General features: G+C 60.9%; 59 protein-coding genes, 1 tRNA gene, 2 rRNA genes and 4 pseudogenes (1 of these 66 cut by a window edge). 33 read left to right on the forward strand and 33 right to left on the reverse strand.

Annotated features, from left to right (window positions below; all coding sequences use genetic code 11):
* Positions 1–188 precede the first annotated feature (188 nt).
* The 3 genes from QP165_RS00020 to QP165_RS00030 all read left to right on the forward strand — a co-directional run bounded on the left by QP165_RS00020 (position 189) and on the right by QP165_RS00030 (position 3,453).
* A 23S ribosomal RNA gene (locus tag QP165_RS00020) occupies positions 189–2,986 on the forward strand.
* Between the two features lie 188 nt (positions 2,987–3,174).
* Positions 3,175–3,289: ribosomal RNA gene (rrf, locus tag QP165_RS00025) — 5S ribosomal RNA — on the forward strand.
* 87 nt (positions 3,290–3,376) lie between these two features.
* A tRNA-Met gene (locus QP165_RS00030) sits at positions 3,377–3,453 on the forward strand.
* Here the strand turns inward: QP165_RS00030 and QP165_RS19865 are convergent.
* Entirely contained in the window at positions 3,410–5,122 is a 1,713-nt protein-coding gene (locus QP165_RS19865) for a recombinase family protein (protein ID WP_443019343.1), read from the reverse strand. The genes QP165_RS00030 and QP165_RS19865 overlap by 44 nt on opposite strands.
* Before the next feature lie 902 nt (positions 5,123–6,024).
* Between QP165_RS19865 and QP165_RS00040 the strand changes: the two genes are divergently transcribed.
* A complete protein-coding gene (locus QP165_RS00040) occupies positions 6,025–6,714 on the forward strand; it encodes a Crp/Fnr family transcriptional regulator (RefSeq protein ID WP_333992964.1) in 690 nt (229 codons plus the stop codon).
* 12 nt (positions 6,715–6,726) lie between these two features.
* Here the strand turns inward: QP165_RS00040 and QP165_RS19870 are convergent, their stop codons facing one another.
* A complete protein-coding gene (locus QP165_RS19870; protein WP_443019234.1) occupies positions 6,727–7,191 on the reverse strand; it encodes a GNAT family N-acetyltransferase in 465 nt (154 codons plus the stop codon).
* Between the two features lie 200 nt (positions 7,192–7,391).
* Here QP165_RS19870 and QP165_RS00045 point away from each other — a divergent pair, with 200 nt between their 5' ends.
* Complete coding sequence (locus tag QP165_RS00045) at positions 7,392–7,538, forward strand: hypothetical protein (RefSeq protein WP_333992965.1); 147 nt, start codon at positions 7,392–7,394, stop codon at positions 7,536–7,538.
* 183 nt (positions 7,539–7,721) lie between these two features.
* On the opposite strand, the gene QP165_RS00050 is transcribed toward QP165_RS00045, so the two are convergent.
* A complete protein-coding gene (locus QP165_RS00050; RefSeq protein ID WP_333992966.1) occupies positions 7,722–8,204 on the reverse strand; it encodes a DUF4142 domain-containing protein in 483 nt (160 codons plus the stop codon).
* Positions 8,205–8,537: 333 nt separating this feature from the next.
* Here QP165_RS00050 and QP165_RS00055 point away from each other — a divergent pair, with 333 nt between their 5' ends.
* The 4 genes and pseudogenes from QP165_RS00055 to QP165_RS00070 all read left to right on the forward strand — a co-directional run bounded on the left by QP165_RS00055 (position 8,538) and on the right by QP165_RS00070 (position 10,650).
* Entirely contained in the window at positions 8,538–9,014 is a 477-nt protein-coding gene (locus QP165_RS00055; protein WP_333992967.1) for a GAF domain-containing protein, read from the forward strand.
* 158 nt (positions 9,015–9,172) lie between these two features.
* Positions 9,173–9,421, forward strand: coding sequence for a DUF6894 family protein (locus QP165_RS00060; protein WP_333992968.1), 249 nt, complete (start codon positions 9,173–9,175; stop codon positions 9,419–9,421).
* Positions 9,422–9,595: 174 nt separating this feature from the next.
* Positions 9,596–10,096: pseudogene (locus QP165_RS00065) on the forward strand (MucR family transcriptional regulator).
* Positions 10,097–10,437: 341 nt separating this feature from the next.
* Positions 10,438–10,650, forward strand: a complete 213-nt coding sequence (locus QP165_RS00070; RefSeq protein WP_333992969.1) for a hypothetical protein — start codon at positions 10,438–10,440, stop codon at positions 10,648–10,650.
* A 220-nt stretch (positions 10,651–10,870) separates the two neighbouring features.
* Here QP165_RS00070 and QP165_RS00075 read toward each other — a convergent pair whose 3' ends face one another.
* A complete protein-coding gene (locus QP165_RS00075; protein ID WP_333992971.1) occupies positions 10,871–11,293 on the reverse strand; it encodes a GNAT family N-acetyltransferase in 423 nt (140 codons plus the stop codon).
* Positions 11,294–11,805: 512 nt separating this feature from the next.
* Between QP165_RS00075 and QP165_RS00080 the strand changes: the two genes are divergently transcribed.
* The 7 genes from QP165_RS00080 (at position 11,806) to QP165_RS00110 (ending at position 16,350) form a co-directional block, all read left to right on the forward strand.
* The gene (locus tag QP165_RS00080; RefSeq protein ID WP_333992973.1) at positions 11,806–12,162 is read left to right on the forward strand and encodes a hypothetical protein; all 357 of its coding nucleotides are present in this window, start codon (positions 11,806–11,808) and stop codon (positions 12,160–12,162) included.
* A gap of 173 nt (positions 12,163–12,335) precedes the next feature.
* Positions 12,336–12,893, forward strand: coding sequence for a GDSL-type esterase/lipase family protein (locus QP165_RS00085; protein ID WP_333992975.1), 558 nt, complete (start codon positions 12,336–12,338; stop codon positions 12,891–12,893).
* An 81-nt stretch (positions 12,894–12,974) separates the two neighbouring features.
* Complete coding sequence (locus QP165_RS00090; protein ID WP_333992977.1) at positions 12,975–13,175, forward strand: hypothetical protein; 201 nt, start codon at positions 12,975–12,977, stop codon at positions 13,173–13,175.
* 382 nt (positions 13,176–13,557) lie between these two features.
* A complete protein-coding gene (locus tag QP165_RS00095) occupies positions 13,558–13,830 on the forward strand; it encodes a PadR family transcriptional regulator (protein ID WP_333992979.1) in 273 nt (90 codons plus the stop codon).
* A 77-nt stretch (positions 13,831–13,907) separates the two neighbouring features.
* Complete coding sequence (locus QP165_RS00100) at positions 13,908–14,465, forward strand: hypothetical protein (RefSeq protein ID WP_333992981.1); 558 nt, start codon at positions 13,908–13,910, stop codon at positions 14,463–14,465.
* Positions 14,466–14,653: 188 nt separating this feature from the next.
* Positions 14,654–15,046: a hypothetical protein gene (locus tag QP165_RS00105; protein ID WP_333992983.1), complete on the forward strand. Its 393-nt coding sequence runs from the start codon at positions 14,654–14,656 to the stop codon at positions 15,044–15,046.
* A 158-nt stretch (positions 15,047–15,204) separates the two neighbouring features.
* Positions 15,205–16,350, forward strand: a complete 1,146-nt coding sequence (locus tag QP165_RS00110) for an alpha/beta hydrolase (protein ID WP_333992985.1) — start codon at positions 15,205–15,207, stop codon at positions 16,348–16,350.
* Between the two features lie 444 nt (positions 16,351–16,794).
* Here the strand turns inward: QP165_RS00110 and QP165_RS00115 are convergent, their stop codons facing one another.
* The 4 genes from QP165_RS00115 to QP165_RS19880 are packed head-to-tail and all read right to left on the reverse strand — an operon-like array spanning position 16,795 to position 18,200.
* Entirely contained in the window at positions 16,795–17,259 is a 465-nt protein-coding gene (locus QP165_RS00115; RefSeq protein ID WP_056025067.1) for a nuclear transport factor 2 family protein, read from the reverse strand.
* A 13-nt stretch (positions 17,260–17,272) separates the two neighbouring features.
* Positions 17,273–17,683 carry a VOC family protein gene (locus QP165_RS00120; protein WP_056025071.1) on the reverse strand — a complete coding sequence of 137 codons (411 nt, stop codon included), beginning with the start codon at positions 17,681–17,683 and terminating at the stop codon, positions 17,273–17,275.
* On the reverse strand, positions 17,680–17,952 hold the full coding sequence (locus QP165_RS19875) for a hypothetical protein (protein ID WP_443019235.1): 273 nt from the start codon (positions 17,950–17,952) through the stop codon (positions 17,680–17,682). The genes QP165_RS00120 and QP165_RS19875 overlap by 4 nt, the downstream gene beginning before the upstream one ends.
* Entirely contained in the window at positions 17,952–18,200 is a 249-nt protein-coding gene (locus tag QP165_RS19880) for a hypothetical protein (protein ID WP_443019236.1), read from the reverse strand. Before QP165_RS19880 ends, QP165_RS19875 begins: the two co-directional genes overlap by 1 nt.
* A gap of 163 nt (positions 18,201–18,363) precedes the next feature.
* Here QP165_RS19880 and QP165_RS00130 point away from each other — a divergent pair, with 163 nt between their 5' ends.
* From QP165_RS00130 to QP165_RS00140, 3 genes are all read left to right on the forward strand, one after another.
* Positions 18,364–19,257 carry a LysR family transcriptional regulator gene (locus tag QP165_RS00130; protein WP_333992990.1) on the forward strand — a complete coding sequence of 298 codons (894 nt, stop codon included), beginning with the start codon at positions 18,364–18,366 and terminating at the stop codon, positions 19,255–19,257.
* 307 nt (positions 19,258–19,564) lie between these two features.
* Positions 19,565–20,653, forward strand: a complete 1,089-nt coding sequence (locus tag QP165_RS00135) for an NAD(P)H-dependent flavin oxidoreductase (RefSeq protein WP_333992992.1) — start codon at positions 19,565–19,567, stop codon at positions 20,651–20,653.
* 357 nt (positions 20,654–21,010) lie between these two features.
* Positions 21,011–21,472 carry a VOC family protein gene (locus tag QP165_RS00140; protein ID WP_082441320.1) on the forward strand — a complete coding sequence of 154 codons (462 nt, stop codon included), beginning with the start codon at positions 21,011–21,013 and terminating at the stop codon, positions 21,470–21,472.
* A 461-nt stretch (positions 21,473–21,933) separates the two neighbouring features.
* On the opposite strand, the gene bktB is transcribed toward QP165_RS00140, so the two are convergent.
* The 14 genes and pseudogenes from bktB to QP165_RS00205 form a co-directional block, all read right to left on the reverse strand.
* The gene (gene bktB, locus QP165_RS00145) at positions 21,934–23,112 is read right to left on the reverse strand and encodes a beta-ketothiolase BktB (protein WP_056025036.1); all 1,179 of its coding nucleotides are present in this window, start codon (positions 23,110–23,112) and stop codon (positions 21,934–21,936) included.
* Between the two features lie 20 nt (positions 23,113–23,132).
* Positions 23,133–24,539 carry a TonB-dependent receptor gene (locus tag QP165_RS00150; RefSeq protein WP_333996883.1) on the reverse strand — a complete coding sequence of 469 codons (1,407 nt, stop codon included), beginning with the start codon at positions 24,537–24,539 and terminating at the stop codon, positions 23,133–23,135.
* A complete protein-coding gene (locus QP165_RS00155) occupies positions 24,454–25,473 on the reverse strand; it encodes a TonB-dependent receptor plug domain-containing protein (protein ID WP_333996884.1) in 1,020 nt (339 codons plus the stop codon). The genes QP165_RS00150 and QP165_RS00155 overlap by 86 nt, the downstream gene beginning before the upstream one ends.
* A 570-nt stretch (positions 25,474–26,043) precedes the next feature.
* On the reverse strand, positions 26,044–26,835 hold the full coding sequence (locus QP165_RS00160) for a cyclase family protein (RefSeq protein ID WP_056025042.1): 792 nt from the start codon (positions 26,833–26,835) through the stop codon (positions 26,044–26,046).
* A 2-nt stretch (positions 26,836–26,837) separates the two neighbouring features.
* On the reverse strand, positions 26,838–27,764 hold the full coding sequence (locus QP165_RS00165) for a 3-keto-5-aminohexanoate cleavage protein (protein WP_333992996.1): 927 nt from the start codon (positions 27,762–27,764) through the stop codon (positions 26,838–26,840).
* A gap of 1 nt (position 27,765) precedes the next feature.
* Entirely contained in the window at positions 27,766–28,572 is an 807-nt protein-coding gene (locus QP165_RS00170; protein ID WP_333992997.1) for an ester cyclase, read from the reverse strand.
* Entirely contained in the window at positions 28,569–30,089 is a 1,521-nt protein-coding gene (locus QP165_RS00175) for an AMP-binding protein (protein ID WP_056025051.1), read from the reverse strand. The genes QP165_RS00170 and QP165_RS00175 overlap by 4 nt, the downstream gene beginning before the upstream one ends.
* Positions 30,090–30,099: 10 nt before the next feature.
* Positions 30,100–31,305, reverse strand: a complete 1,206-nt coding sequence (locus tag QP165_RS00180) for an acyl-CoA dehydrogenase family protein (RefSeq protein ID WP_333996885.1) — start codon at positions 31,303–31,305, stop codon at positions 30,100–30,102.
* A gap of 6 nt (positions 31,306–31,311) precedes the next feature.
* A complete protein-coding gene (locus QP165_RS00185) occupies positions 31,312–31,623 on the reverse strand; it encodes a 3-hydroxyacyl-CoA dehydrogenase family protein (protein ID WP_333996886.1) in 312 nt (103 codons plus the stop codon).
* A 3-nt stretch (positions 31,624–31,626) separates the two neighbouring features.
* A pseudogene (locus QP165_RS00190) lies at positions 31,627–31,815 on the reverse strand (3-hydroxyacyl-CoA dehydrogenase NAD-binding domain-containing protein); the annotation flags it as partial.
* Positions 31,816–31,853: 38 nt separating this feature from the next.
* A pseudogene (locus tag QP165_RS19885) lies at positions 31,854–32,156 on the reverse strand (3-hydroxyacyl-CoA dehydrogenase NAD-binding domain-containing protein); the annotation flags it as partial.
* A gap of 42 nt (positions 32,157–32,198) precedes the next feature.
* Entirely contained in the window at positions 32,199–32,957 is a 759-nt protein-coding gene (locus tag QP165_RS00195) for a crotonase/enoyl-CoA hydratase family protein (protein WP_056025058.1), read from the reverse strand.
* A complete protein-coding gene (locus QP165_RS00200) occupies positions 32,954–34,888 on the reverse strand; it encodes a flavin-containing monooxygenase (RefSeq protein ID WP_333993000.1) in 1,935 nt (644 codons plus the stop codon). Before QP165_RS00200 ends, QP165_RS00195 begins: the two co-directional genes overlap by 4 nt.
* A gap of 81 nt (positions 34,889–34,969) precedes the next feature.
* The gene (locus tag QP165_RS00205) at positions 34,970–35,791 is read right to left on the reverse strand and encodes an alpha/beta hydrolase (RefSeq protein WP_162235501.1); all 822 of its coding nucleotides are present in this window, start codon (positions 35,789–35,791) and stop codon (positions 34,970–34,972) included.
* 189 nt (positions 35,792–35,980) lie between these two features.
* Between QP165_RS00205 and QP165_RS00210 the strand changes: the two genes are divergently transcribed.
* Entirely contained in the window at positions 35,981–36,661 is a 681-nt protein-coding gene (locus QP165_RS00210; protein ID WP_056025063.1) for a TetR/AcrR family transcriptional regulator, read from the forward strand.
* Positions 36,662–37,040: 379 nt separating this feature from the next.
* Here QP165_RS00210 and QP165_RS00215 read toward each other — a convergent pair whose 3' ends face one another.
* Both QP165_RS00215 and QP165_RS00220 read right to left on the reverse strand, forming a co-directional pair.
* Positions 37,041–37,514: a hypothetical protein gene (locus QP165_RS00215; protein ID WP_333993004.1), complete on the reverse strand. Its 474-nt coding sequence runs from the start codon at positions 37,512–37,514 to the stop codon at positions 37,041–37,043.
* 96 nt (positions 37,515–37,610) lie between these two features.
* Complete coding sequence (locus QP165_RS00220; RefSeq protein ID WP_333993005.1) at positions 37,611–38,522, reverse strand: AraC family transcriptional regulator; 912 nt, start codon at positions 38,520–38,522, stop codon at positions 37,611–37,613.
* A gap of 120 nt (positions 38,523–38,642) precedes the next feature.
* On the opposite strand from QP165_RS00220, the gene QP165_RS00225 reads away from it, so the two are divergent.
* Both QP165_RS00225 and QP165_RS00230 read left to right on the forward strand, forming a co-directional pair.
* The gene (locus QP165_RS00225) at positions 38,643–39,761 is read left to right on the forward strand and encodes a zinc-binding alcohol dehydrogenase family protein (RefSeq protein ID WP_333993006.1); all 1,119 of its coding nucleotides are present in this window, start codon (positions 38,643–38,645) and stop codon (positions 39,759–39,761) included.
* A complete protein-coding gene (locus QP165_RS00230; RefSeq protein WP_333993008.1) occupies positions 39,758–40,183 on the forward strand; it encodes a DUF3291 domain-containing protein in 426 nt (141 codons plus the stop codon). Before QP165_RS00225 ends, QP165_RS00230 begins: the two co-directional genes overlap by 4 nt.
* 141 nt (positions 40,184–40,324) lie before the next feature.
* On the opposite strand, the gene QP165_RS00235 is transcribed toward QP165_RS00230, so the two are convergent.
* The 3 genes from QP165_RS00235 to QP165_RS00245 all read right to left on the reverse strand — a co-directional run bounded on the left by QP165_RS00235 (position 40,325) and on the right by QP165_RS00245 (position 42,348).
* Positions 40,325–40,954, reverse strand: a complete 630-nt coding sequence (locus QP165_RS00235) for a TetR/AcrR family transcriptional regulator (RefSeq protein WP_333993009.1) — start codon at positions 40,952–40,954, stop codon at positions 40,325–40,327.
* Between the two features lie 218 nt (positions 40,955–41,172).
* Positions 41,173–41,427 carry a hypothetical protein gene (locus tag QP165_RS00240; RefSeq protein ID WP_333993010.1) on the reverse strand — a complete coding sequence of 85 codons (255 nt, stop codon included), beginning with the start codon at positions 41,425–41,427 and terminating at the stop codon, positions 41,173–41,175.
* A 12-nt stretch (positions 41,428–41,439) separates the two neighbouring features.
* Positions 41,440–42,348, reverse strand: coding sequence for a ketopantoate reductase family protein (locus QP165_RS00245; protein WP_333993012.1), 909 nt, complete (start codon positions 42,346–42,348; stop codon positions 41,440–41,442).
* Positions 42,349–42,809: 461 nt separating this feature from the next.
* On the opposite strand from QP165_RS00245, the gene QP165_RS00250 reads away from it, so the two are divergent.
* The gene (locus QP165_RS00250) at positions 42,810–43,193 is read left to right on the forward strand and encodes a hypothetical protein (protein WP_333993013.1); all 384 of its coding nucleotides are present in this window, start codon (positions 42,810–42,812) and stop codon (positions 43,191–43,193) included.
* Positions 43,194–43,233: 40 nt separating this feature from the next.
* Here QP165_RS00250 and QP165_RS00255 read toward each other — a convergent pair whose 3' ends face one another.
* Complete coding sequence (locus tag QP165_RS00255) at positions 43,234–44,145, reverse strand: cation diffusion facilitator family transporter (protein WP_333993015.1); 912 nt, start codon at positions 44,143–44,145, stop codon at positions 43,234–43,236.
* Between the two features lie 53 nt (positions 44,146–44,198).
* On the reverse strand, positions 44,199–44,693 hold the full coding sequence (locus QP165_RS00260) for a DUF417 family protein (RefSeq protein ID WP_333993016.1): 495 nt from the start codon (positions 44,691–44,693) through the stop codon (positions 44,199–44,201).
* Between the two features lie 290 nt (positions 44,694–44,983).
* On the opposite strand from QP165_RS00260, the gene QP165_RS00265 reads away from it, so the two are divergent.
* A complete protein-coding gene (locus QP165_RS00265) occupies positions 44,984–45,469 on the forward strand; it encodes a DUF417 family protein (protein ID WP_333993018.1) in 486 nt (161 codons plus the stop codon).
* Positions 45,470–45,653: 184 nt separating this feature from the next.
* Here QP165_RS00265 and QP165_RS00270 read toward each other — a convergent pair whose 3' ends face one another.
* A complete protein-coding gene (locus tag QP165_RS00270; protein ID WP_333993019.1) occupies positions 45,654–46,622 on the reverse strand; it encodes a magnesium and cobalt transport protein CorA in 969 nt (322 codons plus the stop codon).
* Entirely contained in the window at positions 46,619–47,332 is a 714-nt protein-coding gene (locus tag QP165_RS00275) for a glutathione S-transferase N-terminal domain-containing protein (protein WP_333993020.1), read from the reverse strand. The genes QP165_RS00270 and QP165_RS00275 overlap by 4 nt, the downstream gene beginning before the upstream one ends.
* A 238-nt stretch (positions 47,333–47,570) precedes the next feature.
* Between QP165_RS00275 and QP165_RS00280 the strand changes: the two genes are divergently transcribed.
* Positions 47,571–48,782, forward strand: a complete 1,212-nt coding sequence (locus QP165_RS00280; RefSeq protein WP_333993021.1) for a bifunctional alpha/beta hydrolase/OsmC family protein — start codon at positions 47,571–47,573, stop codon at positions 48,780–48,782.
* A gap of 255 nt (positions 48,783–49,037) precedes the next feature.
* Here QP165_RS00280 and QP165_RS19890 read toward each other — a convergent pair whose 3' ends face one another.
* Positions 49,038–49,289: a hypothetical protein gene (locus QP165_RS19890; protein WP_443019240.1), complete on the reverse strand. Its 252-nt coding sequence runs from the start codon at positions 49,287–49,289 to the stop codon at positions 49,038–49,040.
* A gap of 109 nt (positions 49,290–49,398) precedes the next feature.
* On the opposite strand from QP165_RS19890, the gene QP165_RS19895 reads away from it, so the two are divergent.
* From QP165_RS19895 to QP165_RS00300, 5 genes and pseudogenes are all read left to right on the forward strand, one after another.
* Positions 49,399–49,791: a hypothetical protein gene (locus QP165_RS19895; RefSeq protein ID WP_443019241.1), complete on the forward strand. Its 393-nt coding sequence runs from the start codon at positions 49,399–49,401 to the stop codon at positions 49,789–49,791.
* A gap of 103 nt (positions 49,792–49,894) precedes the next feature.
* The gene (locus QP165_RS00290; RefSeq protein ID WP_333993023.1) at positions 49,895–50,572 is read left to right on the forward strand and encodes a peroxiredoxin-like family protein; all 678 of its coding nucleotides are present in this window, start codon (positions 49,895–49,897) and stop codon (positions 50,570–50,572) included.
* 73 nt (positions 50,573–50,645) lie between these two features.
* Positions 50,646–51,611, forward strand: coding sequence for an MBL fold metallo-hydrolase (locus tag QP165_RS00295; RefSeq protein ID WP_333993024.1), 966 nt, complete (start codon positions 50,646–50,648; stop codon positions 51,609–51,611).
* A 193-nt stretch (positions 51,612–51,804) separates the two neighbouring features.
* Positions 51,805–51,942: pseudogene (locus tag QP165_RS19900) on the forward strand (hypothetical protein); the annotation flags it as partial.
* 202 nt (positions 51,943–52,144) lie between these two features.
* A complete protein-coding gene (locus QP165_RS00300; protein ID WP_333993025.1) occupies positions 52,145–52,306 on the forward strand; it encodes a hypothetical protein in 162 nt (53 codons plus the stop codon).
* A gap of 79 nt (positions 52,307–52,385) precedes the next feature.
* Here QP165_RS00300 and QP165_RS00305 read toward each other — a convergent pair whose 3' ends face one another.
* Entirely contained in the window at positions 52,386–53,681 is a 1,296-nt protein-coding gene (locus QP165_RS00305) for an epoxide hydrolase family protein (RefSeq protein WP_333993026.1), read from the reverse strand.
* A 397-nt stretch (positions 53,682–54,078) separates the two neighbouring features.
* Here QP165_RS00305 and QP165_RS00310 point away from each other — a divergent pair, with 397 nt between their 5' ends.
* The 3 genes from QP165_RS00310 to QP165_RS00320 form a co-directional block, all read left to right on the forward strand.
* Positions 54,079–54,207, forward strand: coding sequence for a hypothetical protein (locus tag QP165_RS00310; RefSeq protein WP_333993027.1), 129 nt, complete (start codon positions 54,079–54,081; stop codon positions 54,205–54,207).
* A 63-nt stretch (positions 54,208–54,270) separates the two neighbouring features.
* Complete coding sequence (locus QP165_RS00315; protein ID WP_333993028.1) at positions 54,271–54,516, forward strand: cupin domain-containing protein; 246 nt, start codon at positions 54,271–54,273, stop codon at positions 54,514–54,516.
* A gap of 449 nt (positions 54,517–54,965) precedes the next feature.
* Positions 54,966–55,202: the 5' portion of a hypothetical protein gene (locus QP165_RS00320; protein ID WP_333993030.1), read on the forward strand. The gene runs 117 nt beyond the window's last position; the window shows 237 of its 354 coding nt (coding positions 1–237); its start codon is at positions 54,966–54,968; the stop codon falls past the right edge of the window.

Raw genomic sequence — 55,202 nt, forward strand, 5'->3', positions numbered from 1 at the left:
TCGTGAAGCGCTTCGGCGTAGCGCGATCTGGACGGGCGGTTCGAAGCTCCAGATATCGACATCATCATAATATATAATCTGGCTGAGATTATAATCATCCGCACCTGACAAAAGCTAACGCGCACTGCTCTGCCGAGTTGGTGACCTCTTAGGAGGCACCCAGTGATGTCGTTGGTGGTGTGGACTCTCAAGCGTGAGGTAAGGGCAATTCGTGGATGCCTTGGCATGTACAGGCGATGAAGGACGTGGCACGCTGCGATAAGCGCGGGTGAGCTGTGAGCAAGCTTTGACCCCGCGATTTCCGAATGGGGAAACCCACCTATCCCGATTAATCCAATCGCTGCGGTAACGCAGAGTATTGGGTTAATTAGGTTAGGTATCACTTAGCTGAATAAAATAGGCTTCGTGAAGCGAACCCGGCGAACTGAAACATCTCAGTAGCTGGAGGAAAAGACATCAACCGAGATTCCGTTAGTAGTGGCGAGCGAACGCGGACCAGGCCAGTGCCGACAAGTGAATTAGCAGAAGCTTCTGGAAAGTAGCGCCATAGCGGGTGACAGCCCCGTATGCGAAAATGAAATTGTCGGACTCGAGTAGGGCGGAACACGTGAAATTCTGTCTGAACATGGGGGGACCACCCTCCAAGCCTAAATACTCGTACATGACCGATAGCGAACTAGTACCGTGAGGGAAAGGTGAAAAGCACCCCGATGAGGGGAGTGAAACAGTACCTGAAACGGATTGCCTACAAGCAGTTGGAGGGCTTTTATGGCCTGACAGCGTACCTCTTGCATAATGGGTCTGTGACTTAATGTATCAAGCAAGCTTAAGCCGATAGGTGTAGGCGCAGCGAAAGCGAGTCTGAATAGGGCGCCAGAGTTTGATGTATTAGACCCGAAACCCGGCGATCTAGGCATGACCAGGATGAAGGTGCAGTAACATGCACTGGAGGTCCGAACCGATTAACGTTGAAAAGTTACCGGATGAGTTGTGTTTAGGGGTGAAAGGCCAATCAAGCCGGGAAATAGCTGGTTCTCCGCGAAAACTATTGAGGTAGTGCCTCGCACGAACACCTTAGGGGGTAGAGCACTGGATGGGCTAGGGGGTCGCGAGATCTACCAAACCTAACCAAACTCCGAATACCTAAGAGTGATATGCGGGAGACAGACGGCGGGTGCTAAGGTCCGTCGTCAAAAGGGAAACAGCCCTGACCTACAGCTAAGGCCCCCAAATCGTATCTAAGTGGGAAAGCATGTGGGACTTCCAAAACAACCAGGAGGTTGGCTTAGAAGCAGCCATCCTTTAAAGAAAGCGTAACAGCTCACTGGTCTAAACAAGAGGTCCTGCGGCGAAGATGTAACGGGGCTCAAGATACGTGCCGAAGCTTAGGGTGTGCCACTTATGTGGTACGCGGTAGCGGAGCGTTCCGTAAGCCTGTGAAGCGATCTGGTAATGGGTCGTGGAGGTATCGGAAGTGCGAATGCAGACATGAGTAGCGATAAAGAGGGTGAGATGCCCTCTCGCCGAAAGACCAAGGGTTCCTGCGCAAGGCTAATCCGCGCAGGGTGAGCCGGCCCCTAAGACGAGCCCGAAGGGGGTAGTCGATGGGAACCACGTTAATATTCGTGGGCCTGGTGGTGTGTGACGGATCATGTGTGTTGTCTGCTCTTATCGGATTGAGCAGGCTTCGAAATGGTTCCAGGAAATAGCCCCACCGTATAGACCGTACCCGAAACCGACACAGGTGGTCAGGTAGAGTATACCAAGGCGCTTGAGAGAAGTGTCCTGAAGGAACTCGGCAAATTGCCTCCGTACCTTCGGAAGAAGGAGGCCCTCACTATGCGCAAGCACTTTGAGGGGGCACAGGCCAGGGGGTAGCGACTGTTTAGCAAAAACACAGGGCTCTGCTAAGTCGGCTTCAAGACGACGTATAGGGCCTGACGCCTGCCCGGTGCCTGAAGGTTAAGTGGAGGGGTGCAAGCTCTGAAATGAAGCCCAGGTAAACGGCGGCCGTAACTATAACGGTCCTAAGGTAGCGAAATTCCTTGTCGGGTAAGTTCCGACCTGCACGAATGGCGTAACGACTTCCCCACTGTCTCCAGGACATGCTCAGCGAAATTGAATTCTCCGTGAAGATGCGGAGTACCCGCGGTTAGACGGAAAGACCCCGTGCACCTTTACTGCAGCTTCAGAGTGGCATTAGGAAGAAACTGTGTAGCATAGGTGGGAGGCTTTGAAGCATCGGCGCCAGCTGATGTGGAGCCATAGGTGAAATACCACCCTGTTTGTTTCTGATGTCTAACCTCGTTCCGTAAGCCGGAACAGGGACCCTCTGTGGCGGGTAGTTTGACTGGGGCGGTCGCCTCCTAAAGAGTAACGGAGGCGCGCAATGGTGGGCTCAGGACGGTCGGAAACCGTCTGTTAGAGTGCAATGGCATAAGCCCGCCTGACTGCGAGACTGACAAGTCGAGCAGAGACGAAAGTCGGTCATAGTGATCCGGTGGTCCCTCGTGGAAGGGCCATCGCTCAACGGATAAAAGGTACGCCGGGGATAACAGGCTGATAACCCCCAAGAGCTCATATCGACGGGGTTGTTTGGCACCTCGATGTCGGCTCATCACATCCTGGGGCTGGAGCAGGTCCCAAGGGTTTGGCTGTTCGCCAATTAAAGTGGTACGTGAGCTGGGTTCAGAACGTCGCGAGACAGTTTGGTCCCTATCTGCCGTGGGCGTCGAAATTTGAGAGGAGTTGACCCTAGTACGAGAGGACCGGGTTGAACATACCTCTGGTGTACCAGTCGTTCTGCCAAGAGCGCAGCTGGGTAGCTATGTATGGACGGGATAACCGCTGAAAGCATCTAAGCGGGAAGCCTCCCTCGAGATAAGATTTCATAGAGCCGTCGGAGACCACGACGTTGATAGATCGGATGTAGAAGTGCGGTAACGCATGGAGCTAACCGATACTAATTGCTCTATTCGCGCTTGAGAGTCTCACACCATCAATGACAACACTGGGTTCGCCCGGCACGTCAGACGATAGTGCGGATGATTAAGACGACGCCAGATTGCCAATCCCCTCGCCGTCGAGGGATTGGTCGAACACACTACTCCCAAGCACGGTATCGATTTTAAAATCCAGATATTCACGCGCACGCATGTCGCACCGGCTCCATTGCCTGGTGGCTATAGCGTCGGTGTCCCACCCGATCCCATTCCGAACTCGGCCGTGAAACCCGACTGCGCCAATGGTACTATCGCTCAAGCGATGGAAGAGTAGGTCGTCGCCAGGCATTGAAGCCCGTGCGACATGCAAGCACACAATATCAAAACCCATTCACAACGTCTTCTACACACCCAACGTCCGCACTGCGGACCGTCGCGGGGTGGAGCAGCCCGGTAGCTCGTCAGGCTCATAACCTGAAGGTCACAGGTTCAAATCCTGTCCCCGCAACCATCTTGATTTGCAACGCCTCCCCGGAAACCCCCGCGGAGGCTTTCTGCGTTTCTGGACACACGCATAGCTCGAGCATTGATGCAAACTCGCCGCGAAGATAAATCGCAAGGACGCCGTTTTCCGGTTTCAACACCACGGTCTCGATCAGCGAACGGATGCGCTCGAACGCCTGTGAGCGGAGCGCATCATCCTCAAACGCATCGGTCAGCCGTCCGACCCTCTGGCGGTACGTGTTGCCAAGATCTGCATGTAGTAAGTTGGTAGGCGTCGGTAGCTTGAATGCGCGTTCCGCTTCGGCAAGCAACGTGCTTCGTCGCTCGGCCCACGCCCTCATTTCCGCAGTGAACATCGAGGCGTCTACACCCTTGAGAATGGCTGCCTTGGCGAGGGCGATCTGCCGGTCGATCTCCATCAATTCGAGATCGCGCTGCGGCTGACTGTCGGTCGCGCGTGCCTTCAGTCGCGCCGTCTCCATCGCATACTCCTCGAGCAATACCGCGAGCACCTCGTCACGCACCATCTCGTTCGCGAGACCGGATAGGATGCGGGCGTCGAGATCGTCCTGGCGGATGGTCAGGCGGTTCTCACAAAAGGCTGAGCCTTTCTCTGATGCCCCCTGACAGCCGAACCGCGTGCGACCAGATTTGGCATAGCTCGAACCGCATTCGGCGCAGGTCATCTTGCCGGATGTCAGATATTTCGGGCGCTGCTGTGCGAAGAAGGGCAGGGCAGGGACGGCGTCCCGGGCTTTCCTCGGGCCACGCCGCAGCGATTGTTGGCGGTCCTTGACGCTCTGCCATAACGTGTCGCTGACGCTGCGCAGGTCTGGTGCTGCGACCGTGGTAGCCTGCTGCTCTTCTGCATTCAGGAATGCATGTCGTTTACCGGTATCGGGATTCTTGCGGTACGTCTGGCGGGCGTAAGCGCGTCTACCGACATGAAGTTGGTTGTTGAGAATGCCAGTACCCCGCTCGGCGTTGCCGGTCAGCGTGTTGGGCGTCCATGCAGGTGGATTGCTCGAAGTTGCCCGATCACGTCGACCGCTGCGCGGGGGCGGTACGCCTTCCTCGGTAAGGCGGCGGACGATGCTGCCGGGCGATATGCCAGCAGCATAGTCTTCGAAGATCCGTACGACGATAGCGGCTTGCGCCGGCACGATCTGCTGCAAACCCCTGGTACGTTCGCCGTTCAGGTCGTAGGCGATACGTTTCTCATAGCCATATGCCGTGCCGCCGGGATTCTTTCCCATTGCGTGCCGCTTGATCAGAGCATCGCGAGTTTTCAAGCTGGTTGCGGCAATCTGTTCGGCGTTGATCGTCCCCATCATGCCGATTTGCAGCACTCCGACCTCGCCTTCCTTGCGTGTGACAAGGAGGATGCCGCGGAACTTCAGTCTTTCGTACAGCGAAGCAATGTCCGCCTGGCTTCGCGACACCCGGTCCATCGCATCTGCGAACACTACGTCAACGCCCCCGGTTTCTACCGCGGCGAGTAACGCCTGTAGCCCGGCCCGGTGGATTGTTGCGCCGGACTGCGCACCATCTGTGTAGCAGCCGACCTCGGTCCATTTTCGCTGTGCGAGTTCGCGACGGCACATCGTCAACTGCGTATCGATCGATAGCGGATCTTGGAGATCCGTCGAACAGCGTGCATACAGCAGCACGCGCATCAGCTTTCCTCAACCTCGTTTCGCTGAACGTTCCCGTCTACATCATAGCCTTCGGTTGTCCTGTTCAGAGTAGCTCGTCTTCGGAACTCGGCTCGTGCAAGATCGCGCGGCAGCAGCTTTGATAGCTCGATGGCCAAGCTGCTGGAGCAGCGGAGTGGGGGCGTCGGTTGCACATCACCTAAAAGCCGCCAGCAAGATTGGCCTTCCCGTCCTACCCCCCTGGAGAAGAAACTGTCGCTAACCCGTCGCGGAGATTAGTGAAAACTGGTGGAAAGCTGCCTGTCTGGTTTCGGGCGGCGGTCGGCGTAAGCGGACGTCCGTTCATCTATGGGGCAGGGACCGACAGGCCGTTTTTGAGGCGCAAACCCCCGTCCGCTTTCAGACAGTGTTCAGAGACAAATAGACGTTTGTTCATGCCGCGGTCGGGGCCTTGAACGCTCGCCTCACTGGAATACGAAGCGGTCGCGTTCGAGGGGGTAAGCAATAGAAGACTTTCAGTCGTAGGGAAGCAGATGCAGCTCTAAAGACATTCGTCAATTAACAGACCTGGAATTTAATTCGGCATGTAGCGCGTTGCTAAAATTGCGAGTTGCCGCTGCTAGCGACATATCAGGTGTCTACAACTAGCAATCAATCCCGTGACTCATTAAGCGATAGGCCATTCAGGTTTGAGCCAAATGTCGAGACGATAGAAAGGCGTTAATCGTACAATGCGAGACTGGAGAGCTTAATCTCTGGTACTGCATCGCTATATGGTCCATGCCATGCCCCAGAATGCGCGCAACCGGTCCTGCATTTTGCAGGAGGCAGCCTTGTCCAATTTATACAGCGTTGCGCTAGCGCCCATGATAGCGAAGCTACGATTACATACGGAAGTATCAGACGATGATCGGGATGCTATCTTGGCCTTTCCATACATCTTGCGCACTATTGATAAACGTCGCTCGCTTATGCGAAACGACAATGCGCCAGAATACTGCGCCATAATCCTCAAGGGCTTTGCATTCAGCCACAAAAGGACGCGCGACGGGCTCAGGCAGATTGTCTCATTTCATACGCCGGGCCAAATGCTCAATATTCAGCAGCTATTCCTGAAGTCGTTTGATCACGAAATTCAAGCCATGACAAAATGCGAGGTGGCCACGATACCCATAGCGGCGCTTCGACATCTCGCCTTAAGTCGGGTGTCCATCACCATGGCATTGGTCGCTCAGGCGATGGTGGAGTCGTCCATTTATCGACAGTGGATGCTAAACGTGGGGCGGCGCGATGCTCGTGCTCGCGTAGCGCATCTCCTGTGTGAGTTCGCCGTAAGACTAGGCGATGAGGGTATCGCTCCGGGGCGGGCTTATTATATCCCCATGACGCAGCAACAAATCGGGGACGCTGTTGGCTTAACTTCGATCCATGTGAACCGAGTTCTGAGGGCATTTATCAATGAGGGGGTATTGTTCAAAAAGGGAAGTGAGGTACGGTTCTTAAAATGGGAAAAGCTGCAGGACGTAGCCGGGTTCAATAGTCGATATTTGCATGTCGGAGATCCTGTCGAGGGCGTGGACTACAGCAATGATGCAGGACATCCGAGGCAGTAGATTGCCAAAGTATCAGCCTTTTCGCGATCGGAAAGTTAGGGCCATATTGCAACGATCGAGCCCCGGACCGTAACCATTCCGAACGATATCCGTCGTTTGAAATCCGAAGCGACGGTAAAAGTTAACCGTGTGTTGACTTGTATTCAATATGACTCGTGTCACTCCAACCTGTTGCTTAACGGCCTGCAACCGTGCATTTGTTAGCACGCGACCCAAACCGGATCTGTGGGAGCCGTTTTCGACCATTCCCCAGCAGAGGGAAGCCGTTTCACCATCCGCTTCGACAACTACTCCCCCGCAGCCAACTAGTTTGCCATCGCGTTCGATTACGAGATAGCCGCAGCTATCAGCACGCTCCTGCAAAAACTTTTCGTAGCCAAGGCGTTCCTCGGGGTCGAAGAACGCAGGCACGTTGCTGTCGAAAATCGCGAGGCAAGCGCCACGGTCAGTGACATCGAAGGGACGGGTGCTTGGCATAGGCTCCGGCGAACGATGAAGCGCTCGTTGTTTCCCGGCAAGCTTTGCCGTGGAATTTAAATGATTACGGTTTCGTGGGATGATGTCGAAAAAGCTTGCGCGTTCTTAAAGGCTTGGCCGTTGGCACGGTATAGGTGTCACCGTGTCACACGCAAATCTACTATCGACCGTGCCCACTGGGGACGTGATATGCTGGATCGATGAAAGACAAGACGGCGCGAGCAAAAGACGATCTCCGGGATCAGATTGAAGCGGCAATGGCACTTGCCGATGAGCTAGGCCTACCGCTGGTCGGTGCCCTGCTAGACAGCGCGCTCAGGGTTATGCCGGCGGACGTTCATTATTAAGCTAGGGTCAGAGCATCGAGTACCTGCCGGTCGGGGGGGTGAATGATAGCGGCCTTCACGTGGCTGGCAGTGTGTCCGATGGCGGTGTCGCCTTAATCAATATCTGTAGATGAGCCGGCTCGGGGTTTAACGATGGCGTAACGCCAGTGATCTCGACCCGTCGAAACGGGTCGAGATCCAAAGTCACATGGATGCAAGCATCTCGATGTGATGCTGGACAGTGGGCGCAATGGTCGATGCGACCTGCTTCAGCGCGGGAGCGGTACCGGATGCGGCAAAGCCTTGGTGTAGGGCGAGGGCCTGCTGGTGGGCCGTCTTCTGCTGCTTGATATAGAGCGCATCGCGGGCCGGTCCCTTGGACGCCTTAAGGGCAGCAATATTTTTACGTCCCATAGGGTCGAGCATCGGGGGCTTTGGCGTCAGGCCGGACTGGGTAGCCGCGCTTTTCACGTCTGCGGTGCTTTTGTTGTGGTCGCTTACCATCATCGTGGCGAACTGCTTCAGCTCGCTGTTCTTTGTCGTGGCCATAACGAGATTGCTCGATTGAATCTCGTACTGGTCAGACGCGCCAGCTTTCATGACATAGGTGGCAGGGGAAGGCGCGCTCTGCGCCGCTGCCAGTGTGGGGACAGCGATCAGTGCTGCTACTACTGCGAGCCGCTTCATTATTTTCTCCTGAGCATTGTATTTGTGTGAGATTAGAAGGGCTCAGCACGTCATCGCGTTCCCTTAGCAGCGGAGATGCAGGCCTGATCTTAATGTTGATTTATACGATTTCGGATGCTGCTATCGCCTATGGCTGACCCATTACGTCGTTGCGGGCATCGTAGCTCGACGTAATTTACGCGGAGGATGATGCGCCAGAACTGCATCTAATCTGCTGCTTAAGAGCCAAAATCATGCAAACTCGCATTAGGCGGAACGGCTACACACGCTTCAGACAGAACGGGGTTCGTCAGGGCCTTCACATGTGATTACAACTAAGTCGGGGGATCATATATGATCGACGAACCGACCGCAGACGCCGCACGCTTTGGCAACTATGACGAGATACGTCGCATCTTGGAGGAAGTGGCGGCGTTTAGTGGAATGGGATTTGTCGCGTTCGCGCGCGTGACGGAAACGCGCTGGATTGCGTGCCAGGTGTTCGACCAGATCGACGTAGGCATCTTGCCCGGGGACGAGCTGCGCATCTCGACGACAATCTGCAACTACATCCGTGAATCTGGTAATGCCGTCGTTATCGACGACGTGTCTGCTGATCCGAAATGGAACAGCCACCCGGCGCCCGCGCTCTATGGCTTTAAGAGCTATGTATCGCTGCCGATCGTTCTACCGGACGGTTCGTTTTATGGAACGCTGTGCGCGATCGATCCTCAGCCCCGGAAATTGACGCGAGCGGACATGGTTCCGTCGCTTAAGCAATTTGCGAACCGCATCGCGCGGATCGTGTCGCAGCGGCGCCCTACGTATTAGATCCAAACATGACGGATCATATCTACGTGGAAGCACCGCCGGACGTGGAGAGGCGCGGCATCCGACAAACCGCATGTTGATCCACGGCAGCACATCTTGTGTGAAAGCCGGCAACCTTAGGTCCCTGTGCCGGTTTGCGAGCCCAGAGGAACTTCACGATGGCACGATACTTCTTCAATACCGCGGACAACCGGCACGAGCCCGATAGTGAGGGCACGGAGTTGGCGGATCATGCAGCGGCGAGGAAGCATGCGATCATTTATGCTGGTCAAATTATGCACGGGGAACCCAATGCCTTATGGGACGGCAGGGATTTCGTCGTCGATGTGACGAACGATCAAGCTCTGATGCTTTTCAGGCTGACAGCTTATGTCACCAATGCGCCAGCTGGAGGGGATACTAAGTAAGCATTTCGCGTCGCAATCTTGCACGGGCATTCCCGGCAGCCGGTACGTCGTTCACGGTTAACTGGGCAGAACCAATTAGCTGTCGTTTCCCCAGTGAATGACTACTTCGCGTGCTACGTGATCTCGGCTTAGCAAAGTAAGTGACCAACTAAATACTACAGAATGGAGCATATAATGTCTGAGCAAACCAATGAGTTAAGTGTCATCGAACTCGCGACGGAGTTAACAGTTGCGTGGTTGAGCAATCCCAACACACGGGTGTCGGCTGATGAGGTACCCGCGTTTCTAAACAAAATGCGTGACTCAATTGCTGCCTTGGCGGGCAATGTGTAGCCGACGAGCACGACTGCCGACCAGGCTGCTGAATATGTGCCTGCGGTATCGGTAAGGAAGTCTCTTTCCGATCCTGACCACATCATAAGTCTGATCGATGGGAAGAAGTATAAGACGTTGCGCCGCCACCTGTCGACGCATGGCATGACGCCAGCAGAATATCGGGTGCGCTATGGCCTCAAGCCTGACTACCCGATCGTCTCGCCGAATTATTCGGAAAGCCGCCGCGCGATGGCGGTGCAAATCGGGCTGGGCCGCCAGTCGGGGAAAACGAAACCGAACAAAGCCGAGGCTGCGAAACGTGCACCTCGGAAGCGCAAGACTGACAACACAACAGAGTAATATTGAGTTTTCTGGCGACTATGTTGAATTTTTGGAAGTCGCCGCTTACCCTCCTAAGCGTCCTTTGTCTAAGGAGACGGTCATCTCCAGCGCCCGACTTTGGGCTACGCATTTAGCGAGATTAAGGTTTTGACGCAGCTATTGGTCAAGTCGCTCGTACCTGACGTGCCGGGGTGACCCAATATGCCCCAGCCGGCCCGCCGCGCGACTCACGTTGCTGAGGCGGGCCGTTAATCCTCTTCGAGCTTGAGCTGCTCTGATAATTGACGGGCAGAAGCGCGTGAAGCCCATGGTCTGTCCTCACCTAGTCTCGTCTTATCTGGACCTTGTACGTAGCTGTCATGATTGGAAAAATCATAGACACCGATGGAATGGAAATAGCTGTCAGCCTCAGTGCCGATGGCAAGCACGTCGAGATGACAACGAGATTTGGAAAACAAATTATGACGCCATCCGACGCCTTGGGTCTTGGCGATCTACTGGCGCACGCTGCCAGGGAGGCGCTGATAAACGACGCTGAGGATGTCATCGATCACAATACGCGATGGGTTTAGACGGGGCCATCGCGGCGATAGGGCAGCACTTGTAACGACGTCCCGGCCTGCCTGCTCGGTGTGGCTGTCCGCATGACCGTCTATTCCTTACAAGGACGGGGCGACTAGCAATACCGATCGTTCGGATCGCGCCACGGAGTTCTTCAACGCCTTGGCCGGCCCGCCTCGCGCTTGTTCCCCTTGTCGCTGAGGCGGGCCGTTATGAAACGGTTGAGCCACTTTAGTTCTCCGCGTCTGGCGGCCAGAGATCACGATGGAAAAACGTCTCGGGCTCGTTCAGCGGCCGCAGGCCGACGATCTGCCCAGCGGCCGACCAGCCAGTACCTTCAAGTAGTGACATGGCGGCGCGGTTGTATGCCCCCGTGGATATGAAAACTTGGCCGCTCAAGGAGGTGTTGAGGGCGTCGATCAGCGCCCTCGCGATACCACGGCGTCTGTAGTCGTCATCGACGACGAGCTTGTTGACGTAGTCCCGGCCCACGCATCCGCCATGCTGCCAAGCGACATAGCCAACCACAATACTATCGATCTCAGCCACCAACATGCGTTTTTCAACTATTTCGGCAATCCGATCGCCAGGAAAGGAGTCGAACTGCATCAAGCGCGATAGGTCGTAAGGTTCTGCGAGCCGAATGGTCGCCATGTGGTTCTCCCGATCCCTGCAGGTCTAGTCAGAACCTTTGCACTGCGTGGCTCGTTCGAATGCAAGAGGATTAACGCGCTGAAAAGGAAGCGCGGGGTACCAGCTTGCCGATGGGAACACGACTCGTAGACGCTTTGTACCCAGCTTGGCCCACTAAGGATGAGCGACAGGACATAAGGATTCCTGTCGCCTGGAATGCCACGATATCAGCGGACAAGTTTGACGAGCAACCTGTACGCATCACCGACTGCACGGCGCGGGGGTGCCGTATCGCAACTCGGCTCGCCGTTACCGTCGGGACATTTGTCCATGTCACGATCCCTCAATTCGCCGCGGTGCCAGGGTGGGTCGCCTGGAGCAGTCCCGAGGCAATAGGGATCGATTTTAGTCACCCACTGCCCAACCGGGTGCTTGAGTGCGTTATTGAGCGTAATGCGCCGTTCTGAAGGGTATCTCTTGGAAAAGCTGTAGGTCGGCACAACGTCCGATGTAGCAGTTAGACGAGGACTCAGATGGTCAGCTTTTTCATTGCAATGGCTCTCGCCACGTCACCCGTTGCGCCGCTTGGCAAAGAGACGGTTATAACCAATGCCGGCGGGGGCACTTTACGAGAGTGGCAGGCTGGTCCCGCGCGAAGCGGAATCGTGTACGTGCGCGATCGACGCGAACAGTGGTATCAGGTGACCCTCACTGACCCCTGCACGACCGATACCGCGCTCGACACGTTAACGTACACTACGGACGTCAACGGCACATTTGATCGCTTCTCGCGCATCAACGTCGCACGCTATCCGAACAGGATTTGCGGGATAAGCAGCATCAAAACGAGCCTCGCGCCAGAAGGTAAAGTGGGTCTTCGCAAACGCTGAGCGGATAAGCGCTAGCTAGGAATTACAAAACGGCCTGCGAGCAGCGCGGTGAAGCACTTTTTCGGTCTCACCTTTGAGCAGTCGTCGTCTGATTGCCTGACAGACGCCTCAGGGGCTTCGCCCTCGGTGCCCATCTTACATTCCGTCAACGACGTTCTATTTCGCGACGTTCAATGATAGAACCACCGCTTATTCTCGCTATCGGGGACAGTCTGGTTGCAGGCTACGGCCTCCACGCTTCCGATAGCTTCCCCGCGCAACTTCAAGCGTCGTTGCAGCATCAATACTCCGGCGTCTCGGTGATCAACGCTGGTGTTACGGGCGACACGACTGCTGACGTCGTGCGACGTTTACCGCGGCTCGTGTCCAGCCTCGATCGTCGTCCAAAACTGGCGATCGTTCAGGTAGGGCCGAACGATGTGCTGAGACAGGTGCAGGCGGCTCGTACCCGTGCGCAACTCGAGCAGATTGTGCTGAGCCTGTGCAACTGCGGAATCCCTGTGTTGCTGACGACCGTCGAGCCGCCGGCGTTCATACGTGACCGTGCCGCCGCTTACCTTGGCATCCATGAGGAGCTGGCCGTAGAACACGGCGCGACCGTTTGGCCGTTCTTCCCGCCGGGCGTGCTGGGTCATTCTGACATGGTGCTGGCAGATCGGGTACATCCGAACGCAAAGGCGATCAGCGCGGTGGTGGCGGCGATGCGGCTGATTGTGGAGCGAATGTTGTAGCGTCGCGTACGCGCCTCCAAGTCTGGTTGCGTTCCCCATATGTTCCGATATGGTCGACGACTGGAACACGCAACTGAGTCGATGCGCAACGGCGTACAGCCCTTCAGCCAGACCCATAACCTGATCGCTGAAATCCTGCCCGACATCCGCCCGTGCGAAATGCAGACCATCTATTTCCAAGCGATGGAGGATGGCCCTGAGTCCTTGTTGGCATCGATCGAGGCAGAGTTCGCGCGCCGTGGCCTATCGCCGTACGCGACCTACTCGACCGACTACTTTTGATGGGTGGCGCGATCACCGCCGAGCGGATCGTCTTGCTTATATAAGTCTGGCCGGAAGCCGGAGGGCAGGGCGTGTTTCGCCAGCTATCGATAATCCATTAGGTGCTTCCCTGTCCCAATTTCGGCAGTTTGTTCTTTTCGCTTCATGATGGCAGACCGCGATCAAGTTCAGCCATTTGAACGGATCAAATTGGTCGATCCACGTCGTTACCGCATCGCTCATAGTTTGGCGCTGTGCGACATGCGCGTTCGCTGACCGCCAGCAGGCAGGCACCACTGTCGGAACAGCGGATAGCGGGTCCATACTGCAGCTCGGCAGTTGACAGATAACTCTACTTAGGTTGAGTAGGAGCATGGGCCGTAATCGTCGACCATCGAAGCAAATGCTGATCTTGTTGGAAGCGCTGGCGGCGCATACGCAGCAGTGGCGCCACGGCTACGATCTGATGAAAGAAACGGGGCTTCTGTCTGGAACGCTGTACCCGCTACTGATCCGCATGACCGACCAGGGGCTTGTCGAGGCCGAGTGGCGCGAACCGGAACACCCTGGCCGTCCTGCTCGACATGCGTACCGTTTGACGAACGCTGGAGTGGCATTTGCGCGGACGGCAACATCCGCCGGCCCAATGACCTTCACCAAGGCCGCGTTCGCATGAAAGTAGCTGTGTCGCGGGCTTTGCTGGCATTGGCCAGTCGGTCTCTCGGCTCGGATCGCCGAACGTGGGCGATGGCCATGGAAGCGGAGTTCGAAGCCGCGGTGGAGGATCGGCGTCCATTCCTGTTCGCCCTCGGCTGCCTATTCGCAGCATGGCGCGAAATCGGGAAGCACAGCGAAGGGCGACTAATCGTCGCGACCTACGCGCTCGCCTTGGGAGTACTCACCCCGATGGCAGCTATGCAGTTCCGGCAGGCGGTCGGCTTCCTGTCCTCGGCGGACGGTCCGCCTTTCGGCAACCCAAGCGCCAGCGACGGGCCGAACCTCTATTTGATCTGGTCCCAGAACAGCGCGATCCCGGTCTTGCTGATCACGTGGCTTCTGCTCGGCATGGCGCACCTATTTCTTGCATGGATGCTCGTGGAGGGGGACTGGCCGCGCATCGTGAAGTGCGGCACGCTGATTGGAGCGGCAATGATCACGCTGTCGTTATTCATGGGCGTATTGATGCTCGATTTGTCGTCCTTGAGGGCGCAAGTCGCGGAGCTGGCGATCGAATTTGTGGCGGTGGTATCTATTTCGCGGTGGCACGCGCGAGTTCTTGCAGACGCCTCGCGCGATTTGCTTGCTCGGTAGCTTGTAGGAACCCTTCAACAGCCCACGCGACTGGCTGGGCCTCTGCAGACCTACTTGACTCTTAAATCTACATATGTTGTTGTGCGTCTAGCACCAGCGCCGTGAGGCTCAAAGCGGGGGCGACGAAACGCCGAGGCCGTGTGCGGGCCGAGAGGAAAGAGCGTCCGACACGCAAAGGGGAAGCGAAGATGAGACGTGTAATTGGCATAGGTGTCGTTGCAACCGGCACTGTCTTGCTTGTTGCTTTATTTCTTTATCTTCGTAAGCCTGTTGTTGATGCCAGCGCGAACGGCTTGTTCGCAAACGACTTCTGCGGTACGATAAAGCTCGCCGACGGCGAGATGCTGCTGAACGATCGACAAACCATATCATACATTGTCGGTAGAGATGCAGAAGGGCCGTACATCTTGCCACGCTTTGACGTCGGCGCCGTATCCGATCAAGGGCTCGACGTCGACGGAACGCGCTCGGTGCGCAAGCTGCGGCTCGACAGGCTACCTTCAGCGACAAAGCTTACGCTTCATGAGGGTTTGACACCCTATGTATTTAAAAGGCTGGCGTCTGTTAATTCGCATGAATGATCTGATCCCAACCAACATAGTCTGACTCATAAGTCTACATATGTTCCTATAGCGCGCACCGAGGGCTGCCGAATGCCACCAGCGGTAGTTCGGCAGCGAACGGTGGAAAGACTTCGGCATGGCATACCGGCCGTGCTGCACAGTGAGGAGGTGGAGCAATGATGAAAGCCATGACTGATCTGTCTTGGGGGACCCCCATACGGCTATTAACAGCCCTGCTTTTGCTTCCCGCGACAGGTATCGCGGGCGGCATAGACGCGCAGTCACAGGCAGCTGTCGGCAAACCTTCGCCGAACCGCCTTGGCTTGGCTGTGCCCGGGCCGATGGCCACCGATGTTCGCATTTCATCCGAACCGGACGTTGTTCTGGCGGGAACGCTGTACCTCCCGGCAGGCCACGGGAAAGGTCCTTATCCCTTGGCCGTGATGATCCAGGGGAATGGACCCAATAAACGTGGCGGCTTCTCCGAGCTAATCAAGCGACTGTCGGCCGACGGTATAGCTGCTCTCGAATATGACAAGCGCGGGGTCGGGCAGTCGACCGGGGCCTATGAGGAGGATCTCGAGCGGCTGACCGCAGACGCTGCCGCCGCTGTTGCGGCGATGCGCCATCGCTCAGATATCGCTGGCAGCCGCATTGCGTTGGTCGGCCATAGCGGGGGCGGTGTAATTGCGCCCGCGGCGGCGGCTGCCGATCCAAACATTGCGGCCGTGGTGACGCTGGCGGGCAATGTTGGCGACGGTCTGCCTTACGTCAGGAAGGGGCTTTACAGGCAGATGATGAAGATGGTTGTCGGCGGCCGTGACACCCTCGTCGGCCCGGCGGCGGATGCGGCTATGACTTTGCTCCAGGCTCGCGTGGACAGCAGAGATGCGACAACGATCTCACGCCTTCGCGCAAACGCTGTCGACCGGTTCGAGGCAGCGGGGTTCCCGCGGGCGCAGGCGGAACAAGCGCTCACGATGATCGACGTTCCAGACGCCTGGAAAGGTAGCAAATTACGCTCGGCCTGGGATCTCAAGGCCCTGCATATACCCGTTCTAGCGGTCTACGGGACCAAGGATACGGTGGTGGATGACGCACCTGCGGCACGTGCCGCTTTGGCGAGCAACCACCTCGCTCGAGTTGTGATGCTGGACGGACTTGAGCACTCGTTCCAGGAAGGCGCAGTCACAGGCGCGCCGGATGAGGCGTCGAAGTTAGGCCCGTACCTCGGATCACCTCGCCTTGTGGCAGTCGTTGGCGACTGGCTTCGAGATGCGCTGTCGTCGAAAAGTCCCAGGGGGATGGGAAAAGCGCGCTAACGCGCACCTTCTCGCCGCTCGACGACTAATCGCCTGCTGCTTCTGGGCGCCGGTTCTCAGCCTTTTAAGGGCGCTTGACGGCGCTAAATCGCCATCCGCTCCACACGAACGATCATCGGCTATTGTGCCTATTCTGACTCGAAGAGCAGCCGGTTTGCTTTCCTATCCCATTACGACATTCGCGAGCGGATAACCGGGTGTTAAAATCGGTCATTCGTAAAGATGAACCAGCGTCGGAAGTTGGGAAGCGACGGAGGACGCATTAGCGTCCGTTTGTGGGTCCTCCCAGCAACTGAGCGGTCGATGACAGCATTATTCAGCGTCAGCGGCTTCCTGACAGGCGCCGCCTTCCAGTTTTCTGTCGGCCTCTCAGCGTCGGGAACCCACCCACACTCTGGCCGACGGCGCATCAACCAAGACCGGTAGGAAAACAACGGCTTGAAGCTACAGCCCAAGTTCCTCCAGCCCCGGATGATCCTCGGGCCGTGGCCCGAGCGGCCAGTGGAACAGTCGCCCCTTTTCGGAAATCGGAACGTCGTTAATGCTCGCCATCCGGCGCGCCATCAGGCCATCGAGCGTGAATTTCCAATTCTCATTGCCGTAGGAGCGATGCCACGCGCCGGCATCGTCATGCCACTCATAGGCGAAGCGCACGGCAATTCGATCGCCGTCATGCGCCCACAGGCCCTTGATAAGCCGATACTCGTGCTCGCGACGCCACTTTGCGGTTAGGAAGGTGACGATAGAATCCCGCCCCCGAAGGAAATCAGACCGGTTTCGCCACTGGCTGTCCTCGGTATAGGCGAGCGCGACCCGCGCTGGATCGCGGCTGTTCCAGCCGTCCTCGGCGGCGCGGACCTTTAGCGACGCAGTCTCATGGGTGAAGGGAGGGAGGGGCAGTCGTGGCATCGAACGGATCCTTTCAGTCAAAGGGCGTGGCAAACTCCAGACGGATCCCGCCCGGAATGAGGATCAGGAAGTGGCGCGCCGTTGATCCGGGACGGATGGCGCCCGGCGCTGCGTCGACCACGACTTCTGGATGCGCCGTCACGGCGGCCCACGCCGCTGCCAGTGCAGCATCGTCGGCGACCGAGAGCGAGAGATGATGGAGACCGATATTGGCGCGCCGGTCAAAGGCGCGGGCCGTCACGGGGTCGGCCGCGCGCCACAAGGTCAGCAGGATTGTGCCGTCCGATACGAAGATAGCAGGATAGTCGGGCACGCCGCCTACTTCATCGAATCCGAGCGTGTCGCAGAAGAAGGCGCGTGCCTGATCGAGGTTGGGCACGGTTAGCCCGACATGGTGGACGCCGCGTGTGAGTTTGCTGGTCATGATGCTGCCCGTTCAAGTTGAGCGATGTGGGCTCGAAGCACCGCAATCTCGTCAATGAGCGGCTGGGAAGTGCGGCGCACTTCCGCCTCGGTGAAACGCGGCGTGATATGCTGCGGGCAGTTCCAGTCGAACCCGACGACATCGATCAGAAAGCCACGCTCCGGCTCGGCCGCGTAGCCGGACGGCATGAGCGCTGCGATGACGGCGGGGTCTTTGCTCACGTGGGCATGGCCGATGATCTTGAGGCGCCGGCGGTTCGGATAGTCCATTAAGAACAGCGCAACCCGGTCGTCGGCCGCAATATGCGCGACGGAGAGATATTGTCGGTTGCCGCGAAAGTCGGCGAACCCGAAACAATTGCCCCGAGGTGTCGGACGAAGCCGGTTGCCCCGCCGCGATGCTGGACATAGGGCCAGCCATTTTCGGACGTGCTCGCCAGGTAAAAGCTGTCGCGGGCGGCGATGAACGCAAGTTCTTTGGCCGTAATCCGGTCGACCGTCTCCGCGCCGGCTTCCATGCGTGCGTAGGACGCTCGCGACCCCGCTGCTTCTTGCAGCGCGCGAGCGCGTGGTCCGAAAAGGGTGTGGAGATATGCCTGCGCCATGGCCACGAGGATGGCGAGTTGCCCGCGATGTGATAATTCGCAATTACTGATACGGACTATTGCGATACGGGGAATAATGGACCGCTTCGAGAGCCTTTCCGTCTTTGTCGCGGTGGCAGAGCAGCGCGGCTTCGCGGCTGCGGCGCGCGTCCTCAATCTGTCGCCTCCTGCCGTGACCCGTGCGGTCGCGGCGCTGGAGCGGCATCTGGGCGTGACGCTGTTCCACCGCTCGACGCGAGCGGTGTCCCTGACGGACGACGGGGCAAGCCTGCTCGATCGGGCGCGGCGCATACTCGCGGACATTCGCGAGGCGGAGCAGATCGCCATGGGCGGTCGCTCGGTTCCCCGGGGGCAGCTCTACGTAACTGCGCCGGTCATATTCGGGCGGCTGCATGTGTTGCCGGTCATCAGCGCGCTGCTGGCCAGCCACACCGGCCTCAACGCGCGCATGATGCTGCTCGATCGTAATGTCCGCATCGTCGAGGAGGGTGTCGATGTGGCGGTGCGGATCGGGACGCTGGCGGACAGCACGCTGCGCACCGTGACGATCGGTTCGGTCCGTCAGACCATCGTGGCAAGCCCGGGCTATCTTGCCGAACATGGCTTGCCCATCGATCATGGCGACCTGGCCCAGCATCGGTGTATCATGGGTAGCGGTGTGCGCGCCGGCACCCGATGGTCGTTTGGCGCGCGCGGCGAGAGGCTGTTGGAAATCGTCCCCCGCCTGACCGTCAACGGCATCGATGCGATCCTCGCTGCTGCGGAAGCAGGCGTTCGCCTTGCCAATGTACTGAGTTACCAGTCGGCCGCGCATATCGCGAGCGGGCGACTCATTGAGGTTTTGGCCGATCATGCTCCGTCCGCCATGCCGGTAAGCCTGCTCTATGATCCCGGTCGAGCCGCTATGCCCGCGGTCAGGGTGTTCATCGATGCGATGCGGGAACAGGGGCGGCGGGGCGTGTGGTCCTGACCGGGACCGCCGGACAAGCTATTTCGCGGCGAAGGCTCGGCAGATTTCCATTTCAGCATTCCTCCCGGTGAAGGCTCAAACGCAGGCCGGCGGCGTTCCGGCGGCGTTCGCCCATTGATCGCGGCGTCGCCGGCGCCTGAACGAACTGCAAATGTGTGGATGGGCGAGAGCGGTGCGGCAATGTCGCTTTCTGGGTCGGAGCGGTTGAAGGGCAGACGATCCGCACCTAGCCCACCTGGCGCCATTCACTTAATGCGCTGGCGTAGTCATAAGCGGACAATTGTTCATAACCGGATCCGGCGTAGGTATGTCTCTCATCGATCGGTTTGAACTCTCGGTGCCCTTGATCCAGGCGCCGATGGCAGGCGTCGCCACACCTTCGCTGGCGGCAGCGGTATCCGAGGCGGGAGCCTTGGGATCGATCGGAGTAGGCGCGACCGACGCCGCCGGCGCACGGGCGATGATCGAGGAGGTGCGCAGCAGCACGACCCGCGCGTTCAACGTCAACGTCTTCGTCCACGCTGGCCCAAAGGCCGATCTGTCGCGGGAAGCGCAACGGCTGGATTGGCTTGCCCCGCTGTTCGCCGAGTACGGCGCACAACCCCCGACGGCACTCATGACCATCTACAAGAGCTTCGCAGATGATCCCGACATGGTGGCGGTACTGCTCGACCTCGCGCCGCCAGTGGTTAGCTTCCACTTCGGGTTGCCGTCCGCCGACGTGCTCTCGGCGTTGCGAGCGCGTGGTATCTATCTCATGGCGACCGCAACCAGCCTCAACGAAGCACACGCGATCGAGGCCGCCGGGATCGATGCGGTGGTCGCACAAGGGATCGAGGCTGGCGGGCATCGGGGTGTCTTCGACCCCATCGCGCCTGACGACGCGCTCGGCGTATTCGCGCTGACCCGGCTCCTGGTGCGCAAGAACAACCTACCAATCATCGCTGCTGGCGGGATAATGGACGGCGCCGGCATCGCCGCGGCGCTCGACCTGGGCGCATCGGCAGCGCAACTGGGAACTGCCTTTGTCGCATGCCCGGAGTCGGCCGCAGACGATGCATACCGGGCGGCCCTCACCGGTGAGGGCGCTTACCACACCGTCCTCACTTCGCTAATTTCTGGTCGACCCGCGCGTGCGCTGGCCAACCGGTTCACGGCTCTGAGTCAGTCGGTTGATGAACGCCGACCGCCTGATTATCCTATCGCCTATGATGCAGGAAAGGCCTTGCACGCGGCTGCCAAGGCGCAAGGCGAGCACGGTTTCGGAGCGCAATGGGCGGGGCAAGGTGCGCCGCTTTCTCGTGCCATGCCGGCAGCAGCCTTGGTCAGGGTGCTGCGAGAGGAATTTGAATTGCGACGGATTAGAGGCTCGGTTGAGCGTTGCGACGTTCCTTGATCGGACTGGCCGTTTCCCCACTAGAAGCCGTATAAGCAGACCTTTCAGCGTACTGAAAGCCTCAAGTCATGATGAACCAGCGCCCGAAGTTAAGAAGCAAGGTAAGGGGCGCGGGCGTCCTTTTGTTGGTCTCCGCGGCCGCTGGTCGCCTGATCGCTGCATGATCACGCTCGTCTGCTCCCAAGGTCTTTCGCATCCTGGAACTCGCTGCTTTAAAAGGCTCAAAGCCTTTCCGTTTCTCCGTGTCCACCAGCCCATGTTGGGAAAGTGTATGCGGGAAAGGGTTTAGGGAAAGCGGTTTACGATGGTGAACGGTCGCGTGGTAAGCACGGGCGGCATACCAGTGAGAGGGCAGTAATGACGGACGCCACAAACGTAATTGCCGTGGACCACACAGGCTTCGCTGTGTCTTCTTTGGACGAAGCCGTTCGGTTCTGGACGGGAGCGCTCGGTTTCACACTTGAGCGGCAATCGGAGATGGGGGGCGACTTCCTGCATCAGGTGACAGGTGTCGATGATCCGAAAGTGAGAACGGCAATCGTCAAGGCACAAGACGGCTACGTGGTCGAACTGTTGGAATATTCAAACGGGCTCCAGAACGGGACGGTGCCCAGCGGCGCGGGATCGATCGGAGCGGCCCACCTGGCTCTGACCGTAAAGGACATTCATGTCGCCATTGCCCGTGTCGAGGCAGCAGGATGGAAGGCGAAAGGTAATCCGCTGCCGATCCCAGGTGGTCCACGGAAGGGAACGTTGGTGGCCTACGTTTCAGGCCCCGATCATATCACGATAGAGCTTATGCAGCCGACAGCCCGTTAATGGGCCGGCAAAAGCTTTGCCGCCTCATCATCCTTTGAAAGCTGGCGAGTCAGCGTGCAGGGCCGAGGCTCAGCACCTTCTCTGCTGCAATACTGAATGGATGGCAGAAGTTGGGGAGCCAGAAAGAGGCCGCGAATGACCGCAAGTGGGTCAAAACGAAGCTTCGATACTAACGTATCGGCAACAAGGTTCTCAAACGCTTTGAAAAGCTCATTCTACTCTAAAATGAAGATAGCGATAGACCAAAGCCGGCGGGGAAGCAGATAAGTAAAGATAGGGGGGCAATTTAGGCGCAGTGGTTGCGAAATATTCATGATATGGTGAAGCTGGGACGAAAGATTGCGTTCAAAGTCAATGATATCAGAACTAGCGGCACTTCCGCATCTTGCGTTGTCGATAGCGTTCGCTCGTTGCCGCTCACAAAACAGAATGATTCTGCCCCACGGAAACCACGAATCCTTTCAACCGCGTTCGACGATCATCGCTATACCCTGCCCCCCGCCTATGCACATTGTCACGAGAGCGTAGCGGCCGCCGTTGCGGGCAAGTTCGTAGAGAGCCTTCACCGTCAGGATAGCCCCCGTCGCACCGACCGGATGGCCGAGCGATATACCCGATCCGTTCGGATTCACCTTGTCGGGGTCGAACCCAAGCGTTCGCGATACCGCACAGGCCTGTGCGGCAAAGGCTTCGTTGGACTCGATCACGTCGATCTGGTGAAGCGTCAGACCAGCGCGTTCGAGTGCAATCGGTACCGCCTGAATAGGCCCCAACCCCATGTGGCTGGGCGCAACGCCGGCATGACCCCAACCGAGAATCTTGCCGAGCGGCGTCAGGCCGCGCGCCTCCACCGCAGATGCCGACGCTAAAATCACGGCTGCGGCACCGTCGTTGATCCCCGACGCGTTGCCTGCCGTCACCGTGCCGGCCTTCTGAAAGGCAGGGCGTAAACTCGCCATCGAGTCGGCATTCGCGTCGCCGCGGACGTGTTCGTCGACCGCGAATTCGCGTGTGCCGCGACCTTGTTTGACGGTGATCGGCAGGATCTGGTCGTCGAACCGTCCTTCGGATTGCGCCTGCGCCGCCCGCCGGTGGCTCTCGACCGCGGCGGCATCCTGATCGACCCGCGAGACGTCGTGATCGCGCGCGATGTTTTCCGCAGTGATGCCCATGTGATAGCCGTCGATCGGATCGCTCAGGACCGCGATCATCGCATCAACCATCTGCACGTCGCCCATCTTCTGGCCGAACCGAACCGCGGGCACGTGGTGAGGCGACCGGCTCATTACCTCTGCACCGCCGGCTGCCGCGATCTCGACCTCGTCGAGTGCGATCATCTGCGCGGCCGAGATGATCGCTTGTAGGCCCGATCCGCATAGCCGGTTGAGTGTCAGGGCAGGGGCGCGGTCGGGAACCCCAGCCTTGAGCGCCGCGACCCGCGCCAGATACGCGTCTTGCGGTATCGTCTGGATCACCTGACCCATCACGACATGCTCGATATCGTTCGGCGTCAACCCGGCTCGCCGCACTGCTTCGGCGAGGACGCTCGCGCCCAGGTCCGCGGGCGCGTGATCCTTCAGGCTGCCCCCGAAATCACCGATCGCGGTCCGTACGCCCGACACGATATACACTGGCTTCACGCTCGACTCTCCGACGTTGTTCAATATTTGAAGCTTGCCTGAAGCAGGACTTCCCGGCCGCGCGCCACGACTCCGCGCTGCTCGCCCTGCGTGAGTGGAATGCTAGTGCCGCCGGTGCGATCACCCGCAAACAGCAGATAGTACTTGTTCGTCAGATTGCGACCAATCAGTGACATCTGCCACTGGCCGTCGGTCGGCCCGACGCGGGCGCTCGCGTTGAACCGCCAGAAGTCGTTCTGCTTGGAGGCGGGCGCAAAGGAGTCGCTCGCGAAGTATGCGGAGTTATAGAAGGTATCGCCGGTCACCCCGACTTCGAAATCATTGCTGGCCGGGATGGTCAGCTCGAAGCCTGCATTGCCGGTCAGGTCGGGCGAACGCGCTGGGGCTCGGCCGTCGAGCACCTGTTGCAGGATTGGCGTCCCTGCCGCGGTCAAAGTCCGCGTACCCGTCGCGTTGGTCACAAACGAACATCCGGACGGTGCAGCGGCGGTAAGCGCAACGGCCGCTGGAATCGTGTAGCCGTAGCACTGGCCGGTGTAATCGCGGAACCGGTTGTGCACGTATGCAACCGCGGCATGCAGTCGCAGCATCCGTGTGGCGTCGAAATTGGCCTCAAGCTCGCCACCACGCTGGCGTACCTGTCCGGCGTTGCTGATCTGGAATCGTATCGTGCTGGCGTCGTATTGCGTGACCTGCAGATTGCTAAAGTTGTATGCGAAGGCTGATGCAGTCAGTCGCAGCCGCCGGTCAAACAGCTCACCCTTGGCGCCCGCCTCAAAGCCTTTCACTGTTTCCAGATCGAAGTCGATGTCGGCGAGCGTCGTGTTGGTCTGGATCGGGCTGGTGATCCCGAACCCGCCCGATTTGAAACCGGTCTTGTAGGCGATATACAGCGTCGAATTGGCCACCGGATGGTAGGACAACGTCGCCTCGGGCGAAATGTTGTCATCCTTGAAGGTCCCGGCGAGGATACCGGGAGTCTGGTCGGTCGAACTTGCGAACACGGTTGCGGCAGTATTAAACCGGCCTAGCGCCGAGTTTATGCCATAAAGGTTCTGGTTCCGCGTCTTCTTCTTCTCCGACGTGTAACGTGCGCCTGCGGCAAGTTCGAGCTTAGGCACAATCAGCCAAGTTGCCTGGCCGAACACCGAATAGGTGCGGCCGGTCAGGTACGCGTCCTTCTCGTACGTCTCGATCCTATCGTTGAGCGGATTGTAGCTGATGTCGGCGCGAAAATTGGTGTCGTTGTACAGTTCGTCGCGGGTGTCGCCGTAATACGCGCCGACGAGGAAGTTGACCGGCCCGTCAAGCTTGGTCAGCAAGCGGAATTCCTGGCTAAAGCTAGCGTAGCTGGTGTCTTCGTACGTGGTCAGCGCGTTGTCGACGGTGTGCGTCAGGCCCGATACGCTGCGATACCGGTTGTAGATCTCGGCCGGTCAGTGACGACAGGTTGAAGTCGTCGGTATCGTATTTAAGCACCAGCGACGCCGTGTACGCCTTATTCAGCCCGCGCGAGCGGTTGTCACCATCTAGCGCGGGAATGCGGTTGGCGATCGCGGGGACGATGTTGCTGAAGCTGGTCTGGTTGTCGGCGCGGCAATCGCCGAACGGATCGGCGACCCCGAACGACCGTGGCCGGTCGCCCGTGCACGGACCGATATTCTGTGAGAACGAGCCGCCGCCCTGATCATGCGCGATCAGCCCGAACAGTTTTGCGCTTGCCGAAAATGCACTGGTCGGATTGTACTCGAGCGTCACGCGACCCATCGTCTCGTCGTCCCCGACCCTGCGACCCGGTGCGCCGGGTAGCGTTCCGGTCGACGCGGGCAGTGCGGCCGGAAAGAACGGGTTCGGCGCGACTTGCGCGTTGTTGTAGAGCCAGCCCTTCGCATCACGGTGCTTGATCGCCACGCGGCCGCCAAGTGTCTCGGTGATCGGGCCGGAGACATGCGCTTCGCCCGACACTTCGTCGGCGACGAATTCATAACCGACGCGTCCGCCGACCTCGAAGCGATCGGTCGGTCCTGCGGTGGTGATCGAGATGACGCCGGCCGGGCTGTTCTTACCAAAGAACAGCGCCTGCGGGCCCTTCAGCACTTCGACCTGCTGGATGTCAAAGAATCCGAGTGTCGCAACGCGCCCGGAGGACGACTGGATGCCGTCGATCGCAACCGAGACGGGCTGTTCATACCCAACCTGCGTCGGCGGCGAGCTGATCCCGCGGATCGCGATCGAACCGCCACCGATCGTGCGATAATTGCTGACGATCACGGTTGGGGTTAGTTCGCCGATCTTGGTAAGGTCGGTGGCGTTGTATTTGTTGATTTCTGCGGCCGACAGCACGGACACGGCGACGGGCACGTCGAGCAACCCTTCCTTCCGGAGACGCGCGGTGACAACGATGTCTGCGTTGCTGGCGACCGGGGCGGCATCCGTGGCCTGCTCAAGCGGCGTGGGGTTGCCTGGCGGGACGGCGACTGAAGCGGCGGGGGGGCCGGCGTGCCCTGGGCGGGTGCGAGCTGCGCGAGCGCGGCCCCCGCTATCAATGCTGAAGAACAGACGGCGGCAAGCGCGCCGATCCGGACCGAACGATATGAACGCACCTTCATGCCATCCTCCTCCTGTGTCGCGGTATGATTATCCGGCCGACCTCCAGTTTTGGATGGTCTGCCGAAGCCGCTGTGGTGGTCGGTGAGGGAAACTCCCCCCGACATGTCGAAAGCTAGGCGCGCCTTCCGTCGACTGTCAACAGAAACGTTGACAATAACTTGGGTGATCGGTTGGAGGCGTAATTACGCAACATCAAACAGGTCGTGCTGACAAACAGAAGCGCGCGTTACACTTTTTCAGCGGCTCGTTCTGCCTTCCGAGGAGTAGGGGACAGAGCAGTTAATCCACGCAGGCGTTGACGATATCTGCAACCCAAGCGGCTCAGGAATCGAGTATCGCCACCGCGCGTGTCCATCCGCCCGATGCCGCACGGATCTTTACGGGGAAGCAGGCGATCGTGAACCCGGTTGCCGGCAGGCTCTCCAAGTTGTGCAATTTCTCGATATGGCAGTAGCCGATGTCGCGCCCGGCCTTGTGACCCTCCCAGATCAGTCCTGCGTCACCGCTCTTCGCATATTCAGCCGCGGTATGGACGAACGGCGCGTCCCAACTCCAGCCGTCGGTGCCGGTCACGCGCACGCCGCGCTCCGTCAGGTACAGCGTCGCGTCGCGTCCCATGCCACAGCCCGAAGCGACATAATCGTCGTATCCGAACCGGTCGCCCGCGCTGGTGTTGACGACGACGATCTCCAGCGGGGACAGCGTATGTCCGATCCGCGCCAGTTCCGCCTCGACGTCCTCAGCGGTCGCAACGTAGCCGTCGGAGAAATGCCGAAAGTCGAGTTTGACGCCGGGCTGGAAGCACCAATCGAGCGGTACCTCGTCGATCGTGATCGCGCGCTTGCCGCCATCTCCAATCTTGGCATCCATGGTGGACGCATAGTGATACGGCGCATCGAGGTGCGTTCCATTGTGCGTGGTGAGCGCAACGCGTTCGATTGCCCAGGCCTCGCCGTCGGGAAGGTCGTTTGCTGCCAAACCCGGAAAAAAGCCGAGCAACCCCGGGACCGACGCCTTGTGATCGATGTATTCTATACTCGGGCCGTAGCCGGGCGGATCGGAGATCACGTCGTTTTCGAGGAACACCGATAGGTCGATGATCGTGCGTGCCATGCTCAGAACTCCACCCGGTCGCCACCCTTGAGGCCGAGCATCGCGCGCGCCTCGCTCGGCGTGGCAGGTTCATGCCCCATCTCGTGCAGAATGCGGACGATCTTCGCTACCTGCTGCGCGTTCGAGACCGCCAGTTCGCCGCGTTCAATGAAGAGGCTGTCCTCCAGCCCGACGCGGACATGCCCACCCATCAGCGCGGCCTGGGTCAGGAACGGCATCTGGTGCCTGCCCGCCGCCAGCACCGACCATTGATACGAGTCGCGCCCAAACAGCCGGTCCGCAGTCGCCTTCATGAACATCAGATTTTCGAGATCGGGACCTATCCCGCCCAGAATGCCGAAGATCATCTGGATGAAGAACGGCGGCTCGACGATCCCCGCAGCGACGAAATGCGCGAGGTTGTAGAGGTGGCCGACGTCGTAGCATTCATGCTCGAACTTGGTGCCGCCCTCGCGCATCGTCGTAATGATCCGGTCGATGTCGCGGAAGGTGTTGCGGAAGATATAGTCGTCGGAGTTGAGGACATAGTCCTTTTCCCACGCGTGCTTCCAGTCGGTGATCCGCCGCCCCGCGCCGTGGAACGCGAAGTTGATGCTGCCCATGTTGAGCGAGCACATCTCCGGCTTGAAGCGCGTCGCCGCCGCCAGCCGATCGTCGAGCGGCATCGTCGCCGAGCCACCCGTGGTCAGGTTGACGACCGCATCGGTACGCTGGCGGATCACCGGCAGGAATTGCGCGTAGACGTCCGGATCGCCGGTCGGCTGTCCCGTCTCGGGCACGCGCGCATGGAGATGCAGGATCGCAGCGCCCGCCTCTGCGGCAGCTATCGCCTGGTTGGCGATTTCCTCGGGCGTGATCGGCAGCGCGTCCGACATGCTCGGCGTATGCGCGCCGCCCGTCACCGCGCACGTGATGATGATCTTGGCCATGTTACCCTTTCCGCTCGCGTTGCAGGGCGAGCAGATGACGATGGAGCCCGAGCCGGTCGCCGGATACCTGCGCGCGTGAAACCGTGCCGTCGGCCACGTCGATAATCGCCGCCAGTCTGAGGATGACCGGTTCTCCGACCAATGCCCGGTCGATGTCGACGAACCCGCCCGCATAGCGTCCGTGGCTTTCGACATGCGCGGCCGCGCGGGGGCCGGCGGTGAACATGTGGGAGATCGTCAGCGTATCGATCTCGACCAACGCTGCAAAGTCCGGTCCGTCGACTAGCACGGGCTCGACTGCGGCAGCCCTTAACATTCCAGGCAACCAATCGCGCACAATCGCCTCGGTTGCGGGATCGGGCGGCAGTACCGGCTGATCCCACGGCGCGAGGGCAGGGGCGGCAACCGCGTCGGGCAGGCCGCTCTTCAACTGACGCTTGCGGGCGAAGTAATCCTCCTCCGCCCAGCCATGCGACAACCGCTCGCCAGCTAGACGGAATACCGTGATCCCGCGCCATGCTGCGACGCGACCGTTGTCGCGCACCGATGCGCCGTGCTCGGTAAAGCGCATCGCCACACCGTCGACGCCGAGGATCGTGTCGTGGACCGTTACCGTCAGTCCCGGAAACTGATCGAGTTGTGCCGCGGTCGCGGGAAGATACTGGTCGTCGCGCCCGTCGAACACGTGTCCACCGATCGACAGCTTATAGGCCGGGTCCATCACCCATTCGACAGCTTGCGGATCGTGCGAGGTCAAAAAATCGACTGCGAACCCGCGTAATGCGCGTGCCTGGGGGGACAACGTCATGCCACAATTTCCGACCGCGCGCGGTCGAGCGTGCGCAGATCCTTTTTCAGTATTTTCCCGGACGCGTTCTGCGGCAGTGCACCGACGAAGCGAACCGAGGTCGGGCATTTGTAATGCGCCAGATGCTCGCGCGTGTAGGCGATCATCGCCGCCTCGTCCGGGTCTGCACCGATCCGCGGCACCACGTACGCCCTCGGGGTCTCGCCCCATTTTGCGTGCGGCACGCCGATCACAGCGACCTGGCCGACATCCGGATGCGCGCCAAGGACGTTCTCGATCTCGGTCGGATAAACGTTCTCTCCACCTGACACGATCATGTCCTTGTAGCGATCGTGGATGAAGACGAACCCTTCGCCGTCGCAATAGGCGGCATCGCCGGTCCTGAGCCAGCCATCGGGCGTGACGGCCGCAGCCGTCTCGGCGGGTTTCCGCCAATAGCCGATCATCACCATCCCCGACCGGATCCGGACCTCGCCGACCTCGCCGGGTGCGACGCGCACCTCGGTGTCCGGATCAACCAGTTGCAACTCGACCCACGGCAAGGGCCGGCCGCACGATCGCAACCGCTCGGGCGTCGGGCCATCGGGATCATGCTCGTGCGGCGGCAGGCTTATGACGGTCCCGGCGGTCTCGGTCGCGCCATAGGCATGGCTGAACTCGCAGCCGAACAGCGCGATCGCGCGGCGCAGCAACGGTTCGCCGATCGGGGCCGCACCGTAGAGAATGCGTTGCAGTCCCTGCGGCGCAATGCCGCCTGTGTCGACATGGTCGACCAGCCTTTGCACTACGGTCGGGACGAAGAATGTGTGCGTCACCCCGTGCCGGTCGATCGTCGCCGCCACACTGGCCGGGTCGAGCTTTTCGAGCAGCACGGTATGCCCGCCCTGACTGAGCGCCATCATGCCGTAGCCGATCCCGCCGATATGGAAGAGCGGCATCGCCACCAGATTGACGCTGTCAGCGGTGAACGCCCATACCTCGCGTGCCATCCGCTCGACATAAGACAGGTTGGTCTGGCTGATCAGTACGCCTTTCGGCACGCCCGTGGTCCCCGACGTATAGAGGAGCAGGGTAGCCGCATCGGGATCGACCATGATCTTCGGTGGCACATCGGACGCTGCGTCGCGCAACGCATCGAGCGCCGTCAGATCGATCGTCTCGACCGCTACGCCGGTAAGGCGATCGGCCAGTACATCCTGCACCAGCACCAGCTGTGGTTCGCCATCCGCAATGATCGCCGCGATCTCGCCCGCCGCCAGTCGCCAGTTCAGCGGCATCATGATCGCTCCGATCTTCGCGCATGCGTAGGCAAGCTCGTAGAACACGCACGCCGCATGCGACAGCAGCGCCACCCGGCCCCCCGCACCCACGCCGCGCTCGCGCAGCACGTTGGCCAGCTGCGTACTGCGTCGATCGATATCCGCGAACGTCAGCAGCTCGTCGTCAAACGCGAGGCACTTCGCGTCCGGTGTCTCGGCCGCGAAATGCTGCATCAGCGTCAGCAGGGTCGGTTGCATCGTTCGCTCCTCAGTAGCTTTTCGGCAGGCCAAGGCTGTGTTGCGCAACGTGGTTCAAGATCATCTCGCGACTGACGGGCGCGGTCTTGTGCAACCGGGCGATGAACCACAGGTCGGCAAGCCCGTACTCGTAGCTCAGCCCATTGCCGCCATGCGTCTGGATCGCCTGGTCGAGTGCCTTCAGCGACGCCTCGGCGCCGGCGAACTTTGCCATGTTCGCGGCTTCGGCAGCATCCTCGCCCTGGTCGTACAGCTGCGCTGCACGCGCATTCAGCAGACGCGCCGCCTGGACGTTGATATACGCCTCGGCGAGGGGGTGCGCGACGCCCTGGTGCTGGCCGATCGGTGTCTTCCACACGCTGCGATCGCGCGCGTACTGCGCCGCCTTGTCGAGCGCAAACCGCGAAATGCCGTTGTTGATCGCCGCTGCTGCTACCCGCTCAGGGTTCAGTCCGACGAACACCTGTTTCAGGCCCGCACCGCGCGTGCCGATCAGCATCGATGCGTCGAGCTGGATGTCGTCGTAAAAGGTCGTGAACTGCTTCTCGGGCGTCATCACCGCGGCATCGATCGGCTGGTAGCTGAGCCCCGGTGCGCTGGTCGGCAGCAGGAACAGCGACAGTGCTGAGCGCCCGTCGCCCGTCTCCATCTCCGGATCGCGGGCGACGATCATTACCGCGTCCGACACGTCGATTCCCGACGTCCAGTATTTAGAGCCGTTGAGGACGAACCCGTCGCCGTTGGACACGATACCAGTCTTCACCTTGTGCGTGTTGGAGCCCGCATCCGGCTCGGTGATCGCGAAGCAGATCTTCTTGGTACCGTTGGCGATGCCCGGCAGCCATTCGGCCTTCATCTCGGGCGAACCATGCGCAGCGATGATCGGCGCCGTGATCGAATTGATGACCAGCGAAAGCAACGGGCATCCCTGCGCAGCACACTCCTCGATCACGACGTTATAGTCGCCGATCCCGCCGCCGCTGCCGCCATGCTCTTCTGAGATGTGCACGCCGAGAAACCCGGCCTCGCCCAGCGCACGCCAGAGTTCGACCGGTTCTTCACCGCTCTTGACGCATTGCTGATAATATTTGCGGCCGAACTTGCCGACCAGCTTGGCGACGCTTTCGCGCAGTTCGCGGTGGTGATCGGCGGTGTCGACTAGGGGGAGAAGAACATTGGTTGAGCGGACATGCGGTGCGTTCCTTGTGGATCTTATGGAATGTCAGGCGGGCCAGTCGAAGAAACCGTGCCCAGATTTTGCGCCGAGCCGGCCCTCGGCGACCATTTTCGCAAGCATAGCTGGCGGTGCGAAGCGTGGCCCGTGCGCTGCCTCCAGCGCGCGTGCGACCTCCAGCCGAACGTCGAGGCCGACGATATCGCTCAGCCGCAACGGGCCGACCGGGTGGCGATAGGCGAGCACTGCGGCGCGATCGATATCGTCCGCGCTGGCGACGCCGTCCTCGAGCATCCGTATCGCTTCCAGAGACGCCGCGAAGTCGAGCCGGCTGGTCGCGAACCCCGGTACGTCGCGCACCGTGATTGTCTCTTTGCCGATCGCCTTGCCGAATGTACGGGCCTGCGCGAGCGCGTCCGAAGAGGTGGCGGCGCCCTGCACGATCTCGAGAAGCTTGATTGACCAGACCGGATTGAAGAAATGCAGCCCGAGGAACGTCGACGGATCCCGTACGCTTTCCGCCAGCACGTCGATCGACATCGCGCTGGTGTTGGTGGCGAGTAACTGGGGGACCTGGCGGACGCGCTAGAGAGGACGTCACGCTTGAGATCCAGCCGCTCGGGTACGGATTCGACGATCAGCGCCAGGCCTTCGGGAATCGCCTTCATCGTCTCGACGCGAACGACGCGGGCGGCGGTAGCTTCGGCTGCATCGGCGTCCAACTTGCCACGCGACACTGCCCCCGCCAGCGTGGTCTCGACCGTTCGCGCCATAATCGCAGCGCGCGTCGCGTCTGGTTCGACGACGTGGACCCTTCGTCCGGCCAACGCTGCAACATAGGCGATACCCACGCCCATCGTGCCGCCGCCGATCACTGCGATATCGTCCGTCACGTCACATCCTCTCTTCCGTTGCAGCGGATTTGCGATTGTGGGTCATTCGCCGAGCCAGACCGGCGCGCGTTTGTCCGCAAAGGCCCGCGCGCCCTCTTGTGCATCGGCGGAAGCGAGCACGGTCTCGACCATGTCGCGTTGCAGGTCCCACCGTCGATCAAGCGGCCAGTCGGGCGACGCGGCCATGATCTGCTTGCTCGCCATCACCGACAGCGGTGCGTTCGCGGCAATCTCGTTCGCCAGCGCCAGAGCGGCTTCCAGCGCACTACCGGGCAGCGCGAGCCGGTTAACCAAGCCCCAGCGGTGTGCAGTGGCGGCGTCCATTCGCGCGCCGGTCAGCGCATATTCGAGCGCGATCGCTGGCGGGATGCGCTCGCGTAGCCGCACCAGCCCGCCCGATCCCGCGACCAGCCCACGCGAGACCTCCGGCAACCCGAACATCGCGGTGTCGCCTGCGACGATCAGGTCGCACGCGAGCGCCAACTCGCACCCTCCCGCCAGCGCGTAGCCTTCGACGGCAGCGATCAATGGTTTTGCGGGCGGTTTTTCGGTGACGCCGGCAAACCCGCGACCTTCGAGTTCCGGTCGTTCGCCGTCTACGAACGCCTTCAGGTCCATTCCCGAACAGAAATTTCCGCCCATGCCGGTGACGATTCCAACGCGTAACGTCGGATCCGCATCCAGCACGTCGAGCGCCTCGGCCAGAGCGAGCGAAACGGCGCGGTTGACCGCGTTGCGCTGCGCCGGCCGATCGATCGTCATCACCAGCACCGCGGCGCGGCGTTCGACCACCACGCTCATGCTGACACCCGTTCACGGGTCACGTGGTAGTCGTCTAGGTCTGCGGTATCGGTCATCCGCCACATGTCGAGGATGCGGAACGGGTTGTTGACGACGATCCGCCCCTTTGAATTGCGGACATAGCCATCGACGCCGGGATAGGTCCAGACGAGCCCGGCATGCGTCTCGTCGACCTTTGCGTTGTACGCGTCGTGGACATCCTGCCGCACATCGATCGTCGCGATCCCCTTTGCGAACATCTGGCGGAGCAAGGACATGACGTAGTGCATCTGCCGTTCGAGCACCGAGATCAGGCTTCCGCCATGCCCGTATTGCGTGTTCGGTCCGTACAGGCAGAAGAAGTTCGGGTAGCCCGGCACCGTTGTCCCGAGATACGCGCGCGCATCGTCGCCATCCCAGTCGCCATGCAGGTCGCGTCCGTCCAAGCCGACGACGCGCATCGGTGCCAGCAGGTTGACCACGTCGAACCCGGTCGCCCAGATGATCGCATCCGCCTCATGTGTCGTCCCGTCGCTGGTCACGATGGCGTGCGGCAGGACCTCGGTCACTGCACCGTTGACGTACTCGACATGCGGTTGGGCGAGCATCCGGTACCAGCCATTGTCGAGCAGCATGCGCTTGCCGAACGGAGGGTAAGACGGGATCATGTCGGGCAGCAGGTCCTGCCGCTCGCCCAGTTGCGCCGTCATATAAGCGGTCAGCCCGCGACGGTGGGAGTCGTTGATCGCGTTGATCGATTTGCCTTGGCCGTCCCAGTCAGGATCTTGCCGTAACGCCTCATACTGTTTGTCGTTGAACGCCCAGCTAAGTCGCAATCGGTACCAGAGCCGGTACAGCGGCATCGTCTGCATCAGATGCTGCAACGCTTCTGGGATCGCCTGCTTGAACTTCGGGAACGGCGCGACCCATTGAGGCGTACGGTTTACCACCGTCAACGACACGACACTGTCGACGATTGCCGGCCCGACTTGCATCGCGCTCGCGCCGTTGCCGACCAGCACGACCTTCTTGCCGGCGAGCTCGATCCCGTCCTCAGGGTAGCGTGCGGTATGCACGCTCGGCCCTTCGAACCGGTCCATTCCGGGAATGTCGGGCAATCGCGGCTTGTTGAACGCGCCCACGCCACTGAGGATCATGCTCGCGGTCAGCGTTTCCGAATTGCCATCGGCATCGATCACGTCGGCTTGCCACTCGCCCGCGTCTGCATCCCAGCGCGCCTCGGTCACTTCAAGACCAAAGCGGATATGGCGGCGGATGTCGAAGCGGTCGGCGACATCCTGCAGATACGCGTGAATCTCACGACTTCCCGCGAAATAACGCGACCATTCATAGGGCGCATAGGAGAAGGAATAGAGGTGGCTCGGCACGTCGCAAGCTGCGCCCGGATAGCGGTTCTCGAACCAGACGCCTCCGAGGTCGGGTCGCCGCTCGAGGATGGTGTAAGGGATACCAGCCGCAGCGAATTGTACCGCGGCGCACATTCCCGAAATGCCGGCGCCGATGATCAGCGCGCGAAACCCCGGAGGCGGCGCTATATCCTGAGCGCCGTCGATTGCAGGCTGTCCCTCGGTTAGTTGAAGCTCATGCCTGATCATCGCTGCGTAGCTCGCGGGGATAGTCTCACCCAACGACACGCTCATCATCTCGACCAGCAACGCATCATCCGGATTGGCGAGGGCAGGGAGGCGTCCCTCGAACCACGCCGCGAACGCCGTCGTCGCTGCGGCTCGAATCTCGTCCTGTAGCGCGCCAGGCAGCCCGCCATCGTCGTTATCGTCCAGCCCACGCGTACGGGTCGGCACGAATCGGCCCTCGATCCATTCCCGGTCCCCGGTCAACTGCACCAGCACGCAGGCTAGCGTCGGAATGTTCGCCTGCGCGATGGCCTCTGCAAGCCAGAGGGGGGCATCCTGTCCAATTCTGTCGGCCATCGGCTCTATCTTCATTGGTGTCGCGCCGCGACGGAGCGGCATGGCACAGGGCAGAACAGGAATATGCGCACAGCCTCTTCCTCAGTCAACACTGTTGTTGACGAAAAGTTTGCGACTCATCTCGGTTATCGCGCGGTCGGCCATCGGCGTTAGCATCGGCAGACTTGCAAAGCCGTGGATCATCCCTTCGTAGCGCGTCATCGTCACCACCCCGCCGCTGGTACGAATTGCCGCGCCAAGCGCCTCGCCTTCGTCACGCAAGGGGTCGAAGGCCGCTGTGATGATGTGGGTCGGCGGCAAGCTGGCGAGATCTGCGCGCAGCAGGTCGACGTCGGCCGCCAACGAACCGGCATCGCCCAGATAGGACGCCCAGGCCCAACGCATCCAATCACGCGTCAGCATGTGATCGGCCCCCAGCGTTCGCCAGGACTCGGTCTCGCACGCCGGAGCGACCACGGGATAGAACAGGCCAAGCGCGTCTATGCGGATACCTTGGCGGGCCGCGTACAATGCGGTCATGGCAGCAAGATAGCCGCCCGCGCTGTCGCCACATACCGCAAGCTTCCCGATGTCACCTGGCTCGATGCCCGCCACTCGTTGCAGGGCAGAGCGGCAATCATCGCATGCGGCGGGAAAGGGGGCTTCGGGGGCAAGTCGATACTCGACGGCGACTACCGATGCACCGCTTGCTGCAGCCAGTGAGCGACACAGTGCGTCGTGGGTGTCGAGCGATCCAACAACGAAGCCACCGCCGTGGAAGAACAGGATCGTTCCGTGTGTTTGCGCAGTGGGGCGATAGATGCGGCGTCGGATGGCCTCGGTCTCGTCGGATCGAACCGACCAGATTGCGGGCCCTGCGACCGCCGCCATCGGCCGGTCGAGCCTTTGCCGATAATCCTTCATCGAGAGGCTTGGGGGCGGGGGGCGCAACGTTACCCTTGGATCGGCGAGCAGGGATACGAAAGTGGGATCTAGTTCGGTAGAAGCGCTCATATCAGAAGGATCACCTCTCACCGGCGCGATGTCAACGCTTGTGTTGATCCTGAGGCGGCGGTGTTTGATCTACCGCCCAGGCTGGTTCATGGAGCGACGATGGACGAAGATCATCAGGGCAAGCCCGAGGTACAAAGCGGCATCGGTCGCCGGCGCTCTGCGGCGCGTACCGATTCGAGTGCCTCCTACCAGACCAAGCGCAAGGAAATCGCGGAAGCCGCGGTGCGCGTCTTCAATCGCCTGGGGTTCGAACGGGCAAGCATTGCTGCGGTCGCTGAGGAGATGGGCGTCGACCGTGCCTCGCTCTATTATTATGTCTCCTCGAAAGAGGCGCTGTTCGACGAGGTGGTTCGCACCGTAGTCGAGCGCAATTGCGCGATCGCCAAGCAGATCGAAACGAGCGATCTCTCGCCCCGCCGCAAGCTTCGCGACCTGATCACGACGCTGATGACGTCGTATGGCGACCACTACCCGCTCTTCTATATCTACATTCGCGAGAATCTGGGTCATGTCAGCGACTCTCGCTCGGCGTGGTCGAACGACATGCGTGAGATCAATCGCCTGACGACGCAGAGCATGATTGCGATCATCGAGCAGGGTTATGCCGACAAGAGCCTACGCAACGTGGGCCCATCACGGATCGTGGCCAATGGCATATTCGGTGTGATCGGCTGGACTCACCGCTGGTTCCGGCCCGATACGAGCGATGTCAGCGCGGCAGATATCGGCCGTACTTACGCGGACATGATCTTGTCGGGATTGGAAGACCCTTATCGCTGACGGCTATCCGGACTATCCGTTGCGAAGAGCCATCATGGGGTCACGGAAGCGATAATCAATCTCGACGACGATCTTATAACGAGGCTCATTAAACTACATTTTGGCGATACGTGACTGTCCGCAATCCTCCCCATCACGACATTCGCGAGCGGATAGCCGGGCGTCAAATTCGGTTATTCGCAAGGTGAACCAGCGTCCGAAGTTGGGAAGTGAGGGAAGGGGCCTGAACGTCTGTTTGTGGGTCTGACGCCCGCAGTGCTGCTCAGGCCGCCTCGCCGAGCGATGCTGTGAGGTGATCCACAATCGCTCGCACCTTCGCAGAAAGTCTCACATGATTATCGTCAGGCGGCAGGTCAGGCGAACGGGGGCTGCCCCAACCTTAGCGTGGTACATACGACAAACTCTGTCGCTTTGTCCGCTCGTGCGGAAGCGCTGGTACAGCGCGCGCGGCGCGGACAGTGGGGGCCGTGTGCTCAACGTCATCGACGATTAGCGGGGGCGCATGGCTTACCGTGACCAGCGCGCGAACATCGTTCAGCAGCCGTCGCGAGAACCCGATGCTGACCAGGGCTACGGCAGCGTCAGAGGCTTCACGCCGCCCATGGCGATGCAGGACGACGAACCGCCGCAGTGCTTCGAGCCGAGGGTCGGCAAGTGCCTTTGCGGGCTCGATGCCGAACAATGCGCGCGCGATCGGCCGTCTGCCCGTGGCAAGGCTCGACAACGGTTCCCGCCCGGCCAGCGCCACGACTTGGAACTCCAGCGGGGTAAGGACGGGAGCGTCAAGGCGTCGGCTCATGTCGGGTGCCGAGGCGCCGACGTTTCCGAAGCAGCCGTGTTGGATGTAGGCCATCGGTCATCTCCTGGTGATGATCCTGAATAGACCCGGGAGGCGGTACGCCCCATGCTGGAAGGTCCGCCAGATCGTCGCCGAAGTCCAGAATTCCGGCTACGCGGCCACTGCCTTCGCGAACTCCCTCGGCGAGTGGCCGAACGAGCGCTTGAACGCCGCACTGAACGCGCTTTCGGATTCATAGCCGACGGACGGCGCCACGGTCGCGATGGAGACGCGTCCGATCGCCAGCCGATCGGCCGCCACCATCATCCGCCAGCGGGTCAGGTAGTCCATGGCGGGCTCGCCGACCGTTTCCTTGAACCGAACGGCGAAGCTCGAGCGCGACATGCCGCCTACCCGGGCGAGGTCGGCGAGCGTCCAGCGGCGAGCGGGGTCGGCGTGCATCGCCGACATCACTGCCCGCATCTGCTTGTCGGCCAGCGCGAACAGCCAGCCGGCGCTGTGCGGCGAGCGCTCGGCAAGGTGCAGTCGTAGCGCCTCGATCAGCAGCGTCTGCGCCAAGTGCCCCGCCATCAGCGTCCCGCCTGGTTGCGGGTCCCGCAGCTCGCGCATCAGCCGCTCGATCGACCAGCCGAGCGCTGCCTTGGTAGCCTCTGCCCGGATATGGACGATCGGGGGCAGGATGCCGAGCAGCAGTTCGGTATGGAGCCCGGTGAAGTCGAAGAAGCCGCCAACTCCGGAGCAACTGCCGCCGCCACCCAGGACGCCGGTCTCGCCGGCAGGGAACGAGGGGAAGAATGCGAAGGCGTCGGTAACCGGTGCACCAATCGCGCTGTAGAGGCTGAACGCGGCTCGGCTGGGAAGCAGAATGAAGTCGCCCGCATCAAGCGCCATGGGTGCATGCCCGCCCTCGATAGCGATCCAACACGTCCCGGTATGAATGGCGAAGCATTTGACGCCCTCGGCCGGGGGGTAGGCAAGCGCCCAGTCCCCACCGGCATCGAGACCGCGAAATCCGTAGCTGCTCGGCTTCAGCAGGCCGAGCACGTCCGACAAGGGATCCATTTCGACATTCCTGGACGATGGCGATGAACTGGTGGACCCTGCAGCATGGGCCGTCCAGTGTCACTCGCCTATCTCAGATCCCAGCGATGCATTCTCACATGGCACCGCGGGAGATAGACCATGACCGACAACACCGCTCTCTGGCTCTCGTCCAAGCGCGCCGACTTCACCTTGAGGGCAGCGCCGTTTCCAAGCGCGCGGTCGGGCGAAATCGTCATCCGCACCCGTGCGATCGCGGTGAACCCGATGGACCGTCTGGTTCAGACCTCGGGCGACCTGATGACCCCTTACCTGCAATACCCGGCCATCGTCGGCTCCGACGTCGCTGGCGACGTCGTTGCAGTCGGCGCGGACGTGACGCGGTTCAAGGTCGGCGACCGGGTCGTCGGCTTTGCCGGCAGCACCGACAGGACGCGTAACCGCGCCGCAGAAGGCGCCTTCCAGACCCATGTCGTCCTGCTGGAGCATATGACCGCGGCGATCCCGGATGCGCTCGCGTTCGAAGATGCCTCCGCGCTGCCGCTCGGCATTTCGACTGCAGCCTGCGCGCTCTTCCAGCACGATTTCCTCGCACTGAACGCGCCCGCCAAGGGAGCGCCGGCGACGGGTCAGACCGTCCTGGTGTGGGGCGGGTCGACCAGCGTCGGCGTCAATGCGGTGCAACTGGCCGTCGCCGCCGGCTACGAAGTGATCGCCACGGCCTCGCCGCGCAACTTCGAGCTGCTCAAGCGGCTCGGCGCGAATGCTGTCTTCGACTATCGCAACCCGACTGTCGTCGCCGACATAAGCGCCGCGTTGCGCGGGAAAACGGTCGCCGGAGCCGTCGCGATCGGCGCGGGATCGGTGCAGCCGTGCATCGACATTCTGGGAACGTGCAAAGGCAATCGCTTCATCGCGACGGCGACGCCGCCAGCCTCCTTCGACGCAGTCCCGGCCGGGCGGGGTCATTGGCGCAAGTTGATTGCTGCGATGGCCGGCACGGTCGCAGGCAACATCGCGCTCGCGCTGAGCGCACGTCGCAAGCAGGTGAAGCTGAAGATGATCTGGGGCAGCACGCTGATCAGCAACGAAGTGGGGCCGATGATCTTCGACGCATTCCTGCCCGAAGCGCTGGCGGACGGCCGCTACGTGGCAGCTCCTGCGGTCGAGGTCGTAGGACACGGGCTGGCGGCGATCCCCGCGGCGCTCGAGCGGCAGCGTTGCGGTGTCTCGGCGACGAAGCTGGTGGTGACGCTGTGAGCGGCTACGTCATCAGCGTTACCCGCTTCCGCGTCCGCAGCCTTCGGTTTCTGCCCTTCTTCCTGATCCATGCGCAGCGCTGCCTGGCCCAGATCAGGAGGAGCGACGGCTACATCGCCGGAGCGCTGCGCCGCGATCGCGATCACGCCTATTGGACTACGAGCGTGTGGCGCGATGAGGCCGCGCTCCTGGCATATGTCACTGGCGGCGCCCATCGCAACGCGATGCCCAAGATGAGCGAGTGGGGCGATGAGGCCAGTACCGTTCGGTGGGCTCAGGACAGCGGCGGAGTCCCGTCCTGGCCTGAGACGATCGAGCGCATGCGTCGCGAGGGACGTCCTCTGCCGCTCCGCCATCCGGGACCAGCACATGCCGGTCTCGGCTTCGCGGAAAGCGAGCCTTCGCAGATGACGTTGATCTGAGACGTCGCTCGTGAGCGACGTTGGAACTCGTTCCGGAGTGTTCATATGCGACGGAGACGGGGGAGGTTCGCTCGGCGGGGCTGGAGGCCGGTTCGGTGGTCAGCATGCTCCGACATTAATCGGGTCTCGGATCGATCCGGATCAGCGTGACTGCGGGACTCCGCTCCGCAATATCTCTTCGACCAAAGCTTCGACGCCGATCCCGGGAGATAGCTCCTTGGCCACGGCGTCGAGCCGCCCATCGATCAGCAATGTCGACAGACCATGCACCATCGACCAATGCGCCATGGCACTGCCGAGCAGAGGTAAGGTAAGCGGCATCGTGCCCGCTTCGGCCGCGCTGGCTTCCGGAAGCAGCATCGCAAACGCACCGCCGCCGGCGGCGGACAGGGCTTGATTAGACCAATCAAGCTGTTCCGATCGGAACATCAGACGGAAAAGCCCCGGCGCGGATCGGGCAAAAGCAACGTAGCCGCGGCTCAGTCCCGTCATATGCTGACTGGGTTCCGCGTTATTCACAGCATCGAGAAGATGCTGCCGAAGACGTAGAAAGCCGGATGCTGCTAATTCGCTGAGCAAACCCGAAAGGTTTCCGAAATGGTGGGCTGGGGCACCATGCGATACGCCCGCCTCACGTGCCGCGGCGCGCAGGGTGAGCGCAGCAATCCCGTCTCGCTCGAGGATCGTCTCCGCGGCAGCGATCATTGCCTCGCGCAGGGCCCCGTGATGATAGGTCTGGCCCATCACGGTCGACAAGGTTTCAAGCGGCAATGATCGATCGAAAGCATGGCGTCTCCGCTGGCACGTTGGTCTTGGTCGGAAGGAACTTGGCTAAATCCGGCTTGAGAACATTTGCGAGGATCTAGGGTAAGTGAGTTTCACATGCTCCGGTCCAGGGTGTCGTAATCTGGACGCCCGCCCTTGGGATCGCATCCGCTCCTCGGCGTCCGACCATTCGGGCAACGCCAACCCTTACTGAGTCCAACGGGTCACACTGGCTTCGAGTCGCGTAGATGCGGCATCGCCTTGCGGTGAGCGCCACTGGCGACATAGTCGATCATTGCGTTCTCGCTTTGCCAAACAGTCATGGTCCAGAAGGCGAAGTCGGCGTCTCGGCCGACGGCTCCCGCGACATATCCCTCCGCTCTACGCGCCTGCGACATCGTCCGACCGGCGTGAAACAGAAACAAGGGTACATAGCGCAATTTGCGCAGACGAAATCGGGTTACGCTGACGACGGTCATGTGAGCCTCCGATTAGGCGGTAGGTACAGGTTTCATGGCCGCGATTTTGGCGACGCTGGCGGGTAGCAACGCGCCGGTCGCCGAGGCTGCCATGGTATCAACCAAGGCACTGCACTCTGCCTTGCCGGTCGCCAGCACTTCCCGGAACGAGCGGACACGCGACAGGGACCACAATATCGCGGCCAGTGCCGCCGACGGGCTACGCGCCATTACCTTTTTGGATGTTGGATAAACGGTATGTCCCAAGCTCTCGATGAGATGAAAACCGGCATGAACACCTCGTGCGAGCACCATCGCCTCACGCCAGGATGCCCCGCCGCCACGCTGCATGCCGGCGATCGATACGCTCTCGAACGCTACGCAGAGAGGCGCATGGCAGCGAAGCCATAGGGGCATGTTGCTCTCCAATGCTGCGGGGAGTCCTGCCGCATTGAACACGTCGACCCAGCGCTGCTGGCCCATAAGCGTCTTCTGACCTCCGGCGCCGATCGTGCTGGTGAGCTTCCCGTCGTCACTCAGCAGGGCTTGTACGAAGGGCATGCCGAATGTGCAGCGTTCTGCACCGATCACGTCCTGCAGCCGCTCCGGGTCGAATGTATTGAACATAAACTGGATGGATTTGGCCGCGCTGCGGTGCAAACTCGGCAGGAGACTCTCGACCTGATGGGCGAGCAACGTGACGATCACAAGATCATAAGGCACTTGCTCGTCCAATGTTTCGGCAACGCCGACGCTAGCACGTGCGCCTTGGGTGTCGACGATCGCCCCATCGCGTTGGAGCTGTTGCAGGCGCTCAGACTCCGGCCGCGCTATCACGGTGACGTCATGCCCTCCGACCGCGGACAGTTGGAAGGCGAAGGTGCTACCGATCCTGCCAACGCCAAGGATGGCGATGCGGAGTGCTTCAGCTGACGGAACCATGTGCGATCTCTAATCATTACGGTGTCTAGATCTCGCTCTTACCGCCTCTTTCTACGCAGTCAACGACAATCTATCCGGTGTCTAGATATCCTCTGAACCGGAGCCGTCGTAATGGGTTCGGCGAAGCTCGAAGTCGGCCGCAGGGGACCCGGCGAATAGCTTTTCCGAAAACCCGAAGGATCATCAGGCAAATCACGATGAGTAAGCGATGGGTGGCGATGCACAGAAGGCCGGCGGCCGCGCCCGAGATGCGGTGACCTTGCGGCCGTCTTGGAAAGCAAGGGCCGTCTGGAATGCCGCGATGTGGATAACTTGAGCGCCTACTTTCCTCGCGTGAGCCGGATATTGTCGCGAGATCCTCGCTCCACGCCGCGACTTAACCCGTGCAGGCCACTACATGTAGCCGAATCGCGCGAGACTGCCGTCGATGCTCGACAGTTGAAGTTCAAAAGGAGAAGCAGATGGTTCGTGTATTGGTCATTGGGTATGCACCTGACGCGGTCGATTTTACCGATCCTGCGATTCCGCCGGGTTTGACCGAGGCACTTGTTGCGGAGGGTATCAAACGGGACGTACAGTTGATGCTGGATCGGGGTTGGGAAGCCGAGCATCTTCCTATCCGGGCGGATGGAGACTTTCGCCACGACATTTCGAACCGCCTCGCAAGCGAGGCTTACGATTGTATCGTGATCGGCGCTGGTGTCCGCATGACCACCAAGCACGTTGCTGAGTTTGAACAGGTCGTTGATGCTGTTCGGCAAGGAGCGCCCAAAACCCCCATCGCGTTCAACTCAAGTCCGGACAGTAGCGGTGAAGCCGCTGCCCGGTGCCTAACCCAAAGCTGAGCGAGGCAGACGGTCGTTTCATCGCAAATTCGACATGCGTTCAGATCCACTGGGAATCTGCAGTGAAATCGATCGTCAGCCAATACCCCGGGCGCAAGCCTCCCATCGCGTCCGCCACCTCTTGGCGTATAGAGTCGAGTGCGCCCAGGGTCATGGCGGTGGAAGCGGACGCACCGACGAAGCCGATTTCGACGAACTGGGCACGACCGACCCGTGTGACGTAGGACTGATGTTCGATGAAACCGTGCCGGGCAGCGACCTCGCGCGCGATCCTACTCACGTGTGCATCGAGGTCGGCAGGAGCGATCTGGAGGATTTCCCGCCCCGCAGCCAGCAGGGATCGCACGGGCAGGGGAGCCATGCCGAGCGCGAGCAGGATCAAGATCGCAGGGTCGAAGTACATCGCCAACTGCTCTGCTCGCGTTCCATTCAACAGGATCGCGATAAGAAAGGCGAAACTGAGCCCGGCATTCAGGATACCGCTGAACAACCAGGCGCGGGAGTCGAGTTCTAGCAGCGAAGATCCGAGCCCGCGGCTTCGGCGACGGACGAAGAAGTAGATGCTCAGACAGATGATGGCGCTCGCTCCGGCATAGCCTATGCCTGGCCCAAAGCTCACCTCCCGGCCGCCTGCCAGCATTGCATCGGCACCATCGGCCAGCGCGTAAGCACAGGCCAGAAGCAGGACGCTGCCATTCACAAGGCCGAGCATCGGCTCGATGTGCCAGTATCCGTACTGAAACTTGCGATCCGCGCCGCGCGCGATGAGTCTGGCAGCCGCGAACGCAGCCAAGGTTAGCCCGGCGTCGGCAAGGCTGTAGATGCCATCGAACACGATAGATTTCGCACCGCTCAGCAATCCGATCGCAATGCCTACGAGAGCGAGGGCGAGCGTACCTGCCGCTGATAACAGCAGCAGGCGCTGTTCTTGGCGCTCGGCAGGCGGTCCCACGTTCTTCTCCCGCCTTGGGAGAGACGTGCACCGTTCCTTGGGATCCATCTGCCTCATTTGGTCCCGATATCGTTCCGAACCAACGCTTCGCTGAGCACGACCAAGCCTATCCCGAGGAGAGCTACGTCCTTTATCAAGAACGTCCCCGCAAAGCTGAGATAAGGAAAGCCGCCAGCCGACGGCTCCCAGATCGGCAGCGCCAGCAGTGTCGAACAGGTGACTGCAAAGGTGCCCGACGCCAGAACGCCGGCGGCAAGGGCCGCACGCCTAGACCATGGCGAAACGATCAGAAGCGCCGCCGTGAACATCTCGACGACCCCGAGCAGGCGGGCGGTCCCGGCGTCACCAAACACCCCGAGCATCCACGCGAGCCAAGGCGTGCCGCCGATCAACGGTTTGAGCAGGGCGACCTCGAAGGGCTGGAACTTGTTCAAGCCAATCAGCAGCAGCGGCAGAATGATGCCGATGAGTGCGATCAAGCGCCCAATGCGACGAACGCGGCCTGAGATCGACGATGACGCTGGCGGTAAGGATCGTGAAACGGACATGACGTGCTCCCTCGATAAGGAAGAGCGGACGGCCGAAGACTAGCGCGGCCCACCGTCTGGCGGGTCTGCGATCGATGCCGGAATGTCCCGCTCTCGCACTTCTAGTTCGTACGCGGAATACGAAACGATACATGTCGCCGCCAACGTCCGCACGGCCTGCGGGCGAGCACTTCAGCCGAGGTCATGCACCGTGTGCATGGACTCCATGCATTCAATTCGGCGCGCTGGTCCGCTAACTAAAGAACGGCAGGCCGGCCAGTCGGCACGGACAGAATTGAAGGATGAGAACCATGAACATCGCGATCTTGCAGTCTCTACTCGAACGTGTCGGTGCCGGCGTCCTGCGGTACAGTCTCGTCTTCATCTTCCTCGGCTACGGTTTGTTCAAGTTCACCGCAGTCGAGGCCGCGGCAATTGCTCCGCTCACCGAGAACAGCCCGTTCTTCTTCTGGCTCAATCCTCTGCTGGGGCAACAGGGCGGATCGAACCTCATCGGCGGCGTCGAGATCCTCACCGCGCTTGCGATCGCTGTTCGCAGGCCGCTGCCATTCGTGTCGGCGCTCGGAAGCCTGGCGGCTGCAGGGGCGTTGTTCGTGACGCTGAGCTTCATTCTCTCGACCCCGGGACTCGACCCGACGTCGGTCGACGCGGGCTTTCTTGTCAAGGACGCCACTTTGCTGGGTGCGGCGCTTTGGACCGCCGGCGAGGCGCTCCGCGCCTATCTGGCAGGCTCCGTCGCTGCATCGCCGACCTCGTCGCGGTCGGTTACCGCGTGAGTTGACCGGGTTGGTGCCCCCAGCCCGTTCGAGAAATGGTCAGTCGGAGCTTTCGGCACTCCGGCTGGCCAATCTCTGCGTAGGCAGATGCGGAAGGGTGACAGGACATCAACGGCTTCAGGGGATCACCACGCCCGATGGCGTCGTGCCGCCTCAACGCGCACCTCAAGCGCGGGTCGCTTCTCTAGAGCCACTTTGCGCGCTTGAACCGGAACCAGAGCAGGCCGCAGAGTACGGCCATGATTCCCATCACGCCGAAGTAGCCGTACCGCAGCTCCAGCTCCGGCATGTAGCGGAAGTTCATGCCGTAGATACCAGCCACAGCGGTGGGAACGGCGAGGATGGAGGCCCACGCAGCAAGCTGACGCGTGATCGCGCCGGTACGCTGCTGTTCGAGCAGGCTGCTGAGTTCGAAGACCGAAACCAGGACCTGAAGCAGGCCATCCACCATCGTCTGCACCCGCGTCACGTGATCCATCACGTCGTCGAAATACGGTCGAGCCACGGCGCTGATGCAAGGATAGTGTCCCCGGACGAGTTTGCGAATGACCTCGCCCATGGGTCCCAGCGTTCGTTGGAATCGGGTGAGCTCGCATCGAAGATGGAAGATGCGCACCACATCCTCGCGTCCGAGGAAGCTGTCGAGCGAGCGTCGCTCCATCTGGAGGACATCGTCCTCCACCATTTCGAAGATGGGCAGATAATCGTCGACGACCGTGTTGAGCACCGCGTGCAACACATAGTCGACGCCCTGCGCTAGGAGTTTGGGCGCGGTTTCCAGTTGTTCGCGCAGGTCCGCTCCGTGCGAAGCCGCACCACGATGCACGATGATGATGTGGTGATGACTCACGAAGACCGCGAGCGTGCCGTAAAGAATGCTATCGTCCTCGATCCGTGCGGAACGGGCGATCACCAATAGCTGATGACCGTAGACGTCGAGCTTGGGCGGCTGGTCGGCAACGAGGGCAGCCTTCACCATTAGCGGCGGCAGTTCGTAGCGATCCTGTAGAATGCGGAGTTCCTCGGCAGTCGGATCATGAAGATCGATCCATGCGAACTCAGACCGGTCCATCTGTTCGGGCACATCGTCCCCGAGCGCGATGTCGCGGATGCGCTTTCCGTCCTGATAGCGGCAGGCGGCGAGGACCGTCACGGGCGCACCGGGACAAGAAGCCCGCGCTGAACGGCCGGTCGGGCGAGGCACCTTTCGAGCCACGATGTGACCTGCGGATAATTGATGAGGCCGATCATCTCCCCGGCCTGATAACTGGTCTCCAGTGCGCGAACCCACCCGAGGGTGGCGATATCGGCGATGGAGTATTCGCCGGCACCGTCGCCGACCAACCACGACCGTCCCTTCAGACGGGCGTCCAGCACGCCGAGGAGACGTTGGGTTTCGGCAAGGTAGCGGTCGAGCGGTCGTCTACCTTCGATTTCGCGGCCGGCGTGCTTGTGGAAGTAGCCGAGCTGCCCGAACATGGGACCAATCCCGGACATCTGGAAGAAGACCCACTGCAGGGTTTCGTAGCGGACAGCAGGGTCTGCGGCGAGAAGCCTGCCGCTCTTTTCCGCCAGGTAGACGAGGATCGCGCCGGATTCCCAGAGGGGTAGGGGCTGTCCTCCCGGCCCGTCTGGATCCAGAATCGCCGGGATGCGACCGTTCGGGTTGAACGAGACGAAGGCGGGATCCTTGGACTCGTTCTGTCCGATGTCGACGAGATGCGCTTCGTACGGCAGCCCGATCTCTTCGAGCATGATGGAGATCTTGACCCCGTTCGGCGTCGGGAACGCGTAGAGTTGTAGCCGGTCGGGGTGCGCGGGCACCCAGCGTCGCGTGATTGGAAAAGCGCTCAGGTCCGTCATTCGGTTGTCCACTCGGATCGAGGTACGGGGGCAAGGCTCGTGTGAGCCTCGACGTGGCATCCTGACCGGCCGCAGCGGCCGGGTCGTCGCTGCTACGTTCGTCCGCAACCGTTGCCTGGTTACGGCTTCATCCAGCTTGCCCGCGGCGCAGCGAGCTCTTTCCGCGCTGCGTGATATCGCCAACTGTAACGCATTCGCGGAGCGGGGCGAATAAGCGGTACATTGTGGGAGTGCATCTATGCGATCCGAGAAGATATCGTTCACGAACGCGGAGGGCGTCCAGCTTGCGGGTGCGCTCGACCTGCCGCCGGGTAGGCCGCGAGCGTTCGCGCTTTTCGCGCATTGCTTCAGCTGCTCCTCCCAGAGTCATGCCGCAAAGCGGATAGCCCAGGCACTGACGCTTCATGGCATCGCGACCCTTCGCTTCGATTTCACCGGACTCGGCGCGAGCGGCGGAGAATTCGCGGACAGCCATTTCGCGGCGAACGTCGAGGATCTGCGGCAGGCGGCACGATATCTGTCGGAAAAGTGGCAGGCACCCACCATGCTCGTCGGCCACTCGCTTGGCGGCGCTGCCGTGATCGCTGCCGCGGGAGAGGTCCCGAGCGTGAAGGCCGTGGTGACTATCGGCGCACCCTTCGACCCCGCGCACGTCCTTCACCACTTCGGCTCGCGCATCGACGAGATCGAGCGTGCCGGGGCGGCCGAGATCACCATCGCTGGCCGCACCTTCACGGTCCGCAAGGACTTCCTCGACGCGGCGCGGGGCCAGGACCAGGGGCGACGACTGGCCGAACTGAAGCGAGCGTTGCTGGTCGTCCACTCCCCCGTCGATGAGATCGTCGGCATCGATAATGCGCGCGAGATCTTCGATGCCGCCCGGCATCCGAAGTCGTTCATGTCTCTCGACGGTGCCGACCACCTGCTTACGAACAAGCGAGACGGTGAGCAGGTAGGCTCGATGATCGCATCCTGGGTTGAGCGCTATCTCGACCCTGTGCCCGAGGTAGCGATCAATCTGGAAGGTACCGTTCAGGTGCGCTCGACGGATGGCAAGTTCCTGCAGGACGTGGTCGCGGGCGAGCATCGCTTCGTCGCCGACGAGCCGCTGCGACTGGGCGGATGGGACGCGGGACCCACGCCCTACGACCTGCTTTTGGCGGGGCTCGGTACGTGTACCGCGATGACGATCAAGTTGTTCGCCGCCCGCGAAGGAATTCCGCTGCACGATGTCAGCATCGGTCTACGCCACGATCGTGTCCACGGTCAGGATTGCGAGGCCGGACAGGGCAAGATCGAGCGCATCACCCGGCATGTGGATCTGAGCGGTCCGTTGTCGGACGAGCACCGCACACTGCTGCTCAAGATCGCGGATCGCTGTCCAGTTCACCGCACACTGGAAGGCGATTTGCGGATCGAGACCGTCGATGCGGGTCTCGCCCGGACGTAGGAGCATTTGACCCATCGTCGCTCGAGCGATCGGGCAAGGGCCGAGAGGAACGACGTGACCAAAGACCTTCCCCTGATCCACTATCCCGCGACGATCATGCCGGACCCCTCGCGAACCATAGCTCGGCCATTCGCCCCCGGTTATCCGGAAGGTCATGGACCGGAAGGCCGGTCCCGCGCCGAGGTGATCGTTGCGAGAATCCTGGCACTCGACGATCGAGATATCGACGGCGAGCTTGCGGACATCTCTCATTCGCTAGACGATCGCCACAACGAGGTCGAGGGGTTGCTGATGCGGCGCTACGAGGAGTTGGCCTCGCAACTTGGCATCGGCGCGAAGATAAACGACCGGCAGCGGCTGCTGATCGGATCCTATTTCACGCAGGAATATTCGTGCGAGGCTGCCGCACTGTTCAATCCCAGTGCCGTCCTGCAACCCGACCAGTCGAACATGCCGGTAGGCGCAGTGCGATTCATCATGTCGCTTCGAGCCATCGGTGAAGGCCACGTGTCCTCGCTCAGCTTCCGGACGGCCTTCTGGACGCCGGGTGGCCCGCTCGACATCGATCCTGTCGGCCCCACGACCCAGCCGCCTGTTGTCGAGCAGGGCGGAGACGGTGACCTCCGACGACGTGTTCGAATGGTCGGACGGCGTGAAGGTGGTCGAGCCCCGCTATCCGTGGGAGTTCGTGCAGGTGGAGAACTGCGGGCCGCCGATCGAGATCGCGGAACACTGGCTGGTGCTCACCCACGGTGTGGGCAAGGTGAGGAACTACGCCATCGGCGCCTGCCTTATCGTAAAGGACGATCCTACGCTGCCGCTTGCCCGAACGCCAAGGCCGATCCTTGCTCCGACCGAAGACCAGCGCGATGGCTACGTTCCGAACATAGTCTACAGCTGTGGCGCGCCGGCGGTCGGGCGCGACGTCCTGATACCCTATGCGGTAGCCGACAGCTTCACGGCGTTCGCCGCGACCACGGTCGATGCTCTTTTGGCCGCTATGGAATGACGGCTGGCACAGTCGCCCAGGCCGGTTTTCGATGTTCGCTAGGCATCGAACCCATAGCTGCGGATCTCTACTCGAACTGCGCCGACAGGCGCATATCCAGGTCATGACAGATGCAGCCTCATTCGATATCCTGACGGACTGCGAGCAGACCTCTCCCGAGTGGGCCGATCTGTTCCAGGACGTCGTAGACCGCCTTCGGCGCCAGGGAACGGGCGCTGAGGCACCCGGGGTCGATGAACGGTTCCCGGACTTCGCCCTGCCAAACGAGAAGGGCCGCTACCGCACGCTCTACGAAATGGCCTCCGATGGACCCGTCGTTCTCAGCTTCAACCGTGGAGGCTGGTGCCCATACTGCCGTGAGGAACTGGCGGATTGGGCATCGCGCAGCTCGACGTTGGCCAGCCTGCACGCGCGGTTCGTCGCGGTGGTACCCGAAGTCGATGGCCGCCTCGCCGTCCTCCGCGAGCTGCTGGGAGACCGTGCAGAGATTCTATGCGACGTCGATCACGGCGTCGCTCTCCGCGCAGGGCTCGCGTTCCGGAGCGATGCGGAACTTCGCCGCCGCTATTTGGAATGCGGGCTCGACCTCGGGGACATCTACGGTTCCGAAAGCTGGTTCCTGACGGTCCCCGCGACCTTCGCCATCGATCGAGGCGGCGTAGTCCGCTTCGCGTTCGTCGAGCCGGATTTTCGGCTGCGGGCGGACCCCGCCGAGGTCCACGCGGCTCTGTCCTGGCATCGCGTGCGACCAGAAGAGGCTGTCTGCCACCGCCCTTCCTGACGGATGTCGCCTGCACAATCCTACTTCGCGGCAAACACGCCGCACGTTTTTTCGACGACATGGAGTGAACGATATGATCAAACTGAAGGCACTTGCTCTCGTCGTACTCGCTGCCGCTTCGCCTCTGGCGATCGCCGCTGCTGCCGTACCCGATACCGTGCCGGGGCACGTCCGGCAGACCAAGCCCGCAATATACCGATTCACCGTAGGCGATGCCAAGGTAACAGCACTGTCGGATGGAACGGTCCCGTTGGACCTGCACCAGCTGTTGCGCGGGGCCCCGGCTCGGACGATCGATGAACTACTTGCGCGCAGCTTTCTTTCGAACCCCGCGGAAGCCCCGATCAATGCTTACCTGATCGACTTCGACGGGCGGCGCATCCTCGTCGATGTCGGTGCCGGCGATCTGTTCGGTCCAGGGAACGGGGGCAGGCTGCTCGAAGCGCTCGCGGCGGCCGGCGCAGCGCCGGAGACGATCACGGACATCCTCATCACCCACGTCCACACCGACCATAGCGGCGGACTGACCAAGGCCGGGAAGATCGTCTTCCCGCGCGCCACGGTATATGCGGGCGGCGCAGACATCCGCTTCTTCTCGGATGCGACCAACGCCGCCAAGACCGGCATCGACAAGCACTTCTGGACGGAGACCGAGCAGACGCTGACGCCCTACGTCACAGCCGGCCGGGTGAAGCCGATCGAAGCGGATGGTGAGATCCTGCCGGGCGTTCGTGCCGAACTGCACCCCGGCCACACGCCCGGCTCCGCATTCTACAGCCTGACGAGCAAGGGGCAGACGATCGTCTTCGTCGGCGATGTCATCCATTCCGGTACCGTCCAGTTCCCGCGGCCGGACGTGACGATCACCTTCGACGTCCACCAGAACGAGGCGCGCGCCGCCCGGCAGATCGCATTCAAGCGCTTCGCTCGCGACCGTGCCTTGATCGCGGCACCACATCTTCCGTTTCCGGGCGTAGGTCACATCGCAGCCGACGGTTCCGGTTATCGCTGGTACCCGATCGAACACATCGATCGCTGATGGGGAATGGTCGAGCCGTTGAACCGGGGGCACGTCGTCGAATTGAGCGCGGGATCAACGATGGGCCCCCCGGCCTGGAACTGTTTCGTGATCGGTAGCGAAAGGCAGCAAGATGATCCTCAAGACATGCCCGGATGGTCACGAACGATCACGAAGGAACGGTTTCGACGCTTGAACGCCTGCACGGTCGCCGCACGTGGTCGAATGTCACACGATGGCCGGCGACTGCGACTTCCTGCTTCGCGTCGTTGCCAGCTTTGGCGACAAGAAAGGACTGCTGGGTGCGGTCGTAGCCCCAGTCGACGGTGAGATGGCCGCGCGTATGCAATAGGCTGGCGCAGCTGCGGTAAACTTGTGGCAACGGCTGCTGGCCGAAGGCGAAGCCTATATTGGATCGCGCTGGACCCCGAAGTCCGGCGGATCGTCTTGTTGGCGGGCCTGCATTCCTGGGCGCCCCTTCCAGGTGGCCGAGCCAGAATGCCTGCCTGAGCGTCACGAGACAGGTGATCGCCGATTAAGTCGCCGAGGGTATCATGAAGTCGGTCGATATCGAGGCTGCGTCACGCCTTCTGAGCGGCGCGGCTTTCAAAGCCGCCCTATGGATCGCCGCCAGCGATGAGCCGCACATTGTCTTGGCAAAGGCCACCGACGCATTTCGCTTCATGGCCGAGGGCTTTCTGGCGAGACGAGCCTGAGGGTATGGAAAGCGGCGTGCGGGGCGTGAAGGGAAAATTGGCGGGAAGCGGACGGGAAGCCTTACGGCAGCAGGCCGAACTACCTGACACTGGTACTGTGGGTTTCGGAACGGAATGGCCTGAAGAAGGCGCGTATATCTTCGGCGAGAAGATGTGGTTGTTCGAGTGCGGCAAAGTGGCCCCCTGCTGGCATGATAGTCCAGCTATGCACGTCGAAGACGCGTTCAACCCAAGCACGTGGCGGCATTGGCAGCTCATGAGGGAATAGCGCGACCCCCAAAGCCGGAACTATTTTTTCACTCGGCGAAAAAATCAGGGGACGGAGACGGTTCTCCTTATAGAGCCGTAATGACGCGGCCAGGCTGTCGTTGAACCAGTAGAGCGAGATGTCCGTCAGGAGCGTGTCCATGGAGATAACGCTCTCGATGTCTCCGTTGCAGTCGCTCCAAGCACGTATCTTCTCGGTGATCCAGCTAGCCAGACCGATCGGGGAATCCGTCAACCCGAACGACAGCGTCTGCGGCTTGGTGCCCTGCAACGCCGCATACGCGCCCTCGAGCGCCGACCAAGACGCCCCTCTTTCAAGAAAAGCCTGTTCGTCGGCGCTCAGGCTTGGCATCGACGTCCCCAAGGGCGGTCGATAGCTGCCGGGGATATAGTTCAGGTGGATGCCAATCACGGCGTCGGGAAACAATCGGGCAAGCCAAGTCGAGACGCCCGCACCGATATCGCCCCCCTGCGCGCCGAACCGCATGTATCCGAGTTCGGCCATGAGCCCCTGCCATAAGACCGCGATCTCTCGGGAGCTTGTACCGGCCTGCAACGGTGCGGGCGAGAAACCGTATCCTGGCAGCGACGGCACTACCACGTCGAACGCATCCGCAGGATCGCCACCATGGGCGCCCGGGTCTGCGAGCAACGGGATGATATGTTCCATTTCGACAAACGATCCCGGCCAGCCATGGGTCAGGATGAGCGGCATGGGCGCCGGTCCCGTGCCCTGCTGATAAACGAAGTGGACGTCCTGAGATGCCACCGTAACCATCTGGTGCGACAGGCGATTGAGTCGCTTCTCGTGTACTCGCCAGTCATATCGATGCAGCCAATGGTCAACGAGATGCTTCATGAACGACAGGCTGGCACCATCTTCCCAACCGTCAGCGTCGAGCGACGCGGGCCAACGCACCATCCTCAGTCGGTTATGCAAGTCCTGAATTGCAGCGTCCGGGACGTTGATCTGAAAGGCGCGTACCGTCATCGTGTCTCCTATCTTGTAGAGCCGACCGTGTTGCGGGCAGGGTACGCTCTGTAAGACATCGGAGGTGACAACGCTGCAGCTGATAACGCCCTCGCGAATGTCCGCGATCAGGAACATCAAACCCCATCGCCGGCTTCGGGTGATAGCGACCGAGCCCGCCTTCCCAGAAACGAACGGCCATCGAGATTCTATGTGCCCTGATCGGGTGGACGGACGCCTGAGGGTCTCGCGATTCCCGAAATCTGTTCCCGATAGCTTTGCCGAAATTGCCGCTTGGACATGGAGAAACAGGAAAGGTCAGGGGAACGAACGGCCCCTTTTAGCACGACCGGTTTACCGACCTAAGCGTCTGCCTGTCGAGCGATTGTCATCGCGCAACAGGCTAGCTCCCGTCACGGCGGACCGGTTCGGGTGTCAAAGTATAATGGAGTTGCGCCGTTCTGTAACCGGGCGGGTACTTGCGACGAACTTCGGGTTGGCGCGAACCGCACCACGAAGCTTCAGGAGATGCGATATGGATATGCTCAAAGGTGGCAGGGGTACCCGCTACGGGGCGATGGTTGCAGCTGCCGCGCTGACCATCGGATCCGCAACGTACGCGCTCGCGCAGGCTGGCAGCACCGACATCAAGGGCATCGTCTAGAAAGAGCTCGAAAAGCTGCCGCTGGGCTCCGACCCCTCGAAGGAGGAGAGCATCGGGATCGCGGTGATCCAACCGAGTGCGCCGGCCGAGAGACACAGCCACGTGGAGAACGAGATCGGCTACGTTCTCGAAGGCGAGTCTCTTCTCGAGGTCGAGGGACAGCCATCGCGTACGATCAGAGCCGGTGACAGCTTCGCGATCCCGGCGGGCAGGGTTCACCGCGCCAAGCCGAGCGGAAGCGTACCGCTCAAGGTAGTCGTCACCTACATCGTCAAGAAGGGGCAGCCGCTGGCACGACCCGCTGACTGACAGCCTTCGCGAAGAGTCCGCCGCAGACACCGACAGCGCCGAGCGATCGGTAGCCGGTGTCGTGGCGGCAGAAGGGCACTCGCTCGTCCGAGGACGTCTCTGCGGCCGCCCACGGCGCGATCGCGGTCAGGGTGGGACGTACGGCGGATCTAGGATTTTTGCGGAAGGCCGTCTCCTCATCTGCAAGCTGCGTACAGCGACGGCGACGCGTCTCTCCAAGCGATCGCCAAATCTGGCGGCGGCGGCGATGGCGAGAACGCATGAAGACCCTCCTGGATGATGAGTCGATTCCGGAGCGGTCACTCTCGTACTGCAGGTCGCGCGATCTGGGCCCGTACCCGTCAGCGGATCACCCGATCGGCCCGTCGGCTATCGAAACGATACGCCAACGGCATTTCCGCAGGCGGGAGGTTGTTCGTAGTTTCGGGGCAGATCAACGGAGATGCCCCATGTACCTCGCTGAAATCGATACCTACCCCACCGAAGCCGTTTCCTTCTCGGCAGCCATGTTCACGCCGCTCGAGCAGACCGTGCTTGATCTCGCACGCGGAGAACGTGGCAGGGGGTTGCTCCCAACGACTGCATTCGGGCAGTTCTTCAAGCGTCTTTCCTTCCGACTGTTCGGCCAGCCGAGCGTCCAGCCGCTCGCCGATCCACGCCTGGAAGCGCTGCGAAGCTTCGTGAAT

It is taken from the genome of Sphingomonas sp. 22R3R2A-7, from assembly GCF_036856055.1.
Classification (GTDB): Bacteria; Pseudomonadota; Alphaproteobacteria; order Sphingomonadales; family Sphingomonadaceae; genus Sphingomonas.

Excerpts from the sequence above, each read along its gene's own strand:
- QP165_RS00210 (WP_056025063.1), top strand. The coding sequence starts at position 35,981 with ATGGACGAAGATCATCAGGGCAAGCCCGAGGTACAAAGCGGCATCGGT.
- QP165_RS00265 (WP_333993018.1), top strand. The coding sequence starts at position 44,984 with ATGAACATCGCGATCTTGCAGTCTCTACTCGAACGTGTCGGTGCCGGC.
- QP165_RS00250 (WP_333993013.1), top strand. The coding sequence starts at position 42,810 with ATGGTTCGTGTATTGGTCATTGGGTATGCACCTGACGCGGTCGATTTT.
- QP165_RS00110 (WP_333992985.1), top strand. The coding sequence starts at position 15,205 with ATGATGAAAGCCATGACTGATCTGTCTTGGGGGACCCCCATACGGCTA.
- QP165_RS00295 (WP_333993024.1), top strand. The coding sequence starts at position 50,646 with ATGATCAAACTGAAGGCACTTGCTCTCGTCGTACTCGCTGCCGCTTCG.
- QP165_RS00305 (WP_333993026.1), bottom strand. The coding sequence starts at position 53,681 with ATGTTCCTGATCGCGGACATTCGCGAGGGCGTTATCAGCTGCAGCGTT.
- QP165_RS00245 (WP_333993012.1), bottom strand. The coding sequence starts at position 42,348 with ATGGTTCCGTCAGCTGAAGCACTCCGCATCGCCATCCTTGGCGTTGGC.
- QP165_RS00280 (WP_333993021.1), top strand. The coding sequence starts at position 47,571 with ATGCGATCCGAGAAGATATCGTTCACGAACGCGGAGGGCGTCCAGCTT.
- QP165_RS00170 (WP_333992997.1), bottom strand. The coding sequence starts at position 28,572 with ATGACGTTGTCCCCCCAGGCACGCGCATTACGCGGGTTCGCAGTCGAT.
- QP165_RS00200 (WP_333993000.1), bottom strand. The coding sequence starts at position 34,888 with ATGGCCGACAGAATTGGACAGGATGCCCCCCTCTGGCTTGCAGAGGCC.
- QP165_RS00105 (WP_333992983.1), top strand. The coding sequence starts at position 14,654 with ATGAGACGTGTAATTGGCATAGGTGTCGTTGCAACCGGCACTGTCTTG.
- QP165_RS00140 (WP_082441320.1), top strand. The coding sequence starts at position 21,011 with ATGACGGACGCCACAAACGTAATTGCCGTGGACCACACAGGCTTCGCT.
- QP165_RS00220 (WP_333993005.1), bottom strand. The coding sequence starts at position 38,522 with ATGGATCCCTTGTCGGACGTGCTCGGCCTGCTGAAGCCGAGCAGCTAC.
- QP165_RS00085 (WP_333992975.1), top strand. The coding sequence starts at position 12,336 with ATGATAGAACCACCGCTTATTCTCGCTATCGGGGACAGTCTGGTTGCA.
- QP165_RS00070 (WP_333992969.1), top strand. The coding sequence starts at position 10,438 with ATGATTGGAAAAATCATAGACACCGATGGAATGGAAATAGCTGTCAGC.
- QP165_RS00075 (WP_333992971.1), bottom strand. The coding sequence starts at position 11,293 with ATGGCGACCATTCGGCTCGCAGAACCTTACGACCTATCGCGCTTGATG.
- QP165_RS00050 (WP_333992966.1), bottom strand. The coding sequence starts at position 8,204 with ATGAAGCGGCTCGCAGTAGTAGCAGCACTGATCGCTGTCCCCACACTG.
- QP165_RS00195 (WP_056025058.1), bottom strand. The coding sequence starts at position 32,957 with ATGAGCGTGGTGGTCGAACGCCGCGCCGCGGTGCTGGTGATGACGATC.
- QP165_RS00240 (WP_333993010.1), bottom strand. The coding sequence starts at position 41,427 with ATGACCGTCGTCAGCGTAACCCGATTTCGTCTGCGCAAATTGCGCTAT.
- QP165_RS00135 (WP_333992992.1), top strand. The coding sequence starts at position 19,565 with ATGTCTCTCATCGATCGGTTTGAACTCTCGGTGCCCTTGATCCAGGCG.
- QP165_RS00055 (WP_333992967.1), top strand. The coding sequence starts at position 8,538 with ATGATCGACGAACCGACCGCAGACGCCGCACGCTTTGGCAACTATGAC.
- QP165_RS00260 (WP_333993016.1), bottom strand. The coding sequence starts at position 44,693 with ATGTCCGTTTCACGATCCTTACCGCCAGCGTCATCGTCGATCTCAGGC.
- QP165_RS19870 (WP_443019234.1), bottom strand. The coding sequence starts at position 7,191 with ATGCCAAGCACCCGTCCCTTCGATGTCACTGACCGTGGCGCTTGCCTC.
- QP165_RS00175 (WP_056025051.1), bottom strand. The coding sequence starts at position 30,089 with ATGCAACCGACCCTGCTGACGCTGATGCAGCATTTCGCGGCCGAGACA.
- QP165_RS00165 (WP_333992996.1), bottom strand. The coding sequence starts at position 27,764 with ATGGCCAAGATCATCATCACGTGCGCGGTGACGGGCGGCGCGCATACG.
- QP165_RS00205 (WP_162235501.1), bottom strand. The coding sequence starts at position 35,791 with ATGAAGGATTATCGGCAAAGGCTCGACCGGCCGATGGCGGCGGTCGCA.
- QP165_RS00120 (WP_056025071.1), bottom strand. The coding sequence starts at position 17,683 with ATGACCAGCAAACTCACACGCGGCGTCCACCATGTCGGGCTAACCGTG.
- QP165_RS00275 (WP_333993020.1), bottom strand. The coding sequence starts at position 47,332 with ATGACGGACCTGAGCGCTTTTCCAATCACGCGACGCTGGGTGCCCGCG.
- QP165_RS00045 (WP_333992965.1), top strand. The coding sequence starts at position 7,392 with ATGAAAGACAAGACGGCGCGAGCAAAAGACGATCTCCGGGATCAGATT.
- QP165_RS00310 (WP_333993027.1), top strand. The coding sequence starts at position 54,079 with ATGGATATGCTCAAAGGTGGCAGGGGTACCCGCTACGGGGCGATGGTT.
- QP165_RS19875 (WP_443019235.1), bottom strand. The coding sequence starts at position 17,952 with ATGGACTATCCGAACCGCCGGCGCCTCAAGATCATCGGCCATGCCCAC.
- QP165_RS00115 (WP_056025067.1), bottom strand. The coding sequence starts at position 17,259 with ATGCCACGACTGCCCCTCCCTCCCTTCACCCATGAGACTGCGTCGCTA.
- QP165_RS00160 (WP_056025042.1), bottom strand. The coding sequence starts at position 26,835 with ATGGCACGCACGATCATCGACCTATCGGTGTTCCTCGAAAACGACGTG.
- QP165_RS00225 (WP_333993006.1), top strand. The coding sequence starts at position 38,643 with ATGACCGACAACACCGCTCTCTGGCTCTCGTCCAAGCGCGCCGACTTC.
- QP165_RS00090 (WP_333992977.1), top strand. The coding sequence starts at position 12,975 with ATGCGCAACGGCGTACAGCCCTTCAGCCAGACCCATAACCTGATCGCT.
- QP165_RS00215 (WP_333993004.1), bottom strand. The coding sequence starts at position 37,514 with ATGGCCTACATCCAACACGGCTGCTTCGGAAACGTCGGCGCCTCGGCA.
- QP165_RS00130 (WP_333992990.1), top strand. The coding sequence starts at position 18,364 with ATGGACCGCTTCGAGAGCCTTTCCGTCTTTGTCGCGGTGGCAGAGCAG.
- QP165_RS00080 (WP_333992973.1), top strand. The coding sequence starts at position 11,806 with ATGGTCAGCTTTTTCATTGCAATGGCTCTCGCCACGTCACCCGTTGCG.
- QP165_RS19865 (WP_443019343.1), bottom strand. The coding sequence starts at position 5,122 with ATGCGCGTGCTGCTGTATGCACGCTGTTCGACGGATCTCCAAGATCCG.
- QP165_RS00100 (WP_333992981.1), top strand. The coding sequence starts at position 13,908 with ATGGAAGCGGAGTTCGAAGCCGCGGTGGAGGATCGGCGTCCATTCCTG.
- QP165_RS00095 (WP_333992979.1), top strand. The coding sequence starts at position 13,558 with ATGCTGATCTTGTTGGAAGCGCTGGCGGCGCATACGCAGCAGTGGCGC.
- QP165_RS00300 (WP_333993025.1), top strand. The coding sequence starts at position 52,145 with ATGAAGTCGGTCGATATCGAGGCTGCGTCACGCCTTCTGAGCGGCGCG.
- QP165_RS00290 (WP_333993023.1), top strand. The coding sequence starts at position 49,895 with ATGACAGATGCAGCCTCATTCGATATCCTGACGGACTGCGAGCAGACC.
- QP165_RS19880 (WP_443019236.1), bottom strand. The coding sequence starts at position 18,200 with ATGGAAGCCGGCGCGGAGACGGTCGACCGGATTACGGCCAAAGAACTT.
- QP165_RS00060 (WP_333992968.1), top strand. The coding sequence starts at position 9,173 with ATGGCACGATACTTCTTCAATACCGCGGACAACCGGCACGAGCCCGAT.